The sequence below is a fragment of the Exiguobacterium sp. s26 genome (assembly GCF_018618235.1).
GTDB lineage: Bacteria > Bacillota > Bacilli > Exiguobacteriales > Exiguobacteriaceae > Exiguobacterium > Exiguobacterium chiriqhucha.
Map to the genome: position 1 here is coordinate 57,672 of NZ_JACSLS010000005.1, position 55,367 is coordinate 113,038.

Below are 55,367 nucleotides of genomic sequence, written 5' to 3' on the forward strand. Positions count from 1 at the left end.
GTATAAGAAAGACCATTTCGTCTTGAACGAACTCGTCCGTGACGTCGTCGAACGCTTCCGCGAGACGAGCAACCACTCCATCCATTTCGATGATGCCGATGAAGTGCTCCACCTCATCGCCGATCAGGACCGCATCGAGCAGGTCATCATCAACTTGTTATCGAACGCCATCAAGTATTCGCCGAACCATCACGAAATCGAGGTACGGGTGCGCAAAGAACGAAATCAAGCCCACGTCTCGATTCAAGACTTTGGTATCGGGATTCCGGAGCATGCGTTCGAAGAACTGTTCAAGAAGTTTTATCGAGTCGACAACTCGGATACACGCCAAATCGGCGGGACGGGTCTCGGGCTATCCATCTGTAAGGAAATCATCGAATCGCACGGCGGAAGTATCGAGGTCGAATCGAGCGTTGGCGTTGGCTCGACATTCACGTTCACGTTGGACTTAGCGGAGGAGACACTATGAACCATTACGCTTTCACCGGTTTCCCCGGGTTTTTAGCCGGAAAGATGATCACGCACCTCGCGTCATTGCCGAATCAGATTGGGACGATTTACGCACTCCACCTCCCGACCGAACGTTCCGGCGCACATGCTTTAAAACAGGAGCTGTTGGAAGCGACGTCGTTACGAGATGATCAGCTCGTGCTCGTCGAGGCCGATATCACGCTACCTGAAGTCGTGCTTGATCCAATCATGCGCTCCGTCATCGAGCGTGAAGTGAATTACGTGTTCCATTTGGCAGCCGCTTACGATTTGAACATCCCTTATGATGTCGGATATCGCATCAACTTGCTCGGGACGAAACACATCACCTCATTGGCGAAACGGGCACCCTATTTAAAGCGGTACGTCTACTTCAGCACCGCCTATGTGTCTGGACGCCGTCAAGGGACCGTTTATGAGAACGAGTTATGGCACCGCGTTCGTTTTAAAAACCATTACGAGGCGACGAAGTATGAGGCCGAGGCCATCGTCTCGCGCGAGCTCGGCTCGATGCCGGTGACCATCATCCGTCCGGGCATCGTCATTGGCCATAGCGAGACCGGCGAGACGAAGAAGTTTGACGGGGTCTATTTCGTCTTAAAGTTAATGGACCAACTTCGTCAAGCTGCCCCGCTGCCTTACATTGGACGACAGAATATCGAAGTAAACCTCGTTCCTTATGATTACGTCGTCGAGGCAACCGCTTATCTCGCTCACGCTCCGGTCGGTTTGAAGCGGACGTTTCATTTGACCGACCCGTTTCCACACGGGGCCCGCGAAGTGTACCGTATGATTCACGAAGAGATGTTCGGTCGCCCTCCACGCGGGACCATCCCGCATGCGGTCGCGGAGACCGGATTCTCGGCGCTACATCTGTCGGAACGTTACGGCGTTCCGCGTGAGCTACTCGCCTACTTTAAGCATCAAGTCCATTTCGATTCGACACAGACGCTCCGCGCACTCAGCGGCACTGATATCGTCTGTCCGGATTTAAAGGACTATCTGCCAAAAGTCGTTGCCTATTACGAGACACACAAAAAGCCCTAATTAGGGCTTTTTGTGTGTCATCCGATTAGCAACTTCTCTTTTGGATAGCGAATCTTCCGGTCCATCTGGCGTGCGACCGTGAAGAGGATCGTCAACGAACCGACACGACCGAGTAACATCATGAACATGATAAAACTCTTACCTGCATCGTTCAGTTCCGCCGTGATCCCGAGTGATAACCCGACCGTCCCGAAGGCCGAGACTGTCTCGAACAAGAGTGCTGTCGCCGGAATATGACCGTTCGTCAAGATAGTCAGTGCGGTAATCAATAAGATGAAGAAGAAACTCGTAATAGCCACGATGTACGCTTTTTTAATTTGGAACGCGTCAATCGTCCGCTCGAGGATGACCGTCTCTTTTTTCCCGACGATGAACGCCCACATATCGGCCAAGATGACGGCTACGGTCGTCACTTTAATCCCCGACCCTGTCGAGGCGGCGCCGGCCCCGATATACATAAGAATGATCATGACGCCAATCGAAATCGGCGCCATCGTCGTCAGGTCGATCGTGTTAAAGCCTGCCGTTCGCGTCGTCACCGCTTGGAAGAAAGTGACGTGCATCGCTTCACCGAACGGGCGGCCATACAGCCCGCCTTCATTCGACACCCATTCGAACAACATGAGCGAGAACCAGGCGATTCCGTTGACGATGACGAGTGAGGCAATCATGATTTTCGAATGGAGGGCGAGACGTTTCCAACGTTTCACCTCGGTCGCGTCGGCGATGGTCGTAAAACCGAGCCCCCCAATCATTAAGAGCGCGGCAATCGTGATGACGATAGCTGTGTTCTGCTCGAACTGCATCAAATTGTCCGGCCATAGGGCGAATCCGGCATTGTTGAACGCTGACACCGCATGGAAGAACCCATAATAGAGCGCCTCACCGAAACGATAGTCACCGGTGCTGTACAGTTCGACCGTCAAAAACAACATGCCGATGAACTGGACGATGAGTGTCGTAAAGACGATGTTGCGGACGAGACGCACCGTGCCGCCCGGTCCCGACAAGTTGAGTGACTCTTGGAGCAAGATGCGCTGCTTTAAACCGATTTTCTTCCCGAGCACACTGAGCAACATAAGCGCGACCGTCATAAAGCCGAGACCACCGATTTGAATCAGCGCAACGATGACGAGCTCGCCGAACGTATTGAACGATGTTCCAATGTCGATTGTCGATAATCCAGTCACCGTTCCGGCCGATGTCGCGATAAACAGACAGTCGATCCAAGACACGGGTTGTGTCTGCGCGAACGGCATATAGAGTAATGTCGCCCCAATAAAGATGGCGAGCAAAAAGCCCGTCGCGATAAAACGGGCCGGCTTTTCGAACACGAGCCGATAGAGTGCCTCGATTCGTTTTATGCGCAACTCCCGTACGGTCAATCGATGTCGCATCTCGCTATCTCCTTCAACTCAAGTTTTCTAAGGCTCATATTACTCCTCACTTATAAAATTGCCAACTAGAAAATGTATCGCTAACTGTTTGTCGGATTTTTTGGTAATATGAGAGATAGACTTTATGAATGTTGAGGAGGTTGAATGAAACCGTGGACCCTAGTACGGTGGATCATTCGCTAACGGATGTCTCGCGAAGGTTGGAGCGTCAGTCACAATGCATGCCCGCCCATCTTTATTTCCAGCTCGAAGAACTGCTACATTGGTCACTTGATCAAGAAGTTGTGAATCAATTGTACGCATTATTAAAAAAATACGACGTGTTAACCGATATAGAGCGTGAAGAACGAAATATCAGCATCCAAATGCTGATTGACGAAAACGGCGCTTAACCATCGGGAACGCATTTGCGGGAGACGAGTTAAGTCTCTCGCTTTTTTTGTCTCCTGATTTTTTTTAGAAAGGTGGAAAACATAGACATGGATGTCGTCACGTTAGTAGGACTCATACTTGGGTTCCTCACCCTCGTCGGAGGGATGGTATTGAAAGGAGCCGGGATTGCCCCGCTCATCAACCCGGCAGCACTCGTCATTATTTTTGTCGGGACAGCGGCCGCGGTCAGTATCGCCGTTTCCAAAGAACAGCTGCAAAACGTACCGAAGTTGTTCGGAATTCTCTTCAAAAAGCAGGAGTTACCAAGTAAATCCGGGCTGTTGACACAGTTCGTCGACTTGTCGACGCAAGCGCGTAAAGAAGGACTCCTGTCGCTTGAGACAGCGCTCGAACAAGTTGAAGAGCCGTTCTTGAAACAAGGGATGATGATGGTCATCGACGGCCAACCATCCGAATATATCGCCGAGGTCATGTCGCGCGATATCGAGAACATGGAGCAACGCCATAAAGCGAACTCGGACATCTTTACACAAGCCGGCACGTACGCGCCGACACTCGGGGTTCTCGGAGCCGTTATCGGTTTGATTGCGGCCCTAAAAGATTTGTCTGATATCGAAAAGCTCGGTCACGCGATTTCAGCCGCGTTCGTCGCGACGTTGTTCGGGATTTTCACAGGATACGTCCTCTGGTTCCCGTTCGCCAATAAATTAAAGCAGTATTCGAAGAGCGAGGTCATCATCAAAGAAATGATGATTGAAGGGATTCTCTCGATTCAAAGTGGGGAGTCTCCGAAGACGTTAGAAGATAAATTGTCTGTGTATTTGTCTCCAAAGGAGCGAGCCGACTATGAAGCGCAAAAAGAAGCATGATCATGAGGAACATATCCCGGAAGGTTGGTTAATCCCTTACGCCGATTTATTGACGCTCTTACTCGCCCTCTTCATCGTCTTGTTCGCCTCGAGTAACATCGACCAGACGAAGCTCGAGAAAATGTCTCAATCCTTTAACCAAGTGTTCTCTGGCGGGACGAGCGTGTTCCAAGCTTCGACCGCCTCGAACAGTGACATCAGCCGTACGAACAAGACAGATACGACGGCGAATCCTCGGACATATGAGCTCGCCAAACTGGATGAGTTAAAAGAAGAGGTCAATCAATACATCAAAAAGAACGGGCTCGAACAAGAGATTGAAGCGACCATCAACTCGAGCGGTCTCGTTTTGACGATTCAAGACCGAGCCTTGTTCAGTATGGGGGAAGCGACGCTTGACGCCGAGGCTAGAACGGTGGCCGGCTCGATTAGCGGTATCCTGGAAAAAGCCGGTAACCGTGAGATTGTCGTATCGGGTCACACCGATAACATCCCGATCAACACGGCCCGGTTCCCGTCGAACTGGGAACTCAGTTCGGCCCGGGCCACGGCTTTCATGCGCGGTCTGTTGACGAACGATGCTTTGAATCCCGGACAATTCACGCTTGCCAGTTACGGAGAATACAAACCGATTGCGACGAACGACACCGAAGCAGGGCGCTCGAAAAACCGCCGCGTCGAAGTGTTGATTAAACCACTCGTCGATTTATCAGAAGGCTCACCGAAGATGCTCGAAACAATCGTCTTGCCATAAAAAATCCCACTCTGTTGAGAGTGGGATTTTTCGTTATCGGGTCCATTCGAAGTACTTGCGTGACAAATCCGTGAGCGGGCTGTTGAACAAGCGTTTCCGCCAGTAAAGGTCGGCCACTTTTTTCACGGCCTCGCTTCGCGACGGGTACGGATAAATCATGCGGGACAGCTTGCCGATTTTATCGCCTCGTTGCATCGCATAGACGACGATTTGCATCCAATCCCCGGCCGTCATACCGATGGCGTGACCGCCGATGATTTTGCCGTTCTTGCGCGTGATAATTTTGACGAAACCTGTCTCTTGTCGGTCGGCGACGAAGCGGTCGACCTCGGACAGTTTCGCTTCAAACACCTCGACATCGTCACCATGACGCTCCCGTGCCTCAGCTTCGGTCATGCCGACGTGGAACACTTCCGGTTCCGTGAACGTGATCCACGGCATCTTCGTGTAGTCGACCTTGTTCCAAAGTCCGAACAAGGCGTTGGCCACGACCGCTTTTCCTTCCTCGCCAGCTGCGTGCGTGAACGGTAACGTCTTAATCGTATCGCCAATCGCAAAGATATGAGGTTGTGACGTGCGGTACGTCGACGTGACGTCGACGAATCCGTCTTTGACGTGGACGTGAGCCCGGTCGAGTCGAAGCTCATCGATTCTCGGTTTCCGTCCTGTCGCCACGAGCAGCTTGTCCGCCTCGTACGTGACCGTTTCGCCATCGATTTCGCCGGTGACGTGAACGCGTCCCTCGACTTCCGAGACTTGATTGATGTTGATGCCGATTTTAAGGCGCATCGCCATCTCGAGCTGCGAACGGAGCAACTTGCTCACCGACTCGTCTTCTCGCGGTAAAAACGTATCCTGTGCCTCGAGCACGGTCACTTGGCTACCGAGACGAGCGAACGACTGGGCGAGTTCGAGACCGATCGTCCCGGCCCCGATGACGATGATGCTCTCCGGCAACGTCTCTTCTTCAAACACTTGCTCATTCGTTAAGTATGGCACGTCGTCCAAGCCGTCAATCGGCGGTATGGTCGGTTGCGAGCCAGTCGCGATGACGAATTTCTTCCCAATCAGTAAATCGTCACCGACTTTGAGTTCGTATGGGCTTTGGAACGAGGCCTCGCCGATATACACGTCGACCCCAAGTTTTTCGAAACGTTCCGTCCCATCATGATCTTGAATGATGGCACTGGCACGGTCGACGCGTGCTTTCGTCGTCTGGTAATGGTCGCGGCCGTCAAACTCGGCTCCGAGTACTCGGGCAGCTTGCATCATGCTGCTCGCTTCTTTCGAGGCGGCGATCAGCGCTTTCGACGGGACACACCCAACGTGAAGACAGTCTCCACCCAGGTGTTTTTTCTTCTCGACCAAAGCGACTTTCGCCCCTAAATTTGCGGCACCGGCCGCGACCGTCATCCCGGCCGCACCCCCACCAATCACAATCAATTGATAATCCTTCATCTCATCAACCTCCGATAGCGTTCACTCACGTCTTGCATCCGTTTCCGGTTCACTCCAAAGTCAGAGTGACCGAGTCGTGATGCCGAGCGGAATTCAATTTGTCTTGTCTCATCGTCGAATCGAAATTCGACGTCATCTTTAAAGCGCATCAGTTTCGTCGTGACGACATAATGGAGCGTGTCCTCCGTCTCCTTGACGAGCTCGGTCCGAGGCAGTTGCCCCATCACCATCTTGATTGTCTCGATGCTCTCGGCGCGGTCTCGCCCGTACGGGAGCGGCTCCATGCGTAGCGCTTCGATTGTCGTTTCGGTCGAGACGGCGTTCGGACTACCTGACAATGGCTTCAATGATTTCGTTGCCATGAAAAAAACCTCCCTCATTCTACATACAATTACATGTATCCTGAATTCGGAAGGTTTAACCCTTTTAATGCAGTTCGCTCGGGTCGAGCGGCAAGAGAACGGTCACCGTCGTCCCATGACCGATCTCACTTTCGATGACGAGCTTTCCTTCGTGGGCCTCGATTAACTCCTTAGCAATCGCCAGGCCGAGCCCGCTGCTCCCTTTCGTCACTTGCGCCTGATAGAACATTTCAGTGATGCGCTGCAAGTGTTCCCGTGAAATACCAGGTCCCTCGTCAATAATTGAGATGAACGCGACTCGCTCCGATTGCACGAACCTTACCGTCAACGTCCCACCTTCTGGCGAGAAGCGGATGGCGTTCTCGAGCAAGTTTAAAAATACTTGCTTCAGCCGGTTCTCATCGAACAGTCCGATCGACTTTTGCGGATATCGCTCAATGAGCGTAATCTGTTTGTCTTCGAGTGACTGTTTCAATTGAATCGTCACTTTCCGTAACAACGACACGAGATCAAGTTCTTGCCGATACAAGACGAGCCGGCTCTCTTCAATCTTCGTGTAATCGAGCAGCTGCTCGACGAGCCCGATCATCCGCTCCGTCTCCGAATGGATGATGCTCAAACCGAGCTCGGTCTCGTCCGACACTTTCTCGTCCCCGCCTCGAATCGTCTCCGTCCACCCTTTAATCGAAGTGAGCGGCGTCCGCAACTCGTGCGACACGTTGGATAGAAATTCATTTCGCGTCGATTGGTGCTGCTGGACTTTCGCACCTAAATATGTGAGCGTCCGGGCCAGTGCCCCGAGCTCATGTTTTTCATTGGAATAGACTTCAACATCGAAATCACCTTGCGCCATTTCATCGGCCGTCTCAATGATGTCTCGAATCGGTCGCACGAATCGGTCTGCAATCCGAATGACAGCATAGAGCGCGACCAACCAAATCAAGACGCCAATCATGACGACAGCCATCCAAATCTCGCGAATCAACGTGTCAAGGTCGGCGAGCGGCCGCGTGAAGCTGATGGCGAATTCACTCGTCTCTTCCGTGATGATTGGACTCGTCACCGACAAATAGTGATTCCCATCGGCATCGTAGTCTTGGACGACGGACTCGCCTCGAGCGAGATCTTGCAACTGTTCGGTCGAAAAGGCCGCCTGTTGCGCCCGCTGTCCCGTCGTTTTGATGATTTGACCGGTCCGGTCGACAATCGTCAAATCGGTACCGGGATAGCCGAACGTCCGAACGAGCACCGAGAACGCGCTCGGTGTCTCGAATCCGACTTGCGCCTGTGGATACAGATAGGCGCTCGTCGTCGCATGGCTGAGTAGTGCCTCTGATTCATATTCATAGTAATAGCGGTACGTTCCGTACGACAGGACGCTCACGAGAAAGACGAGCACGAGCGTCATGACGAGCATAATCCGAATGACGAGCTGTTGCTTCATCCGTCATGTCTCCGCCACTTGTACCCATGCCCCCATAGCGTCTCGATATAAGCCGGGTGACTCGGGTCGTCTTCAATCTTTTGACGTAGACGACGGATGTTGACGTCGACCGTCTTTCTGTCCCCGAAGTAATTGATGCCCCAGACGGCATCTAACAGCGCGTCACGCGATAAGACGACTTCCTCGTTTTGGACGAGGTGACAAATCAAATCGTATTCGGTCGGGGTCAAATCAATCGCCTGCCCATACTTCGTCACTTGCTTCGCCGCCAAATCGATGGCGAACGGTCCGGACTTCAACCGTTTCTTTTCTTTACGCTTCACTTTCTCGACACGGCGCAGGAGTGCTTGAATCCGTGCCACAAGCTCACCTGGGCTAAACGGCTTGGCGATATAATCGTCCGCCCCTCTGCCGAGCCCTTCAATCTTATCTTCTTCAAGCGTGCGTGCCGTCAGCATGATGATGCCGACGTTCTCATCTAAGTCGCGGATGGCGGCGCATGCCTCGAATCCATCCATCTCAGGCATCATCACGTCGAGCAAGACGACATCGAACGGCTCACGGTCGAACGCTGTGACCGCTTCGCGACCGTTCGTCGCCTCAAAGACGTCAAATCCGGCTCGTTTTAAATTAACGATGATAAAGCTGCGAATCGCATGCTCATCTTCGGCTACTAATATTCGATTCATATATCCACCTCTTCTGAAGTTCACTACTCTACATTATAGTTACGTTTTTGCGACAAGGTTGTCAATTGACCTCAAATCGTATTAGGATGGAGTCATTAGATTCTGAAGGAGGACTCCTTACCATTATGAGTTACAAGATGATTGTTTTAGATATGGACGATACGCTCCTCACGAGCGACCATACAATTTCCGCCAAGACGAAAGCAGCCTTGCTAGATGTACAAGAACGCGGACATAAAGTCGTGCTCGCGAGCGGTCGCCCGACATACGCGATGTGGGATGCCGCCCGTGAACTCGAACTTGCCAAATATGGTAGCTATATTCTCTCATTCAACGGTGCCTCAATCATCAATTGTGAGACGAATGAAGAAATCTTCTCGAGTACGTTGCTTCCGGAGACGGTCGCCCATCTCCATGATATCAGTGTCCGGGAAGAAATCGCGATTCATACGTACATCGGTAACGAAATCGTAACCGATCAACCGAACCCGTATACTGATATCGAAGGTGAATTGACGGGGATGCCGGTTATCCATGTCGCCGACTTCAAAGAAGCGGTCACGACGCCTGTCGTCAAATGTCTCATGCTCGGTGACGGCGACACGCTCGCTCCAATCGAAACGAAACTGCAAGTCGAACTTGAAGGAAAACTTGCTGTCGCGCGTTCAAAACCGTTTTTCCTTGAGTTCACAGAAGCGGGTGTGACGAAAGGGACGAGCCTCGCCTTCCTCGCCGAACACGTCGGAATTGAGCAAGCCCACGTCATCGCTTGTGGCGACGGGAACAATGACCTCACGATGATTGAATGGGCCGGCCTCGGAGTCGCCATGGGCAACGCCAACACGACGGTCAAAGGCAAAGCCGACTTCATCACGAAATCAAACAACGAAGACGGGATTGCCCACGTCATTGAGACGTTCATGGGAACGGTCCTCGTCGATCGGTAAGTGAACAAACTGGATTGAACCAAGGAGGAATTACGATGAATAAAGGATTGAAACGAGCAGGACTTGGACTGGTCGGTACGGCTGTCGCCGGTGCCGCCTACGTATTTTTGTCCCCGAAACCGACCTCACGTCTCGTTAAGACCTCATTTGCCGGCGGGAACGAAGTGGCCATCAAAGGGTTTGATGAAGTCGTTCAAAAAACATCGGTCCGGAAAGATATCGACTATCATTCAGCCTATGAGAACGGGACGTTCGACTTGATTCGCTATGAAGGCGAGAAACAAATTGTTCCGACCATCTTTTGGGTGCACGGCGGTTCGTTCGTCGGTGGCGACAAGGCCGACGTCTTCAAATATGCGACGTCAATCGCGAGCAACGGCTATAACGTCGTTAGCGTCAACTACGCCCTTGCCCCTGACGTCACGTATCCCGTCCCGCTCCAGCAGCTTGAAGAAGCATACACGTATATCGCGGAAAACAATGACCGCTTCCGTCTCGACCTCGACCGCGTCTTTTTTGCGGGCGATTCGAACGGGGCCCAACTCGTCGCTCAGTTCGTCGGTATTCAATTGAACGACGACTACGCACCATCGGCCGAAGTGAATCAAGTCGTTCCGAAAACGTCGATCCTCGGCACGATTCTCATGTCAGGTCCTTATGACTTGAAACGAAGCATCATCGAGTCATCGAAGGCGGTCAACCGCTTCTTGTTCAAACGGATCGGTTGGGCTTACTTCGGAACGTACAATTGGGAAGACTTGCCGGTCGTCGCGGAAGCGTCGCCGCTCGTGAATATCCCGGCCACGTTCGTTCCGACGTTTATCACCGATGGCAACACCGGTTCGTTCGAAACGCAAGCGAAAGAATTTGCGACGATCCTCTCAGGTCGTGCGGACGTCACGAGCGTCTTTTATGACCGAAACGAGCACACACTCGGCCACGACTACCATTTTGAGATGGATAAGCCGGCAGCCAGTGCAACGTATCGCCGTTTAATCACGTTCTTGCGTGAAACGACGCGTTAACAAATAATCCCCGCCCATCATTGGGCGGGGATTCAGCTTGTTGACTAACATGATTGATATCGCTCGTCCTTCCCGCGCCCACGCTTTCCGCAGGCAATCCCGGAGCCGCATCGCGACTAGCGTCGCTGCTGGGTCTCCGTTGGATTGCTCTCCTGCGGGAGTCGGGGCGCCATCGGACGAGCAACGCAAACGGTCGCCATCTGGCGGCCGTTTGTCTTTTTCTGAGGCCTCGATGGCCGAAGAAAAAGCCCTGATATGTTCTTCGAACCGATGAAAACGGGAAACGGTATGTATGGACGGTCACCGCCTCCGAACAGGAAGGGGAATCAATCATGTACCGAGCCCACATCGCCAAACGCCATGAACCGATCCACACCGCGGCCTCGTTGGACCAGTTGGTCCCGAAAGACCATCTCGTCCGCAAGATCGACCGCCATGTCGACTTCTCCATCGTCCATCGTCTGTGCGCACCACTCTATTCGAACACCGGGCAGCCCGGCATCGATCCGGAGATCCTCATCAAAATCATCCTCCTCGGCCCTTTGTTCAACATCCGATCCGTCCGCCAAACCATCAAAGAAATCGAGACAAACCTGGCGTACCGATGGTTCCTCGGGCTCGGAATGGACGAGAAAGTCCCTGACCATTCGACGATCAGCCAAGCCTACCGGCGACGGTTCGCCGGGACGGACGTCTTTCAACAAATTTTTGACGACATCATCCATCAGGCGGAGGCGCATAACCTCGTCTCGGGACGGATCCTCCTCACGGATTCGACACATATCCGGGCGAACGCCAGCAAGAAGAAGTTCGACAAGACCGAGGTCGACGCGGTCGTCACTGCGGTCGAGGATGAACTGTTGGCGCGCGTGAACGAGGATCGGTCCGCGCACGGAAAAAAGCGCTAGAGCCCGCCGAGCCCGGCGAACCTAAAAAGAAGGTGAGCAAGGTGAGCCGTACCGATCCCGAGGCGGGCTACATGTATCGGACCCGGAAGCCGGAAGGCTTCTTTTGGCTCGTCCACCGAACGGTCGACGCAAAGTATAACTTCATCGTCGATGCCTACGTCACGCCGGGGAACGTGCAGGACAGCAGCGTCTATCTGGAGCGTCTGGACTACATTCTTCAGCATTTCGCCTTCCCGCTCGAGGCGGTGGCGCTCGACGCGGGCTATTTCTCAACGGAGATCGCCAAGTCGCTCGTCACTCGCGGCATCTATAGCGTCATCTCGAGACGCCGCTTCGGCGGCAAGAAAGGGAAGTTCCGAAAGTCCAAATTCACCTACCTCCCAGATGAGGACGCCTATCGCTGCCCGGCCCGCCAAATCCTCCGTTACAGCACGACGACCCGCCAAGGATACCGCCAATACGTGTCCGACCCGAAAGTCTGTCAAGACTGCCCGCTCCTCGAAAAATGCATGGAGAACGAGACGAACCGTCGGATCATAACGCGCCATTTGGACGAGCCATTCCTCGAAGCGGTGAACAGGAATCGATTGACCGCATCCGGTCAATACCTATACCGTCTCCGGCCACAGACGGTGGAGCGCTCGTTCGCCGACGCGAAGGAGCTTCATGGGCTCCGCTTCACGTTCTACCGGGGCCGTGAGGCGGTCCAGCGCGCCAACCTGGTGGCAGCCACCGCACAAAACATGAAGAAGCTGGCCAACCTGTTGGCCTGGAGAGACCGTATACATACCATTTTTTCAATCTTGTGCCGGGCAGAGCGCCTCAAGCTCATCGAACCTAAAAAAAGACGAACCAATTCGCGAAAAGCGAATTGGTTCGTCAACAGCCTGAATCCCCGCCCATCATTGGGCGGGGATTATTTTTGTCAGTTGAGCAATGCGAGCGCGCGGCCAATCAACTCATGCCGCGACGGTGACGTCTCACGTAACGCGTGCAACCGTTCCGTCAACGCCTGTCGAAGCGCATCAGACTCGACGAGCTCCAAACATTCGATGTGGAGCAACCAAGCATCGGGATGATCGGTAAGAATCGTCGGCACGAGCTCATCAATCGACTCGCCTTGCTCCCGCATATTGCGGACCTGATTGAACATCGGGTCATCGTTCGTCCATACTCGGGCGTCACGTTCAATCTGGACCGGCTTCTCCAAGATGACGAGTTCTTCAATCTCGGTACCCGGGAAAATCGACGGCAGCGTATCTTGTCTCACTTCGAGTGTCTCCAGTTTAATCTGTCGTCCTTCGATGGTGACGACGACGTCTTCGAGATGCAACGCCTCTGTCGTCTCGCTGACGACTTGACCGTCTAACCGAATGTCCGCTGTCGCCAACACGTCTTGAAGCGGTCCATCGAGCACGAGCAGGCCATGATTATGCAAGTTCGTCAATTGACCGTGATTGACGTTCACACAGTCGTCCCATTGGATGAGGGCACGTGCCCCAGAGCGTGTCACGTGACGAATCACACCGACGCGATCCGTCCCGTCTTCTAGTCGGATGGTCGATTGACTGCCCGACGCGAGCGCCTTCTCGAGCGAAGCGATCCCACCTTGGTTGACCGCCATCCGTGACTCGAGTTCGTCTAGCGCGTCCTTCAACGCTTCAAAGTCTGGAATGACGAATAACTCGCGTTGCATATTCGTCACGTCTTGTTTCGTCTCAAGGGCGTGCTCCAAATTGAATGGATGCTTCGTGACGGCGTCTGTCAAACAGTGACGGCTCTCTCCGACCGAAGATAACAGGCCTGCCCCGTAGATGAGCGGATTGTCTACATCACCGATGAGGCCAAACTCGACCGTCCACCAAAAGATGCGGGCGACTTGTTGTGCTTCAGAGAAGCCGGTCACTTGGGCTTTGGCCGCATGAACTGCCGCTTCCGCGGCTGCAATCTCCTCGTCCGTCGAGTTCGCATTCTCCTTCACGACGGTCAATCGTTTAAGTGCTGCGAACGAGGCATGTTCTTCTCGATTCATGAATGCCCTCGCCCCGAGCTGACCGAACCGCTTCACAATCTGTGAAAATTCAGGATCCATCAACATTGGTGCATGGCCGGCCGCCTCGTGGATGATATCCGGTGCCGGACTGTACAAAATATTCTCGACTTTTCGGATATCGGTCGCGACCGGCAACATCCCGTTGCCTTGGAAATCAAAGAAAGCGACGCCTGGAATGAGACCATCGACTGCGACCGTCGACCAACCGGCCGACCGCATCTCTTCGGTCATCTGTTCGACGTTCGGGAGACGCTCCGGTCCCATCCCCGTCTTTTTCAACCCTTCGATGTAGAACGGGTGGGCCTTCCCTTCAAGCGTGTGCAAGTTCAGTCGTAAGACGAAGCGCCAGACAGCATGATCGGTCGGCGTGTACTCGTCGTAGAACTGTGGCGAAATATGAGGGGCCAAATGGCGTGGAATGATTTGTGTGAGCATGATGTTTCCTCCTTTAGTTGACTGAACGTAAAAAAATCCCTATCGATTCACTCGATAGGGACGACGATGCCGCGGTACCACCCTGATTACTAGACGGACGTCTAGTCACTCTACTCCGATAACGGGGGACCGCTCAACACGTGAGAGCTCGCGAACTGTAATTCGATTCATCCTATGGGCGTGTTCACAGCACCACACGCTCTCTGGGCCAGGGAAGATGTCTCTACTTCGGTTCGGTCATCGCTTTTATACTGTTATACAGTTATGCTTCTATGCATATTCGCTTTTAAGCACTAAAGTATCTTGTTGCTAGTAACGATAACAGACGATTTGGACGCCGTCAACAAAAAACAGTCCGCATCTGCAGACTGTCACAAACACCAATCGATTTCAGGTTGACCCCACTCACTCAACTTCGCATTCACTTGCGAGAACGGCTTCGATCCGAAAAAGCCGCGATGCGACGAGAGCGGACTCGGGTGGACCGAGGTCAAGACGGCGTGTTGCGGGCCAATAAATTTCTGTTTCTTCTTCGCGTCGTTCCCCCATAAGATGAACACGAGCGGATCTTCCCGCTGCCCAAGTCGCTCGATGATGGAGTCGGTGAACTGCTCCCATCCCTGTCCCCGATGCGAACCGGCTTTGCCTGCTTCGACCGTGAGCGCGGTGTTGAGCAGCAACACGCCTTGACGGGCCCATGCTTCTAAATTCCCGCTGGTCGGCACGGGACAGCCGATATCGTCATGCAATTCTTGAAAGATATTTCGAAGCGACGGTGGGAAACGTACACCGTCTTGGACTGAGAAACTCAGTCCATGCGCTTGGTTTGGCCCATGGTATGGATCTTGTCCGAGAATGACGCATTTGACGTCCTTGAACTTCGTATAGACGAACGCATTCCAAATGTCTTCTCGGGCCGGATATACGGTCGATGACGCATACGCCTCATCAACGAACGCTTTCAAGTTAGTAAAATAAGGCTCGGCCATCTCGGATGCGATGATGTCGCTCCAATCCCCGAGCAGGCGATCTGATAACTGTTCTCCCATGTGTTTCTCCCCTTTCCGTCTTATCATACCCGAATCGATGGCACACAAAAAGGCGAGCCCGATTGGACTCGCCCTTGATCATTATACTGTGACCGCGCCTGCGACTTCTTTCGCAAGTGCTTCGGCTTTCGCTTTTGCGTCAGCAACGATTTCTTCGATTTTGTCTGGGTATTGGTTCATGCCTTCAACTGGAAGTGTCGTCACTTCTGTCACGCCTACGAATGCGAGTGCTTGACGAAGGTATGCGTCTGCGAAGTTGAGGTCTGTACCTGTGTAGATTCCACCCGTACCTTGGATGTGGATCGCTTGTTTGTTCTCGAGAAGGCCGACTGGGCCTTGTTCTGTATAACGGAACGTTTTACCAGCAGTCAATACGCTGTCGAGGAACATTTTCATGCGAGCTGGGAAGAAGAAGTTCCACATCGGTGTTGCGAACACGTACATGTCAGCTTCCATGAATTTCTCAAGCATGCCGTTCATCGTCGCGACTTTAGCCGCTTCGACGTCAGTGAGGGCTTCGCCTGAAGCGAATTTGCCCCATGCGCTGAGGACGTCGCCGTCGATTTCTTGAACATCGACATCGTATAATTCGATTGCTTCGACTTCGAGTGACGCATTCTCATTCGTGAGTGTCGTCATGAACGTTTCTGCGACTTGTTTGCTGTATGACAATTCTGTTGGTTTCGGGTTAGCCGATACGTATAATACCTTTTTCATAAATGGGTTCCTCCATAAGTGTGATCTCTATTTTGTAACAACAGTTAGAACTATATCATCTGTATATCTCGCAGTCAATTAGTTTAACTTCAAGATAAATAGTCAAAAAAAACAGGCAGGCGTCATTTGCCTGCCGCGTTATAACCGACTCGTTTCAATAAATCGATTAACTGTTCAGTCTCTTGGTCGCTAAGGGGACCATAGATGTCTTTAAAAATCTCGATGTGCTCTGGATAGACGACGTCCATCAAGCGCTTGCCTTCCTCTGTCAACGAGGCGTATGTAACGCGTCGGTCAGACGGACAAGCCACACGCTCGATTAAGCCACGTTTTTCAAGCTTATCAATCACGTACGTGACGCTTCCGCTCGTAATCAAAATTTGGTCTCCGATTTGCTGGAGCGGGGTATCCCCTCGTTTATACAAGACGGATAAAACACCGAACTCTGTTGAATTCAATTGGTGGCGTCGTAAATCGTCCTTCACACGGTCACTGATTGCGTCCATCGCTCGTGCCAAGACGATCCATGCCTTCAATTCGAGTGATTCAATCATGTCGGTTTCACCTCAATTCGTTCATCATTTACCTTTAGTATAGCAGGACATGAGCAGTATACGGTGGGAAAAACGCTTCGTCAAGAAACTTCTTCGTTGTCGCCCCTGTCTGAAACGTATAGAATGGAATTATTGCGATTTTTAGAAAGGGTGGACGGTATGCGTGAGTATTACGAGATATCATTGACGATTAAACAAGCCTATTTGAGTACGGTCATCGAGTTGTTGAACCGGGAAGGGATCGCCCCAGACTATGCGCTCGAAAAAGAAGGCGCGGTCTTTTTACTATTCAACCACTTGCCATGGCCGAACGTCACGCGCGAACCCCATGCGGTCGAACGCTTCTTATTGACGTTGTCGCGTGAGGACTATTTGTTCGTCAAAACGAAACGTAAGTCCCCCGTCCCGGACCATGAGCCGGTCGCCTGCATGGGTGCATTCGACTCGCCGTTCCATGAACATTTGAAAATTGAACTCGCCGTCGACGAATCAGATGCAAGCCACCTCGATATGTCGGCATTCCGCCATTATTAAACAACACGTCTGTGTTGTTTTTTTATGACTAGTCTCGCCACAGGACGGGAATAGATGACAATATCTGAATGTGAAAAGGGGAATGTGCTTTGATGGATACAGTCATGTTAATCGTCAACCCGTCGTCCGGGAAAGAGTTAGGGAAAGAACACGCCGCGGCCGCGGAGGAAGTCTTGCGAGAGCGTTACGGCAACGTCGATGTCCGGTTCACGGAGAAAGCAGACGATGCCACACATTTTGCGAAAGAAGCGGCATCGAAACAATATAAAGCTGTCATCGCGATGGGTGGCGACGGGACGCTGAACGAGGCCGTAACGGGGCTCGCCGAAGCGGATCATCGTCCTGATTTCGGCATCATCCCGCTCGGTACCGTCAACGATCTCGCACGCGCGCTCGGCGTCCCGAGCGACCCCGCAAATGCCATCGAGGCACTCAAGACGGCGCAACCGACACCGATGGATATCGGCAAATACGAGAATGGCTACTTCATGAACGTCATCGCGATCGGCCTCATCGCCGAGGCTGTCGACGAGGTCAGTGTCGAGGAGAAAACAAAATGGGGCCCGTTCGCCTACTTGATTGAAGGAATCAAAGCGTTCCGTGAGCATAGTCCATACGCCTTGTCGGTCCAAGCCGAAGAGCACACGTTCGATGGAGACGCCTATTTGGTCGTCATCGCCCTCACGAACTCGGTCGGCGGGTTTGAAAACTTTGAACCGGACGCCGAACTGAACGACGGGTTACTTCACGTCTATCTGTTTGAGAACCTCGGCTTTAAAGACGCCATCCAACTCGCACCGGCCCTCTTCACCGGCAAGTTGAAAGAGACGGACAGCGTCACGTCGTTCACGACGAAACGGGTCCATGTCGACTCGCCAGAATCACTTCCGGTCAATGCCGACGGAGATACGGGCGGTAAACTCCCGCTCACGTTCGAAGTGCTTCCGAGCCACCTCAACGTCTTGAAGCCGATTCAGTAAAAAGGGGACTTTTCAGTTCGAGGGCAAAGAAGAATGCCTGAAAGGAGGGGAACTCGATGCCCATCTCGCTCGTCCCATTGCGAGAAGCGTCCGACGCCATCGTCGCGACGTTCAATCGTTGGAATAACGATCCCGCCATCGTCCATTTGATTCGTCCGGCCCGATCCGAAGCCGAACTCGTCGCGGAACACCAAATGACGGTCGCAGACTTGACGGAACGTCTGGACACGCACGATATTTTCTTGATTTACGACGATGATCGGCTCATCGGCGAGGTGAACTTCATCTATGACGCCCCGCACTTGTATGACAAAGAACGCGGCAGCGCTTGGCTTGGTCTGGTCATCGGTGAACAGACAGGTCGCGGGAAAGGCGTCGGCACCGCAGCCCTCACGTTACTGGCAGATCGACTTCGTGCCCAAGGTGTGCCACGCATCGAGCTCGGTGTGTTCGGATTCAATGAAGCGGCGCATCGCCTCTATCAAAAGCTCGGTTATCACGAAATTGCCCGTATCGAAGCGTTCACGTACTGGGACGGTCAATTTTGGCCGGATATCCGGATGGAAAAACGATTGGATTGAATAAGGCCTTCCTCGCATCGAGGAAGGCCTTTCGTCAGTTATTTAAATTCTCGACTTCGACGACGCGGAACCCTTTTTGTTCGAGTTTGGCGACAATCTTGTCTTTTGTCTTCTCGTCACAGTCCGGCGGCAACGTGATTAACACGCGACGCAACACCTTGCTCTTGGCGTCAAGCGTCATGAGGCTGGCGATTGATGAATATTTGCTGATGACTTTCGTGATTTTCTCGAGCGCCCCTGCCTGCTCACTGAGTGCAATCGTGACGACATAGCTCCCCGTGTCACGGCTCCATGCCTCTTCGAGCATGCCGAGCATCTTCCCGTGTGGCAAAATCCCGTAAAATTCGTTGCTCTCGTCTTTCAAGACCGCGATATACGGAAGTTCTTTGATTGAGAAGAAGACTTTGAAAAAGCCGTCTGACTCGTGAACGTACTTTTGCGTGTTCTTGATGAGTTCCATAACGTTATCGTCTAGGCTCGCCCCACTCATCCCGTGGCGATAAATATGCATTTTATAAATATTACCGCGGAAAAACGTTCCCGTCTCATCGAGCACAGGGACACAACGGTAGCCTGTCTTTTCGAGCGTGTCGAGCGCTTCGCGCAATGTCGCCTTTTCACTGATTGTGACGACATCTTTCTTCGGAATGCATAAGCTATGCACTAACATGCGGTTTTCCTCCTAGCCAAATTGAAAGTGGTCTACACCCTATTCATTACTATTCCCCAAATACGATTGAAATCCTGCCATCAATTTTCAAAACTTATTCCGGTCTGGATGCGACCTCGGGATTTGTCGTAACGCCAAAAAGTCGTTATAGTGAAACTATCCAAACAGACAAAGGGGATTGAACGACTATGACGATGAAAAAAGCTTTAACAATCGCTGGCTCGGACACGAGTGGCGGTGCAGGCATCCAAGCTGACTTGAAAACGATGGAAGAGCTAGGTGTTTACGGCATGACCGCCCTCACGGTCATCGTGGCTCAAGATCCGCATAATGCGTGGCATCACGAAGTGTTCCCAATCGACACGACGTTGATTGAGAAACAGATTGATACGGTCCTCGCTGGGATTGGTGTCGATGCCGTCAAGACAGGGATGCTCCCGACTCCAGAGATTATCGAACTCGCTGCCCGTAAAATTAAAGAGTACGGCATCCAAAACGCGGTCGTCGACCCAGTCATGGCATGTAAAGGTGCCGACGAGATTCTCAACCCGGACGTCGCGGTCGCGATGCGCAAGCACCTCGTACCGGTCGCTAAAATCATCACACCAAACTTGTTCGAGGCGCGTATGCTCGCTGGCCTCGATCAAACACCTTCAACGATGGAAGAAATCAAAGAGGCTGCTCGCTTGATCCATGAACTCGGCGCTGAAATCGTCATCGTCAAAGTCGGTGGCAAGCTCGGCTTCGACACAGCATTTGACGTGCTTTACGACGGCAACGAGTATCGCCTCCTCGAGAGCGAAAAAATCGACCCTGCCTTCACACACGGCGGCGGCTGCACGTTCTCGTCAGCGATCGCGGCTTCACTCGCGAACGGTCACTCGGTCGATGAAGCCATCGAAATCGGAAAAGAGTTCATCACGGAAGCGGTCCGTCACTCGTTCCGCCTCAACCAATATGTTGGGCCAACGAACCATACCGGTTACCGCAAAAAACTAGCAACACAATCATAACGGGTGGCCCGGGACGCATGTCTCGGGTCATCGTTTCCATTGGAGGGAACCGCGTGAAATCAATTCAACCTACAACCATCCAGACTTATTTGGACGCGCATGTATCCATGCCGCTCTATGTCCATGTCGAGACGACGAACGGGGCGTATGCGACGCATAACGACCCTGATTTTCATAACGCCGGTATGTTTATCCGCAACGTCGTCATCGAATATAGCATCGGCCAAATCAAGGGCGATGGACCATACCGGGTCGGCTTGAAGCTCGATCATGGTTGGCTTTACGTCGAAGGTTTGACCGACTACGAACAGCACGGAGACCAGCTCCTGCTCGCCGGCCATGACCGCCTCGGACGCCTCGCCTGCGCCTTACACTTAGACATCAAACCGCTCCCACAAGGAGCCTCGGAGGTGGAAAGCCAATGAATGGACCATTACTCGTTATTTTTCCGCATCCCGATGATGAAGCGTTCAGCTCGGCCGGGACGATTATCCAACACCATAAACACGGATTCCCGGTCACGTACGTCTGTCTGACGCTCGGTGAGATGGGCCGCAATATGGGCTCGCCGATTTTCACGACGCGTGAAGAGTTGCCGAAAATTCGTAAACATGAGCTCGAGGAAGCGTGTGCCGTCATGGGCATCGACGACCTCCGCATGTGGGGACTTCGCGACAAGACCGTCGAATTCGAAGACGAAGCGGAACTCGCGGCACGTTTCAGCGCCTTAATCGAGGAAGTACAGCCGACACGCGTCATCTCCTTCTATCCGGGTTACGCCGTCCACCCCGATCACGAGGCGACGGCACGTGCGGTCGTCCGAGCGTTGCAAGACATCGATGCCTCGAAGCGTCCTGAATTTTTAGGAGTCGCGTTCGACCATCGCACCGACGCCGAACTCGGAAACCCGCACGTCGTCATCGAAGTCGGTCAAGAGAGCGCGGCGAAGCGTGAAGCGTTGCTCGCCCACCGTTCACAGACGGAAGGCCTGTTACGCGCCATCGACAACGCAGAAAACGCCCACGTCATGGAGTTACTCCAACGTGAGCGCTTCTATCACTATCCGTTCTCATGATTCATAGGCAAGGCGTGTCACGTACAATAATGTACCGACAGCTCCTAAGCCGATTAACGTTCCCAATACGACAACGATATGTTCCATGTTCTCACCTCTACTTGGTTATACGAACTTGATGGATCATTGGTTTCAAAGCGCATGTGCTGACATGCGCTTTTTTCTTAGAAGTACAAGAAGTAAATCACAGCCGCCAACACGATGCGATAAATCGCGAACGGCGTCAACTTCACTTTGTTGATCAACTTCAAGAAGAACTTAATCGACAAGAGCGCAAACAAGAACGCGCTAATGAATCCGACAACGAAGACCGGGAGGGTCGCCATCGTAAAGTACTCCCATTTGCTGTAGAGCGACAGTGCACTAGCACCGAACATGATCGGTACGGCCATAATGAACGTGAAGTCCGCTGCGGCCCGGTGACTCATCCCTAAGAGGACGCCCCCTGAGATGGTCGACCCTGATCGTGAAAAACCTGGCCAGAGCGAGAAACATTGAATCAAGCCGACACCGAGCGCTTGTTTATACGAAATCTCATCGAGCGTGGCCGTCGTTTGACGCTTCACGCCTGACAAGTCCGCTACAATCATGAAGAATGCCCCGATGACGAGCCCAATCAAGACGGTCTTGATGGAGAACAAGTTCTCATCGATGTAGTCTTCAAACAACAGTCCAAGCACGCCTGCCGGGAGCAGCCCGATGAAGATATGTAGCAAGTTCAGTTTCTTTGTCGGCCCGCTGCTACGAATCGCGAGCAACTCCTTCGGATTCAATAACTCTTTAAACCGATTTCGAAATACGACGATGACCGCTAAAATCGAACCGAGCTGAATTACGATCTTAAATGTGTTCGCCACCTCTTGACCGAGGAAGCTACTCGAGTTGAGCCACAGGTCGTCCACGAGGATCATATGTCCCGTTGACGATACCGGAGCAAACTCGGTCAGTCCTTCGACGACGCCTAACAAAAAGCCAATAAATAATTCATACCATTCCATTGTTTATCTCCTACTCCAGTATTGTTTCTTATCATACACAACTTTAACCTCACCCGCCCTAGGTCTTAAGGCGTAAAAAAGAGGAAGCTCATGAAGCATCCTCTCTCCGCGCTATGACCGTGACAATCGCTTGATGCAGACAAACGATGATCCCGATGAACAAAAAGGCGGCAAAAAGCGTCATACCTGCCCCGGCGGCGAACAACAGACCGAACAGGATGATCCCGCCATGCAACAACATCGAGACGGACGATTCCGTCGTCGCCCTGATTCCGGATGGGACCCGATGATGCAACACACCGAGATAGAGCGGTTCAACAATACCGATGAGACAGGCCATTCCGACCATAATCACGAGACCAATCGGCCCCGGATAGAGCCCGAGAACGACAAAACCAACGCCGATTCCCCAACCGATCCAGCGTAGCCAACACTCGGCCGTGGCGAAGCGTAGCAGCATCGGTGCGACCAACTGTCCCGGTATTTGGATGAGCAGCAGGATCGTTGACATCGTCCCGAACCAATAAATCGGAAGCTCGACGTCGCGCGCATACAGTTGCCAGAACTCATCGATAAAATTGAACGCACTAATGGTCACGACAAACAACGACGTCACGATGAACACGCGACGATGTTGCCGGATAAAGCGGAAACCAGACCCGATATCTGCCCACGTCAAGCGCTCGTCCGACACGACTCGTCTCGGTTCGACAAGGCCAAAACTACATGCTGTCGCGATGAACAAACTGACAATCGACAGCACGTAGTTCAGCTCGAACGGGAAGCGTGTCGCCAGCAGACTACCACTGATGGCAGCGAGAACGGCTGCGACGATTCCAATGACATTCAATCGACCGATCGTGCGTTCAAACGTTCCCGCCTTCCCGTCCTGTTCGAGCGTCTCATACAACAACGCGTTCTCGGCCCCGCTCCGAAACGCCGCCCCAATGCCCGACAAGGCGATGGCGACAGCAAACCCGACAAACGAGAACGACAACAGTAGAACGATAAACGATAGACATTCCAACCCGACCCCGATCTGCATCAGACGCCGCCGCTCGAATCGGTCGGCAAGGACACCCGTCGGCACTTCAAGCAACACGACGAGGACGGCATAAAGCATCTCGAGATAGACGACCTCTTGAATCGTGATCGTCCGCGACTCCCAAAACAGACGTTCAATCGTATAGGCTGGGATGAGCGCATCGAACCAACGCATCCAGCCGAGCAACACAACGTTTCGACCGACTTAACTAGGTGAACGTGCTCGTTTCATCATACATCTCCTCCTTATTTGTCTATTCCCGCTAACACAAAAAAAGCCACGGAAAAATTCCGTGGCCTGCACATTATTTAAGCAGATTGAGCATCTCGCGATTGAACGCCGGGATGTCATCCGGTTGTCGGCTCGTGACGAGCTGTTCTTGGCAGACGACGACTTCTTTGTCCGCATACTTCGCTCCAGCGTATTCCATGTCGACTTTAATCGACTTGTAGCCGGTCGCATCGCGGCCTTCGAGCGTCTTCGCCGTAATCAACAGCTGTGGTCCATGGCAGATGGCGAATACCGGCTTTTTCGCGTCCATGAACGCCTTGGCGAACTGGACGAAACGGTCATCTTCGCGTAACAAGTCAGGTGAGAATCCGCCCGGTAAGAGCAGTGCGTCAAAGTCTTCTGGTGAGACGTCGTCGATGGCTTTGTCGATTGTGACCTTCGACTCCCCTTGTTTGCCTTCGACTGTATTCCCAGCTTTCTTTTCAATCGTGACAACTTCGTGCCCCGCTTCCACCAATGCGTCGCGTGGACCCGTGAACTCTACGTCTTCAAACATGTCTGTGATTAGCGTTGCTACTTTTGCCATATTGAAACACTCCCTCATTATTTTTATGCACATAGGGAGTGTTCCACACCTAACCGGAGCATAAACATTCAGCGAAACTTGGAGACGTACGGATTCGAGCGTTCAAAGAAACGATACGGATAGTCACGCGCTTCGCCCGTGTTAGGAATGCCGATGCGCGGACCGGCCTCGATGTCTGGAATGACGTCCCCTTCGACGATATAGAGCGGTTCATGTTGGAGCGAATGCCCATACAGGTCCATCGTGATCCCGAGCGCTTTCGTCAGCTTGCCGGGACCGTTCGTCTGATCGAACCGTTTGATGCCAGGACGATTCATGTCGATGATGGCCTGTCCTTCAATCGGCTCGATGGCTCGGATGAGGACGGCTTCCGGCGTGCCGACCGGACCGCTCACGACGTTCAAGAGCGTATGCGTGTGCATCTGATACGTATAGACGTGTCCCGGCAATCCGAACATGACCTCGGTCCGATTCGTCCGTCTGCCCCCGAAGCTATGGGCCGCCCGATCGATGGCACCTAGATAGGCCTCCGTCTCAACGATTTTGCCGACAATCTGACCGTCGAGATGATTGTGGACGAGATAATGACCGAGTAGTGACCGGGCGAGTTCGAGCGTCGGTTGCTCGTAAAATGATGGATCGAGTCGTTTCATCGTCATCCCTCCTTAGGTTTATTTTCTCAAATGAAGACGGGGTGACACAAAGAAGATGCCTTTTCTGATCAAAGGGGTTTCATGATTGGAATCGAATGATATGACATACGAGAAAGTGAGGCGAAACAAGGTGGGGTATCTATTAGAGTTAAGACAGACAGTCGGGAACAGACCATTAATCTCTGTCGGGGCGACCATCCTCGTGTTGAATGAATACGGGGAGCTGTTGTTCCAACACCGGTCCGATACGAATGATTGGGGATTGCCCGGGGGATCGATGGAGTTGAATGAGACGTTAGAAGAAGTGGCCGCTCGTGAATTGAATGAAGAGACTGGTCTTGAAACCAATCAATTTGAACTCGTCGGTGTTTGTTCGGGACCGAAGTTTTACTTCAAGTATCCGAACGGGGACGAGACGCATAGTGTCATCAATCTTTTCCATGCGAAGCGCGTGCAAGGGACACTGGCCATGAACGACGGAGAAAGTCTGGACTTGCAGTATTTCTCAAGAGCTGACTTGCCATCGGACATCGAATCGAGGGCGCAAGCGCTCATCGACCAGTTCGGGGACACGCTATGGGAACTCGAGAGTTCTTTTGCCTAAGACATTCAAAAACCATCCAGGACAGCTAATTGTCCTGGATGGTTTTTAAGTGATTCGATTAAGAAGCGATTCGCATCGTCTCACGTTGCTTTCCCAACTTCACGTATCCGAGAATAATCGAGAAAATCGGGCTGAGCCAGAGGAAGAAGGCGAATGGTGCGTATTCAAGTACCGGTACCCCGAGCGTGGCAGCGAAGAATGCACCCGACACGCCCCATGGGATGAGCGGGTTGATGACCGTCCCGCCGTCTTCGAGGGCACGTGACAAGTAGCGTGGATCGATGCCGCGATCGATGAACCCTTGCTTGAACGCCTGACCTGGGAGCAAGATTGACAAGTACTGTTCGCCAGCGAGCAAGTTGACCCCAATCGAGCTGAGGACGACCGACAACACCGAGCTGCCTGGCGACTTCAACCGTTCGAGCAACGCATCGACGATCGCTTGGAACACGCCGAGTTCACGGAGCAAGCCACCGAACGCGAGCGCAATCAAGACGAGACTGACCGACCAGAGCATCGACTCGAGTCCGCCACGATCGAGCACAGCTGCAATCGTCTCGTTCTCGACGCTTGACTTGAACCCGGCCTGCATGACACCGAACCAGTTTGTGACGTTCCAGTTGCCTTGGACGAATCCTGCCGTCAACACCCCGGCGAACATCCCGACGAGCATCGTCGGCAAGACCGGCATGCGACGGAACGCGAGCACCGCGACGAGAACCGGCGCGAGCAGCGTCAACCAAGACAAGTTGAACCGTCCGGCAAGTGCCGCCTGCGCTTCCGCGATTTGCGCCGTATCGGCCGCTTGACCGTTCCGACCAAGAATTGCGAATAACACAAATGTAATCAAGATGGCCGGTACGGTCGTCCCCATCATAAAGCGGATATGGTCGAACAGTTTGACACCAGCCACGGCTGGTGCGAAGTTCGTCGTATCCGACAGCGGGCTCATCTTGTCACCGAAGAGTGCACCCGAGACGATGGCCCCGGCTGCGAGCGCCGGAGAGATCCCGAGCGCCATCCCGATTCCGAACAAGGCGACCCCGACCGTACCGACTGTCGTGAAGGCACTGCCCGTGAACGACGAGACGATCATCGTGATGAGCAGGACGCTCGGCAAGAACCATTGTGCTGAAATTGTATCTAAACCGATGGAGAGGATCGTCGCCACGGTGCCAGACATTTGCCATACGCCAATCAACATCCCGATGAGCAGTAAAATCAAGACCGGCATGATGGCTTCACGGATCCCGCTAATCATCGCCGCTTCGATTCGTTTGAAATCACGCGTCCGATAATACGCGTAACCCCCTATTAATACCATTGTGCCAAAGATCGCCATATGTGGCGTCGCTTTGGCCAAAAACATCAGTGCGAGCAGGGAAATCCCGCTCATCAGCACGACGAATACAGCCTCTTTTCCTTTCATCTGCATCGACGTCCCCTCCTTTCAGTTCCATTATTTTCTACCTAACCGCTTAAACGCTTTTATGCGCGAAAGTGTTTCAGTGATGTTCTTTACTATACCTGCTTCTCTTTTCCCTGTCAAACGTCTTTTTATGGTAAAGTAAACGCTCGAGGGTGACCTCCGGAGTTCGTAACCTCCTCCGACATCAAAACTAGCGAAAAAGGAAGTGTGCACGTTGCAACACGAAAAAGCATTGGTCGTCTTTAGCGGCGGTCAAGATTCAACCACCTGTCTATTTTGGGCAAAACAACAATTCTCTCATGTGGAAGCGGTGACGTTCGCCTACGGGCAACGCCATGACGCGGAAATCGAGGTCGCAAAAGAAATTGCGGCCGAACTCGATGTCCCGCACCACATCCTCGATTTGTCCTTACTCGGACAACTCACCTCTAACGCGTTGACGAGACATGATCTCGACATCGACAATGCGGACGTCCCAAACACGTTCGTCGATGGACGCAATCACTTATTCTTATCCTTTGCGGCCGTCATGGCCAAACAGCTCGGTATGCATCACATCGTCACCGGCGTGTGTGAGACCGACTTCTCAGGTTATCCGGATTGCCGGGACCAATTCGTCAAGTCCTTGAACGTGACGCTCAACTTGGCGATGGACTATCCGTTCGTCATCGACACGCCGCTCATGTGGCTCGATAAAAAGCAGACGTGGGAACTCGCGGATCAGCTCGGTGCGTTCGATTTCGTCAAAGAACGGACGCTCACGTGCTATAACGGCATCCTCGGATCAGGTTGTGGCGAATGCCCGGCTTGCGTGCTCCGTCAAAACGGCCTTGTCGCTTATGAGGAGGTACGCGTATGAAGAACGCTCCATTCCTCGCCCCGACGAGTGTCAAAGCCAAACAGGACGGCTCGCTCATCTATTGTCCGCACCGCGTCCAAATCGTCAAAGAAGTGACGTTCGACGCCGCCCATCACTTGTTCGATTACGACGGCAAGTGCCGCGCGCTACACGGACATACGTATAAATTGCAAATGGGCATCAGCGGTTTTCTCGATAACCGTGGCATGACGCTCGACTTTGGTGATTTAAAAGCCATTTTTAAAGAAGAACTCGAACCATACCTCGACCATCGTTATTTGAATGAGTCGTTACCTTATATGAATACGACTGCCGAAAACATGTGCTACTGGATTTTCGAACAGCTCGCCAAGCACTTGCCTGACGAGCGCGACGTCCGCGTCGAATTCGTCAAACTGTACGAGACGCCGACCTCGTACGCCGAGTTCCGCCGCGAATGGTTGGTGGACTGATGAAAATCCCTGTCCTCGAAGTGTTCGGCCCGACGTTTCAAGGGGAAGGCCGCGCCATCGGGCAAAAGACGATGTTCGTCCGGACCGCCGGTTGCGATTATCGCTGTTCATGGTGCGACTCTGCCTTCACATGGGACGGCTCGGAGAAACCCGACATGCTCACAGCCGACGAAATCATCGAACGTCTCGACGCGCTCGGTGTGTACGACTACGTCACCATTTCGGGCGGTAACCCGCTCCTCATCGCCGCGATGAAAGAGCTCGTAGCGAAATTGAAGGCGCGTGACGTCAAGCTTGCCGTCGAGACGCAAGGCAGCCGCTATCAGGACTGGCTGTCTGACATCGACGACGTGACGCTCAGCCCGAAACCACCTTCTTCCGGCATGACGACCGACTGGGAGAAACTCGACGCCATCGTCGAACGACTGCGCCCCGAACAGATGACGTTCAAAGTCGCCGTCTTCGATGAGCTCGACCTCGCCTATGCGAAATCGGTCCAGACGCGCTATACGCCGGACGTCATGTACTTATCGGCCGGCAATCCTGAGCCTGGTGCGGACGGTGACATCACCGACGCCCAGCTTCGTCGCTTGAAACAACTATGGGAGGACGTCGCCCGTGATCCGTCATGGCAAAGCGTCCGTGTCCTGCCGCAACTGCACACATTACTGTACGCCAACGAACGTGGCGTCTAAGGAGAATACTCATGAGACCAGAAGACTTACAAGACTTGTCGCTCCTCGGACAGAAGAGCGTCCCCTACATTTTTGAATACGCACCGGACGTCCTCGAGGCGTTCCCGAACCGTCACCCGGAGAACGACTACTTCGTGAAGTTCAACGCACCGGAGTTCACGTCGCTCTGCCCGATCACGAACCAACCGGACTTCGCGACGATTTACATCTCATACATCCCGGACGAGAAGCTCGTCGAGTCGAAATCGCTCAAGCTGTACTTGTTCAGCTTCCGCAACCACGGAGACTTCCATGAGAACTGCATCAACGTTATCGGAAAAGACCTCGTCAAGTTGATGGAGCCGCGCTATCTCGAAGTGTGGGGTAAGTTCACGCCACGCGGCGGCATCTCGATCGACCCGTACTACAACTACGGCAAGCCGGGCACGAAATATGAAAGAATGGCGGAACATCGTTTGTTCAACCACGATTTGTATCCTGAGACGGTCGACAACCGTTAAATCAAAAAGTAGGCGCCGATGAGCGCCTACTTCTTTTTATAACGATTGATTTGTCGTTTAATCGGTTCGCGGAACACGGTCGCAACGAGTGTCAAGACGACTAGCACGCCGAGCGCGAACAATACCATTTTTACATCGCCGCTTACGAGGCTGCTGCCGAGAAAGTTGTTCGCGAACGCCCCGGGAATCATCCCGACCATGGTCGCGAGCACGTACCCCGGGAGGCGCACTTTCGCGAGCCCGGAGGCATAGCTGACCAAGTCAAAGTTGACGAGCGGGATCAGGCGTAAAATCAAGACGTAGAAGAAGCCGTCCTCTTCGATTTTATGTTGCAGCTTCTCATAGCTGCTCGTCTCGAAATGATGCAAAAAGCGGTCACCAAAGCGAATCGCCACGTAGTACGCGACGAGGGCGCTGAGCGTGGCCCCAATGACCGTATAGACGACGCCGGCGAACGTCCCGAACGCCAAGCCGCCGGCGACGGACAAGACGGACGTCGGGAAGAGGATGAGCGGACGGAACGTGAACAAGATGATATAGACGAGCGGGGCGAGCCATCCGAATTGAACGATATAATCCCGAATCTCCGCCGGTCGCAAATCAATCCATTGATAGAGGAACATCGCCGTCCCGAACACGACCAAGACGATCGCAATGATCCACTGCGTTTTCCACTTGTTCATCGGTCGCCCTCCTCTCTTTCTTTCATCATATCGCCTCGTCTCGAAAAAGTAACGCCTTCCTTTTTTTAGGAGTCACATTATGGTACGGTTAGAAAAAGCAGAAGGAGGAATCCCTATGTACTTGGCAGATGCCATCAAACTGAAGAGCCTGCTCCATAAGCAGATTGATAAATTGTTAGAAGAAGTCGAGCGCGTCGCGTTCATCGAACTCGAGAAAGACGAGCCGCTCCCGACGATTCAATCGCGCTCACTCGAGGATATCGAAGTCGAACTCGAGTCGATTCGTCGAGATATGCGTTGTCTCGATCGTCTCGTTTATGAGGCGAACTTGAAGACGGTAATTGAGACGCACGACGGGCCACTCCCACTCGTCGAGGCCATTGAGTTCGCGATTCAACTACGTGCTCAGGCCCGCATGTATCAAGAACTATCCGAGCGTCCGAAGCGCGAGTTTCAATACGGTTTTGGTGAAGGGACTGCCGTCATCAAGCATGCACTCTACGATCCAGAGCTATATCGCTTGAAAGCGATTGACGTCGAGAAGCGGGCGAACCGCATCTCAAACGCCATCAACGCGGCCAACTATCGAACGGAGATTGACTTTGACCCGAGTCGTTACATGTGACCTTGGCCCGGTGAGACTCCGGGTCAAGGATTGGCGCCACCACTTGTTCCTACGTCTAGGATGAGCATACGGCCATGGACCAACCAATTACCGATGACCGATGACACCTTTACTTGTCACTCGTTCCTAACCAGACACGATTCAAGTGCGCCGAAAACGCGCCGGGGAACATTTCCCTGGCGCGTTTTTCACATGTGGTGATTATGATGGTCGTTGTGGTGATGATGATGATGCGAGCTCGAACTACGTCGCGGAGCCGGCTCGTCGGCGAACTTCTCCCCGTCTAAAATACCGAGCCGTTTATATTGGCGGTCAATCCGCTCTTTCGTCTCATCGTGCACGTGCGGTGACTCCATCACCAACTGGTAGCTGCCGAGCGCGACCCGGAACGGCTCCATCTGTGTCCGTTCGACCGGGAACGACGTCACGTCCCGCAAATAGTCGGCGAGACGGTTCGCCGACTCGTCACTCGGATGGTCGGCCAGATCTGACGCGAACTGCTGCATATCTTTCAATAGGCTGTTCGTCTTCACTTGATTGCGGATGCCTGCCATCACGGCGAACACAATCAGTGCGATAATACTAATAATCACAATCGGAAAGATGCTGAACATCCCCTCGAACAATGAATCCCCCATCCCGGTCGAATCGATATATACTTCCTCTCCAAATGCAAACGTATGGACCATGCTGTTGCCCCCCTTTTTCTATAAATACGGATGCAGTCCCATTTGGTTTCAAGACAATAAAAAAACCGTGGCATGCGCCACGGCTTCAACGGTCAGTTCAATTGTTTCTCCATCATGATGCGAGGCTCGTTGTCCTCTGTATAGGCCCCCATGATGTCGTAGCCACACAACAGGTTCAAGATGATGACCCCTTTGTTCGTGTTACGCGCTTTCGTTCGAATCGAATGGAACCCTTGCGCCTTCACCCATTCGAGTTGCGTGTCCATCAGCTTGCGGCCGATGCCATGCTTTTGAAACTCAGGGTGAACGCCGCCGGCCCAGCTATAGAAGCGATACGGCTCGGCCTCATAACCGATTTTGAAGCCGACGAGACGCTCGTCTGAAAAAGCGAGCAACACGAGCGGATTCGCATGGCGATATAGCCGTTCTTTAAAACGCAGTTGATCGATGTCCCCGTATAACGTCCGATACAGGTTAAAGAATTCCTCTTCATAGTCTTTGAAATTCGTCGTCACATCTTTCACGATAAATGAACTGGTCGTACTCATCTTTCCATCCCCTTTCGAAATATGGACAAGTTGTTCGTACGCCTGTACCTTTCGCCGTTTACTCCGTTTTTCCTGTCTCGCGCGCAAAAGCGGTCAAACCTTTTTGCTTATACACGCCGAGCGACCGCTTCGGAAGGCTCTTCACCATCCAATTTTTTAAGATGCGTTGCTTGTCTTTCGCCTTCAGTCCATAGCCTTCCGTCACGACATGACGCGCCCGCGTCGTCACATCGTACAACGAGATGGCGGCAGCGACCGAGATGTTTAAGCTTTGGACGTAGCCTTGCATCGGAATCAAATAATTGCCGTCTGCTTTGGCGAGCGCCCGTTCCGATACGCCGTGATGTTCATTCCCGAATAAGAGCACGGTCGGTTTCGAGACGTCGATGTCCTCGAGCGGGACCGCCTCTTCACTGAGTGCCGTCGCGAGCACTTGATAACCGTCGGCCTTCAACCGATCGATCGCGTCCTCGATGGAAGGGTGTTCGACCACGTCGACCCAACGATCAGCGCTCTTGGCAATAATCGAGTTCGGTTTGAACTTGGCTCGTCCTTCGACGACGTGCAATGTCTGGACACCGAACGCGTCCGCCGAACGGAGCACGGCCGACTGATTGTGTGGGTCATCGACCCCTTCCGTCAAAATCGTGATGTGGTTCGTCCGTAACGCCAACACTTCCTGCATCCGTTTGACACGGTCTGGCATCAACATGCTATACAGTAATCGATCTTCTTCTAATAACAGGCCCGACTGCAACAACTCCTTAAGCAAGGCCGCCTGCTCTTCTTTTGATAATGCCGATGTCGTCTGTCTCCATCCCATCGTTCTCGCCCCTTTCAACCTCTAGTATTGTAGCGAGATTCGTTCCGACTGACAAGCTGTGGGCGAAACGAGTCGAATCAGATTCGATTATGAAAATCCATGAAAATTAGGAAAACGGTTGCACAAATTTATGCAATCGATTACAATCATTTATGCAAGCGATTGCATTAGTGGTCGCCATAGACAGATAAAAAGTTCCGTATAGGAAGGAAGCGTATAGCATGAAACAACTCATCTCGTTCGACTTTTGGCAGAAACTCGGTAAGGCCTTAATGGTCGTCATTGCCGTCATGCCAGCCGCAGGTCTCATGATCTCGATCGGTAAATTAATTGGCATGTCAGCCGGAGACGTCAGCATCTTGCTCACGACGGCTCGCATCATTGAAGATCTCGGTTGGGGAATCATCGTCAACTTACATATCTTGTTCGCGGTCGCCATCGGTGGCTCGTGGGCGAAAGATAAAGCCGGCGGTGCTTTCGCTGCACTCATCGCCTTCATCTTGATTAACCGTGTCACAGGTGCCATCTTTGCCGTCAACGGAACGATGCTCCAAGACCCGGAAGCGACAGTCCAGTCACTCTTCGGAGCTGACCTTGTCGTCGCTGACTACTTCACATCAGTACTCGGTTCACCAGCTCTTAACATGGGCGTGTTCGTCGGGATTATCGCTGGTTTCCTCGGTGGTGCCCTTTATAACAAGTTTTATAACTTCAACAAATTGCCGAACGCCCTCTCGTTCTTCAACGGGAAGCGCTTCGTCCCATTCGTCGTCATCCTCGGTTCGGTCGTTGCCGCGATTGCCTTGTCAATCATTTGGCCGACGATTCAAGGTGCGCTCAACAGCTTCGGTGAATGGATTGCGACGTCACGCAACACGGCACCAGTCCTCGCGCCGTTCATCTATGGTGCGCTCGAACGCCTCCTCTTGCCGTTCGGACTTCACCATATGCTCACTGTGCCAATGAACTACACGGAACTTGGTGGCACGTATACGATTTTGACAGGTGCGACAGCCGGTTCGGTCGTTGCAGGTCAAGATCCGCTCTGGTTGGCTTGGGTAACGGACCTCGTTAACCTGCGTGCCGCTGGTGATACAGCCGCTTACAATGCATTGCTCGCAGACGTCGTACCGGCCCGCTTCAAAGTCGGTCAAGTCATCTTGTCGTTCGCTGCCTTGATCGGTGCTGCTTACGCGATGTACCGCAACGTTGACGAAGACAAGAAAGCACAATACAAGCCGATGTTCTTGTCGGCTGGTCTCGCCGTCTTCTTGACAGGTGTCACAGAACCAATCGAATTCATGTTCATGTTCGTCGCTCCAGTCCTTTACGTCGTCTATGCACTCATGGCCGGTGCCGCCTTCGCTTTGGCGGATGTCATCGACCTTCGTGTCCACGCATTCGGTGCGATTGAATTGCTCACACGGATCCCGATGATTGTGAAAGCAGGATTGCTCCAAGACTTGATTAACTTCTTCCTCGTGTCAGCGGCCTTCTTCTTCTTGAACTTCGGTGTGTTCAACTTCTTCATCAAGAAGATGAACCTTCCGACGCCTGGTCGCAACGGGAACTACATGGAAGAAACAACTGAGAAATCGAACGTGACCGGCAACGAGCAGGTCATGGGGATTATCGCTCTACTCGGTGGGGAAAATAACATTGAAGACGTCGATGCCTGCATGACGCGTCTCCGTGTCACAGTCAAAGACATGTCGCTCGTCTCAGAAGAGAGCGAATGGAAAAAGAACGGCGCCATGGGTCTCATCTTGAAAGACCGCGGTGTCCAAGCAATCTACGGCCCAAAAGCCGACGTATTGAAGTCTGATATTCAAGACGTCATCGGTGCATAATCAACAGGCCAGCTCGTACGAGTTGGCCTGTTTTTTTCTAAAGGAGGACTATCGTGAATATATTAACGCTGAACTGTCACGCCTGGTTAGAGGACCGTCAACAAGAGAAAATCGACTCGATTGTCGAACGGATCGCGAGCGAGGAATATGACATCATCGCACTCCAAGAAGTGAATCAACATAAAGAAGCCCCGCTCATCGATGGCTTGATTCGAGAGAACAACTTCGCCTATGTGCTCGTCGAGCGTTTGAAAGAACAAGGCGTCGATTACTACATGACGTGGGACTTCGCCCATTACGGCTATGACGTCTACGAGGAAGGGGTCGCAATCTTGTCGCGCACTCCGTTCGTGTCGACCGAATCGTTCTTCGTCTCGCAGACGACCGATCCGAACGATTACAAATCTCGGAAAATCGTCAAGGCGGTCTTGGACGGCTTGGATGCGCCGACGGCAATTTACTCATGTCACCTCGGTTGGTGGCATGACGCCGATGAACCGGTGCGCCATCAGCTCGATGAACTGTTGCGTCGCGTCGAGGACGACGATCGTGCCTTGTTGCTCGGTGACTTCAATAACGACGCGTTCATCCGTGGCGAAGGGTACGACTACTTGATTGAGCACGGTCTCCAAGACCTGTTCCATTTGGCGACCGAGCGTGAAGGTGATGCGACCGTCCAAGGTAAGATTGCCGGCTGGGACGAGAACAAGCAGGCGCTTCGCATCGACTTGATGCTGACGAACGCCCCGATTCATGTCTCGCGTCACGCCGTCGTCTTTGACGGCGAGAACGGTCCTGTCGTTTCCGACCACGCCGGTGTCGAAGCGACCGCGTTCTGGCGCTAATCAGACCCTTTTCTTTTACAATGTGAGAGAAAAGGGTTTTGCTTTTGGCGAAAATTCGGTATGGTTGGAAACGACTGATGTCTAACAACAATCTTTTTGAAAGTAGTGATTCTTTTTGACGACTTCTTCAACGCTCAGTCGGACCGACTGGACGCTCATTTTATCGCTCGCCTTGCTCACGTTCGTGCTCGGGACGAGTGAATTTGTCATCGTCGGGATTTTGCCTGATATCGCCGACGGTCTGTCGATTTCGATTGCCACGGCCGGAACGCTCGTCTCGGCATTTGCCATCACGTTCGCCATCGGGACCCCGCTGACGATGTCATTGACGAGTCATTTGCCGAAACGAAAACTGATGCTCACGCTCACCGCGCTATTCATCGTCTTCAACTTGTTCAGCAGTCTCGCCCCGACGTATGGGACGTTACTCGCGCTCCGGATGATGACCGCCGTCGTGACGGGCGTGCTCATCTCGCTCGCCATGCTCGTCGCCAGTGAATCGGTGCCGACCGGGAAGCGTGGGATTGCCGTCTCGTTCATCTTCGGTGGCTTCACGATGGCAAACGTATTCGGTGTCCCGCTCGGTACGTTCATCGGGCAACGGGCCGGATGGGAAACGACGTTCTTGTTGACGACCGCTTTAGGCGTCGTCGCATTTCTCGCCGTCTACCGCGTCGTCCCGAGTCAGTTGACGAGCGTCAAGACGTCGATTGCCGATCAGTTACGCCTCTTGACGAACCCGCGGATTTTAACCGCGTTCTTCATCCCCGCGTTCGGCTTCGGCGCGACGTACGTCGTCTATACGTATCTCGTGCCGATTTTGAAAGGCGTGCTCGGCGTCCCTGTCGCTTGGGTCAGCCCGATTCTGTTCGCTTACGGATTCATCTCCATCTTCAGCAATATGGCGGCCGGGAAAATCGCCAGCCATAATCCGATTGGACGGCTCCGGTTCGTCTTTCTCATCCAAGCGCTCGTCTTGGCTGCCTTGTACGTGACGACATCGAACGTGACACTCGGTCTGATCAATATCGCGCTCATGTCGTTCATGGCAATTCTGCTGACGACCTCGACGCAAATCTATTTGATCGACTTGGCCGAAAAGTTCAATCCGGACGCCAAAGGCCTGGCTTCGTCACTCATGCCGGTCGCCAGCAACGTCGGGATCGGGATGGGCTCGGCCCTAGGTGGTCTTGTCTATGCGAACGCACCTGTCATGACGCTCGCCCTCGTCGGTGGCGCCGTCGCGCTCATGACCGCCTTGCTGACCGCGGTCAGTCATCAGCTCGACCAACGTTAAAACAGCGTGCCCCATGATGTGGGCACGCTGTTTTTTAGAGCCAATCCAAGATTTGATTAATCGTCTCGTCGAGTTGTTGTTTGGCGCTGAGTGGGCTATCGTTATCCCCGTCCTGCGGGCCGTACATTCCGAAGTTGGCGTGATTGCCGTCTTTGATTTGATGGAAGACGGCGTCATCCGGGACGTTGTCACGGCTCGCCTCGATATCAGCCGGTGTGGCCAGATCGTCACGTTCACCGGAAACCGACAAGACACGCAGATTGCTATCCGCCATTGTACTAATCGGATACGAGGCGAGGAAGATGACCCCCTCGACTTGCTCCTCGTGTTCGAGCGCGTAACCGGACGCCGCCGAACCGCCGAGTGAATGACCGCCGACGACCCAACGTTCGATGTCTGGATGGGCGGCGATAATCGTCTCCGCAGCATCAATATCTGCTATCCCGAGATTCAAGCGCAACGATGGGATGGCGACGAAGCCACCTTCCTCTGCCAGTCTGGTGCCATAGTAAGCGTACGCCTCTTTCTCGACTTTCGCTCCAGGATACAGGATGAAACCAACCTCGCTGTCTGTCTGCCCGAACTCGAGACGATTGTTCACTTCCGTCGCCTCAGCCGCGTAACCGAGCGCCTCTTCCGTCGGTCCGTACGTCAGTTGCGTCCACACGAGGAAGCCGATGATGGCGACCAAGATGACTCCTAATAGGCCGAGGCCAATCCACTTCAGTTTTTTCTTCATTATATACCTCCATTTGCATCAACTTCCCCGTCACGGTACACTAGTATTAAAAAAGGGAAATGGCAGGGGGACATCATGACCAAAAGTTCTGTAACCACGACGATTCAGTGGTTTATTTTTATTTTAGCTACAAACATTGTACCACCGCTCTCGATCGCTGCCTTATTTGAACTGTCGCCAGGCGAGACGATGACGTTCATCTCACGTTCACTGTTCGTCTTCGCACTCTTCAGCATCATCCAGACGCTTCTCGGCCACCGCCTGCCCATCTTAGAAGGACCAGCCGGGATTTGGTGGGGTGTGTTCACACTCTATGCCTCCATCGGTCCAGCACTTTATGGGAGCGGACAAGAGACGCTCCAAGCGCTCGGTTTCATGTTGTTCTTAAGTGGTGTGCTCGGTGTCGTCATGACTGTCACCGGACTGTTGCGACGGATGCTGTCGTTGTTCACCCCACAAGTGCTCGGGGTCTATATGATTCTGCTCGTCCTGCAACTGTCGGGTGCCGTCATCAAAGGCGGCTTTGGCGTGACCGAGGACGGCATTAACATCGTTCAAGCCGTCGCGACGGCCGGTCTCGTGTTGTTCGCGCTCACACTCGAGCGTAGCCGGTTCAAACAGTATGGACTCGTCATGACGCTCATCGCCGGATTTTGGTTGTTCAACTTGCTCGGACTCGGCAACCCGATTGTCCGTTCCGAGTCATTCTTCCTTGTTCCTGAACTGTTCCCGTTCGGAACGTGGGTGTGGGATTGGAACTTGCTTCCGACTGCGTTCGTCATCACGCTCCTTCTCATGACGAACGTCCTTGCCAATATCAAATTGATTGAACGCATCGTCAGCTCGCGTGAGAAGCGTCAAATCGAAGGCAACGTCCCGGCGTCTGGTGTCGTCAGTGGGATCAGTCAAATGGTGGCGGGCATGTTTGGGACACCCGGACCGGTCGCCATCTCTGGAACGGCTGGTTTCTTATCCTCGACGGAGAGCGTCCATCGCTCACCCCATCTCGTGGCCCACGCTGTGATGATGGTGCTCGCCCTCATCGGTCCGTTCGTTTCGCTCATCGCGAGCATCCCGGCCGCCGTTGGATACGCCATCGTCACCCCGCTGATCGCGACGATGATTATCATCGGGATTAACGAGGCAGCGTTCGAATTGAACCAAAAGACGGCGTCACTCACTGTCGGTCTTCCACTTGTGATTGGGGCCGGCGCGATGTTGCTCCCACCTGGGGCGATGAACGATTTGCCGCCGCTCTTGGCGACCGTGTTCTCGAACGGACTCGTCCTCGGAACAATCGTCGCCTTGACGACAGCCATCCTCAGCCGTATCAAAGACTAAAAAAACTGACCTCGCGTGAGGTCAGTTTTTTTCGGTTACGTGCATATGGAACGCAGCGTCGTGCGGCAAGACGGCACCGTCTTCGGCCTCGAAGTGTGCGCGGTCCTTGACGTAGGCGGCAATCGAGATCGTGTCGCGGTGAAGCGCCCGTTTGAACGCTTGCTCGGCCGTCACCGGTGTCCCATCGTCATTTTTCAACTCGAGACCCATCAGCTTATACCCGAGTGTCTGTCCGCCACGGCGCATCTGACATGCCTCGAGCGCGTAGGCGATGAGTGTCGGCGTGATGACGACGTGGACGAACTCGCTCTTCACTTTCTTGCGGACGAGCTGCTCGACACCAAAACTTAGCAATCCGGCAATGACACCGTCAATCAAGACGGCTTTGGTCCGTTTCTTCGTTAATGGGTTCATTGGCTCATCCTCTGCATCATGCCAGACGTCAATACTTCGATGCCTTGTCCTTCTTCCGCGGCCATAATCAACGCGCGCGCCACATGGAGCGCTTGAATCGGTGCAGCATCTGGTAATTTATCGAGCAATAACGGTTGGAGCGGACGGCTGACGACCTCGGCTGCTTTCTCGCCGAGACGGAACTCCTCGCGATCTCCGAGCAAGAGCGACGGACGGGCGATAATCAAGTGTTCGAAGCCAAACACTTTGAGCCCGTTCTCGAGCTCCCCTTTCACCCGGTTGTAGAAGAAAGGTGACCGAAGTGACGCGCCTTGCGCCGAGACGACGGCGTAACGTGTCGCCCCGTGTCGTTTCGCGACACGGGCCACTTCAAGCGGCAAGTCGAGATCGACATGTTTGAACGCCTGACGTGAACCGGCGACGGCAATCGTCGTCCCAAGTGCGCAGTAGACATCATCAATGTGCGGCAACGCCTCGTCCATTCCTTCGAACCCGACGACTTCATGCAGTTTCGGATGACTCCATCGTTTCGAGCGGCGGACGATTATCCAGACTTGATCATACCGTTCTTGTTCGAGCAACTGTTCGACGAGTTCGCGTCCAATCAATCCGGTGGCGCCAACGACAAGTGCAGTTTTCCCCATGCTTGTTCCCCCTAGTTACGTAGTTCCTTTCAGTCTAGCTGACTTGCCGGTTATCGGCAACGACCTCGGCCGGACGGAACCGATCGACGAGTCGGAAGAACCCGTTCAATAACAAGGCAGTGAACGATCCGGCGACGATGGCACTGTCCGTGAACAACTGCACCGCTTCCGGCATATTTGCGACGATGGCCGGGTTGGCCGTGATGCCAAGTCCGACACCGATCGACAAGGCGATTGTAATCAAGTTCTCATTTTTCGCAAAATCGACTTGGCTCAAAATCCGAATCCCTGACGCGGCGACCGTGCCGAACATGACGAGCATCGCCCCGCCGAGAACCGGTTTCGGGATCAATGTCGTGAACGTCGCGACTTTCGGCAAGAAGCCCAGCAAAATCAACAGACCGCTCGTCCAGAAGATGACGCGACGTGATTTGACGCCTGACAATTGGACGAGACCGACGTTTTGACTGAACGTCGTGTACGGGAAGCTGTTGAAAATCCCTCCGAGAATCGTTGCCACACCCTCGGCCCGATACCCTTTCGTCAACTCGTTCGAGCCAATCGGTTTTTTCGTGATATCGCTCAATGCTAAGAAGACACCGGTCGATTCAATCATCGAAATGATGGCCACGAGCGTCATGACGAGGATGGCCGAGACGTCAAACGTCGGCATCCCGAAGTAGAACGGTTGTACCATTTGGAACCAACCGGCCTCACGGACCGGACTGAAATCGACGAGACCGAGGAACGCGGCGACCCCTGTGCCGATCAAGACCGCGAACAAGACTGCGGCCGCGCGCGTGAACACGGTACCGATTCGGTTCAAGACAAGAATCAAACCGATGGTCAAGCCACCGAGCGCCAAGTTTTGCATCGAAGCGAAGCCAGGCTCACCCGGCATCCCGCCGCCGATGTCATTGACAGCGACTGGGATGAGCGAGAGACCGATAATCGTCACGACCGAGCCGAGCACGACCGGCGGGAAGAAGCGAGCCAGTTTCCCGACAAAGCCTGATATTAGAATAACGATAATCCCGCTCGCGATGAGTGCCCCATAGATGGCGGTGATTCCGCTCGAACTACCAATGGCAATCATCGGACCGACCGCGGTGAACGTACAACCGAGTACGACTGGCAGACCGACACCGGTGAAACGAGTCGTCCAGACTTGTAACAGCGTCGCGACGCCACACATGAACAAATCGATTGCGACGAGATACGCGAGTTCCGTCGGACCGAGTCCGATGGCACCACCGACGATGAGCGGGACGATGGCCGCGCCCGTGTACATGGCGAGTAAGTGTTGGAAACCAAGGCTGGCTGTCTTAAACGTATTCATCGGACCACCTCCACGAAGGAAATCTCACCCGCTTCAAGCTTCGCAATTCGGGCTAGTGACTCGACTTGATAGCCTCGCTCGAGCAACTTGTCCCGTCCCGGTTGGAACGACTTCTCGATGACGATGCCGACACCGGCGACGACCGCACCGGCGGATTCGACGAGTTGCGTCAAACCGAGAGCGGCTTCCCCGTTGGCGAGGAAGTCATCGATGACGAGCACTCGTTCTTCGGGTTGGACGAAGCGACGGCTCAAACTGATGCGGTTCGTCTCTTGTTTCGTGAACGAGTAAACGTCCGCTTCGACGAGATCGTCTTGGAGCGTAAGTGATTTACGTTTACGGGCAAAGACGAACGGGATGTTCATCTCAAGCGCCGTCATCATGGCTGGGGCGATTCCGCTCGATTCCAATGTGACGATACGATCGATTCCCGCGTCACGGAACCGGTCCGCGAACTCACGACCGATCGCCTGCATCAAGACAGGATCGACTTGATGGTTTAAGAAGGCATCGACTTTCAATACGTGTTCGGACAACGCTTGCCCTTCGTTTCTGATTTTGTCTTCTAACTGCTTCATTGTTTTCCCTCCAATAAAAAAATGCGATTCGTCACCCCAACCCGGGGACGACGAACCGCATGGAAACAAAACGAATGCACACGACAAGCGTCACCCGTAGTCGAACCATTTACGGTGGTTCGGTAGAGACTTGCGGGCCATATTCCCGCTGATATACGAGTGCGAATCTTTTATTTATATAAGATAGGACTTATTCTAGACGATATTTAATAAATTGCAACCTGTTTCTGAAAAGACGGCTAAAAGTTCGATTTTTCTGAAACTGCTGTATACTGAAGATACTGGAAAAACGAGAGGAGCCACATCCATATGAAGCTATTCGTATTAGGGGCCACCGGCCGGACCGGTCATCAGTTTGTCGACCAGGCCATCGAGCATGGCCACCATGTGACCGCCTTCGTGCGGGAACAGAAAAAATTGATTCCGACCCCGCAACTTGAAATCATTGAAGGCGACGTCACAGACAGCGCCGCTTTGACAGACGCCCTCGCTGGTCATGACGCCGTCATCAGCTGTCTCGGGACCGACTTGAGCGATTCGGACTTCTTGGCCCGCGTCACCGACGCACTCGTCCCGGCGCTGAAAGCAAATGACGTCACTCGGGTCGTCTACCTCGCCTCGGCTGGAATTGATAAAGAAATTCCGGGCCTTGCTGGTACGGTCGTGACGTTCATGCTTCGGAAGCCGCTCCGTGATCACCGGGCCGCGGTCGATTTGTGGCGCAACTCGTCGTTCGATTACACGATCGTGCGGCCGATGCAACTGACGGACGGCCCCCCGACCTCGGTGTATCGAACGTCTATCGACAGCATTCCAGACAACGGAAAACAGATTTCACGGGCCGATGTCGCCCAGTTCATGCTGAACGCCGTTGAAGAACAACACTTCGTCCGCCAATCAGTCGGGCTGGCGTACTAATTTTTTTGAATCCATGCTACAATATCGGATAGTCAACTTTGAAGGGAACGAATAAGAAATATGAGTATATTAACAGTACAAAACTTGAGCCACGGTTTCGGTGACCGCGCCATTTTGAATGACGTGTCTTTCCGTCTATTGAAAGGCGAACACATCGGCCTCATCGGAGCGAACGGTGAAGGAAAATCAACGTTCATGAACATCATCACGCGCAAACTCCAACCGGACGAAGGGAAAATTGAATGGGCGAAAAATGTCCGCGTCGGTTACCTCGACCAGCACGCTGTCCTCGAGCGTGGGATGACGATTCGGGACGTGTTGAAGAGCGCGTTCCAATACTTGATTGACACCGAAACACGAATCGGTGAGCTCTATATGGAAATGGGCGATGCGACGCCAGAACAGATGGACGACATGCTCGCTGAAGTCGGCGAACTGCAGGAAATGCTCGATTCGAACGACTTTTATATCATCGACGCGAAAGTCGAAGAAGTCGCTCGCGGTCTCGGTATTTTAGATGTCGGACTCGACCGTGACGTCACGGACCTCTCAGGTGGTCAGCGGACAAAAGTATTGCTCGCGAAATTGCTTCTCGAGAAGCCGGACATCCTCCTCCTCGATGAGCCGACCAACTATTTGGACGAGGCCCACATCGAGTGGTTGAAGCGTTATCTCCAGAACTACGACAACGCCTTCATCTTGATTTCGCACGATATCCCGTTCTTAAACAGCGTCATCAACTTGGTCTACCATATGGAGAACCAAGACTTGTCACGCTATGTCGGGGACTACGACAAGTTCATGGAAGTGTACGAGATGAAACGCTCGCAGCTTGAATCGGCTTATAAACGCCAGCAGGCTGAAATCGCCGACTTGAAAGACTTCGTCGCCCGCAACAAGGCACGCGTCTCGACGCGGAACATGGCGATGTCACGCCAGAAGAAACTCGATAAGATGGACGTCATCGAATTGAGTGCGGAACGTCCGAAACCAGAATTCCGGTTCTTGCAGGCACGCACGTCAGGTCGTCTCATCTTTGACGCCAAAAATCTCGTCATCGGTTATGACGAGCCGCTCTCACGCCCGCTCGACCTCCAAATGGAGCGCGGTCAGAAGATCGCCCTCGTCGGTGCGAACGGGATCGGGAAAACGACGTTGTTGAAGAGTCTTCTTGGCATGATCAACCCGCTTGAAGGAACCGTCGAACGCGGTGAGTTCTTGGAGATCGGGTACTTCGAACAAGAAGCGGCCGTCAGCAACAACACGTGTATCGAAGAGATTTGGAGCGAGTTCCCGTCCCTCAACCAGCAACAAGTCCGCGCCATGCTCGCGAAATGCGGTCTCATGACGAAGCATATCGAGAGTAAAATCGCGGTCCTCAGTGGTGGAGAGAAAGCGAAGGTCCGTCTCTGTAAGCTCCAAAACAACGAATCGAACTTGCTCCTCCTCGATGAGCCGACGAACCACTTGGATGTCGACGCGAAGGAAGAGTTGAAACGTGCGTTGAAAGAATATAAAGGCAGTATCCTACTCATCAGTCACGAACCAGAGTTCTATCAAGACATCGTCACCGACGTCTGGAACTGCGAATCGTGGACGACAAAAGTATTCTAATCCGTGTAGAGGAAGTGGCGTATGGCTGGCCCGATTCAAGTTAATGAACGCATCGTTCTGTATGACATCATTCGAGGTTTTGCCCTGTGCGGCATCTTCCTCGTCAATATCCCCACAATGCTCGGAAGCGACTGGATTTCCGGTCGCGCCGACTATGCGGGGAGCGATTTACTCGTTCGGACGCTGTTCGATTTGTTCGTCCAGACGAAGTTTTACACGATTTTCTCGCTCCTGTTCGGAATCGGCTTCTCGATTTTTCTCGAGCGCTCGTATGCGCGCGGGGACTCGGTCGCCCGTTATATCCGCCGTATCGCGATTTTGTTTCTATTCGGACTCGTTCACCTGGCCATTTGGTCGGGTGACATCTTACATACGTACGCGATGTGGGGCTTGTTGCTCCCACTGTTTTATGGATTAAGCAACCGGGCGATTTTGACATGGGCATGGAGTTTGTTGATTGGGAGCTTTTTACTCTTCTATGTCTCATCCATGTACTTAGAATTGTCGCTCGGATTTAGGTTTAGTGGTGATCCTTTCCCGGCAATCTTTAATTCTGGATTCGGCCCATGGTTCGACTATCGCTTAGACGAAGAGATTTTTGACATGTTCCAAAACTCATTTTTTGTTGGGGTTGAAATTCTAAGCCTGTTCTTGTTCGGCCTGTATATTGGACGCGAACGGAAACTCCTCACGTGGAGCATCCGAGGATTGACCCGGACGGCCATCATCTGCACGATAGCGGCCCTACCGTTCTTCGCAGTTATTATTTGGCATCACTACGGTAGCGGTGCCGAGTATTCGGCGACGAACTCTGCGGCTATCCTCGTCTCTGGGAAACTGCTCGCGACGACGTACGTCTGTCTCTTTACGATCGCCGTCCGTAACGGGCGCGCATTCCGTCCGCTGCAGGCGCTCGGCCGTATGGCGCTGACGAACTATTTGACGCACACGCTCGTCGTCGTCCTGCCCGTTATCGCCCTCGGCTACTACGGTCGCCTGTCGTTGACGGAAGGATTGTTCTTAAGTATCGCAATTTTGATTGCCCAAGCGTTCTTCTCGATGTGGTGGCTCAAATCACATCGATACGGTCCGTTCGAGAAATTATGGCGAATCGGAACGTATGGACGACAAAAACAAGCATCTTAACCGCAAAAAGGCTCGAAGCAGATTGACCTGCTTCGAGCCTTTCTCGTTTCTTATTCGAGCCTTTCTCGTTTCTTAGTTCGTCGCCGCTGCTGTGAGCACCGGTACGATTTGCTTTTTACGTGAGACAACACCAGGGAGTGTCGCAAGACCATCGACCAATTTGACGTTGAACGCCTGCTCGAATAGATCCGTCTTCTTACCGACAACGAGTGCTTCTGAATCGTTCGTCAAAATGTTCGTGATGGCGAAGACAAACAAATCGAGTTCTTTGTCTAACATCTTCACGGCCATTGCCGCTTCGACTTCAGCTTTACGGCTCAATACATCGTTCGCGTCGACCGTGTTCACTTGAGCAATCTCAATGCGGTAGTCACCCATCGCAAACTCTTTCGCGTCGAGCGAGATGAGTTCTGGGATTGTCTTTTGGCTAAGGTCGGCTCCAGCTTTCAACATCTCAAGACCGTATGTCTCGATGTCTGTACCTGAGATAGCTGCGAGTTCTTTTGCCGCTTTGATATCCTCGTCCGTGCATGTCGGTGACTTGAACAAGAGCGAGTCCGAGATGATCGCCGATAGCATCAATCCTGCCATGTCAGGCGCGATTTCGACACCGTGCTCTTTATAGAGTTTGAGCAAAATCGTCGCCGTGCATCCGACCGGCTCCGCCCGATAGTAGAGGGCATCTGCTGTTTGGAAGTTGGCGATACGGTGGTGATCGACGACTTCAAGGATGCGCACGTCTGCGATGTCTTCCGCACTTTGTTGGAACTCGTTATGGTCGACCAAGATGACCGAGTTCACTTCGTCTGAGACGCGTTCCACGAGGCGTGGTGCCTTGACGCGGAAGTGGTCGAGCGCATATTGCGTCTCCCCGTTCACTTCACCGAGGCGGATCGCCTCGGCGTCCATCCCTAACTTTTTCTTGAGCTCCGCGTAAGCGAGCGCCGAGCAAATCGTATCCGCATCTGGATTTTTATGTCCAAAGACTAGTACTGTACTCATCATACATTCTCCTCACTATGATAGTTTTCCCTTATCCATTATAACGTCTATACTCATTCTTTCAATTCCCAAACAAAAAGAGCCACTAGGGGCTCTTTACGCTTGTTCGTCTTCGTCCGTCTCTTCGAGGTCCGAATGATCCCCTTTTGAATCTTCTTCGTGCGAAATATCCGGTTGGTCTCGTTTCAACTTCTCTTGTTCTTCTTGTTCACGCTTTTTATCTTGTTCTGACATCTGTCTCATCCTTTCGGTTTTGTCATGTCGTAGACTGTTCCCCGAGCTGGATGGCTTCAAACGGATGTATTCTTTCTGTTAACAAACTGTGATGTCACGCTTGAACGAATACGACCTCGTCGCCACGAATCTCGACGTTGACGTCTTGTCCTTGGAACAACCATTCATCCTGTTCAGCCACGACGAAGCGAATCCCGTCCTCTTCCGTTTCGACTACAGCGTTGTCGATGTCTTCTGTGATGACGCCCACTGAGAAGCCGTGCGTCAAATCGGTCGAACCCCCATATTTGGCGAAGAGGCGCACCGTCTGGCCTGCCTCGACTTCCATTTCATCTTTAAAAAATTGGAGTGCTTCTTCTGTCACGTTAATCTTCATCTGTCATCCTCCTCTCGACTTCTGTCTCCATTCTAATCGTTTCAGAAAAGACGAGCGAGGAAGTTGCCTAGAGTGTCGTCCCCGGCAAATACGTGACCGTTAAACTGTTTGTGACCGAAGCTGCACCGTTCATTTCATCAAACGTCACGTCGAACAGCGTCCGGCCGATGTCTTCATTTGGCGAGTGCATCGTCGACAGACCGAATGCCTGACCGATCGGATGACCATCGAAGCCCAGGATGGCGACTTCATCGGGGATGCTGACACCGCGACGGCGTAATTCCCCTAAAAAACCGAGCGCCACATAATCCGACGAGAAAAAGAGCGCTCGAGGACGCTCTTGTTGACGCAGAAACGCATCGGCCAGTCCGATTCCGTCCTCGCTCGTCAAGTAACCGGTCCAGACCCACCGCTCACGCGCAAGTTCGACTTCATCGAAGTACGCTTGCTGACGCGCGATCGAGCTTGGACTGTCTTGTCTTGACAACACGATGCCGATTTCGGCATATCCCGCTTGCGCCAACACGCGCAAACCGGCGACGAACGCGGTGTAATGATCGACGTGGACCGAAGAAATCGTCTGCGGCGCTCCGACGGTCGCGACCGCAATCGGACCAAACTGTCTATACGTTTCCATCTCATCGAATGACATCGTATGGGATAACAGAATCGCCCCATCGACTTCACGGTGCTTCAATAAATCAAGCGCTTGCCGCTCTTGGTCGAGTTGATATTCTGTCTGCCACATGACGAGTCGATAATCTCTTTGGAGGGCAGCTTTCGCGAGCCCGTTGACGAACAGTCCATAATACGGATGATCCAAATACGGCAACACGACGACGAAACGCTGCGTGCGACCGGTCGATAACGTCAGCGCCTGCTGATTCCGTAAATAGCCAAGTTCGGCCATCGCCCGTCGCACCCGTTCCCGCTTCTCTTTCGACACGTACGGATGCTCATTGAGCACGCGCGATACCGTCGTCACGGATACGTCCGCATATTTCGCGATATCTCGGATGTTCGCCATTCCGCTTCACCTCAATCTGTCAGTCTTTGCATATAGTGTACCCACTCTGACTCCTGACTGTCACCTTTCGCAATCACTTGTTTCCGGATGGCTTGGACGAGACGAAACCGTTCTTCGACGGAGAGATGAAGAAACTCGTCTTGGAAACGGGCGCACAACATTCTTCCGAGCGGCGTATACAACTGATTGATGACGAGTTCGTAGACGATCCCACTACACCATGTCTTCCACGTTGTCGGATTCATGAGCTTTCCCTCCTTTGACTTAACCGTACAGTCTGAAACGCGTTTCAGAGCAAGTACTATTTTTATTTTGTCTATTTCCGAACATTCAGCGCTTACATGAGAATATTTTAGGTATTTTCACTCAAAATCATTGACGACAGCCAGCTCATTTTGTATAGTCATCAAGTTGATAACGTTAATTCGAAGATTGACGAACATTATTGTTCGGAAATTACTAATGATAGGGAGTTTTATTCATGAACTTTTTTCAATTGAAACAATATGGGACGAACGTTAAAAAAGAAGTGATGGCCGGCATCACAACGTTCGTGACGATGGCATACATCTCCGTCGTCAACCCTGCGATTCTGTCAGATGCCGGCATCCCGTTCGCACAAGCGTTCACGGCGACCATCATCGCCATCTTGATTGGTACCGGCCTCATGGCGTTCTACGCCAACCTCCCAATCGCCGTTGCACCAGGGATGGGACTGAACGCATTCTTCGCGTATACACTCGTCGCCCAGCAACAGATTGCTCCGTCAGCCGCGCTCGGCGTCGTGTTCGTCTCGTCGGTCTTCTTCTTGATTTTGTCGCTGTCACCGATTCGGACGAAACTGATTCAAGCGATTCCAGCGTCGCTCAAGCATGCCATCACGACCGGTATCGGTTTGTTCATTGCCTCGCTCGGATTGAAGTTGTCAGGTCTCATCGTTGCGGATGAGGCGAACCTTGTCCGGCTCGGGGACTTGTCATCGCCGAGTGTCTTGCTCGTCCTCGGTGGCTTGATTGTCTCGGCGCTCTTGTTCTCTCGGAACGTCCCAGGCTCGCTCCTCATCGGGATGGTACTTACCGGAATCGCCGCCTATTTCATGGGTCTCTTGAAGATTGAAGGCGTGACGGCGATGCCGACATTGCCGGAAGGACTGATGGTCAATCCGCTCACGGCGTTCTCAGACGTCATCCAATACGGCTTGTTCGGTGCCGTCTTGTCATTCTTCCTCGTCACGTTATTCGATACGACGGGAACACTCGTCGGTGTCGGAAAACAGGCCAACCTGTTGAAAGAGGATGGGACGATTGAGAACGGTCACCGCGCTTTGTTCGCCGACTCGCTCGCGACAATGGGTGGCTCGCTCGTCGGGACGAGCCCGTCGACGGCTTACATTGAATCAGCTGCCGGTGTCGCCCAAGGCGGACGGACCGGTCTCACGACAGCGGTCGTAGCCGGTTTGTTCGGACTCACCCTTTTCTTCAGCCCGCTCATCGGTGCCATCTCTGGTGTCGCCGCCATCACGGCGCCGGCGCTCATCATCGTCGGTGCGCTCATGTTGACGAACGTCCGCTATATCGACTGGACCGATTTCAGCGAATACTTCCCGGCGTTCATGACGATTCTCATCATGCCGCTCTCGGGCAGTATCGAACGCGGGATCGCCTTCGGGTTCATCCTGTATCCAATCTTTAAAGCGATGAACAAAGAGACGGTCCACCCGCTCATCTACTTGTTCGGCGCACTGTTCATTTTGGAAATGTTCTTCTTATAAGTTAGATTCGTGCCCTCGTCGACCGACGAGGGTTTTTCTGTTATTCAGCACGGGAACACTGTCGTATATCAGTTCCATCCTGAATCTTGATTCATTATCATTTAGTTCTCAATTAGGTAGGATTTTACATTTATTTGAGAGATTCGTCCCATTTTTCTGTTTTGTGGCTGTTTGTTATGGAATAATAACTGTGAAACCGTTTACGAATAAAACTATGAACAGGAAAGAAGGAATGGACATGCCTAAAGTGGCACTGTTCGTCACTTGTCTCTCTGATACGTTGTTCCCATCGGTAGGACAAGCGACGGTCGAACTATTAGAACATCTAGGTTGTGACGTCAGTTTCCCGTTTGAGCAAACGTGTTGCGGACAGCCCGCCTATAACAGCGGCTACCATGAAGAAACAAAGAAGATTGCGAAGCATATGATTGAGACGTTCGAGAAGGCCGATGCCGATTATATCGTCGGCCCGTCCGGTTCATGTGTCATGATGATGCGCGACTATCCACACTTGTTCAAAGATGACCTTGCCTGGAAGATGCGGGCCGAGGCCCATGCGGCGAAGACGTTCGAGTTGACGCAGTTCATCGTCGACGTGCTCGAAGTGACGGACGTCGGGGCCAAGTTCTCCGCCAAGGCGACGTACCACGCCTCATGCCACATGACGCGCCTGCTCGGCATCGAGGCGGCACCGGGGCAGTTGCTCAAAAATGTCGACGGCTTGACGATGCTCCCGCTCGACAATGTCCACAACTGTTGCGGCTTCGGGGGGACATTCTCCGTCAAGATGCCAGACGTCTCGGTGCAGATGGTCGATGAGAAAGTTGAATCGATCTTGAACTCGGGGGCCGAGGTGCTCATCGGGGCGGACGCCTCGTGTTTGATGAATATCGGGGGACGCCTGCATAAACAAGGTCATCCAATCAAAGTGATGCATATCGCGGAAGTGTTGAACGAAGGGGTGAAACAAGCATGAGCATGGGGATTCGGTTAGATGAGAAGTTTCAAGATCGACGCAAAGACGGGATTGATAATCCATTCATGCGCCAAGCTGTCAGTTCGGCCCAGAACCGATTACGTGACGGAAGGCTGAACGCGGCAGGTGAGCTTGGGGATTGGGAAGCGTTTCGGGACCATTCGGAAGAGATTCGCCAACATGTGCTCGAACATCTTGACTATTACTTGTATCAATTGAGCGAGAATATCTCCAAACGGGGCGGCAACGTCTTTTTCGCCGAGACGCCGGAAGAAGCCAACCGTTACATCCGGGAAGTCGTTCGCGCCAAGAATGCCAAGCACGTCGTCAAATCGAAATCGATGGTGACAGAAGAAATCGGGTTGAATGAGGCGCTCCATGAGGAAGGATGCACGGTCGTCGAGTCCGATCTCGGGGAATGGATCCTGCAGCTCGACAACGATCCACCGTCGCACATCGTCGCCCCGGCCTTGCACAAAGACCGAAACGCCGTCCACGAGACGTTCACGGCCCACGGCTATGAAGGATCGAACGACCCGACCGAGCTCGGGCGTTATGCTCGCCGTGAGTTGCGGAAAGACTTTTTGAAAGCAGAAGTCGGCATCACGGGCTGTAACTTCGCCATCGCCGAGAGCGGTGCCGTCGGGCTCGTGACGAACGAAGGGAACGGTCGAATGGTGACGTCGCTTCCGGACACGGTCATCTCGGTCATGGGCATGGAACGGATCGTGCCATCGTATGAAGAGTTCGAGGTGCTCGTCAATATGCTATGTCGGAGCGCCGTCGGTCAACGACTCACCTCGTACATCACGACGTTCGCTGGCACGCGCGGTCACGGCGAAGTCGATGGACCAGAGGAGTTCCATCTCGTCATCGTCGACAACAAACGCTCTGGCATCCTCGGCACACAGTTCCAGTCTGTGCTCCAATGCATCCGCTGTGCGGCCTGTATCAATGTCTGCCCAGTCTACCGCCATATTGGTGGTCACGCCTACGGCTCGATTTATCCGGGCCCGATCGGTGCCGTGCTCGCCCCGCTCCTCGACGGATACGAGAATTATAAAGAGTTGCCATACGCCTCGAGCCTATGCGGTGCCTGTACGGAAGCCTGTCCGGTCAAAATCCCGCTTCACGAGCTGTTGATTGAGCATCGCCGGGTCATCGTCGAAGAGAAGAAACAATCACCGTTCGTCGAGCGCATCGCCATGAAAGGCTTCGCCGTCACGTCCTCGAGTCCGTTCTTATTTGAAGCGGCCGAACACATCGCGCCGTTCGCATCGTCCCCGTTCACGAAAGCGGGACAAATCGACAAAGGCTTGCCGGCGTGGACGGATTCGAAAGACTTACCGCAACCGGCCAAGCAGACGGTGCGGGATTGGTTCAAGAAACGGGGGAATGCAGAATGAATCCAGGCACGATCACCAATCGCGAGGATTTTCTAAAACGAATCGCAGGGCAACTCGGACGTGACGTCGATTTGACGCCGCCGAAACGAGTGTATAAGCATCGACCGCAAGACGAGGTGTTGAAAGATGCGTCCGACGAGGAACTGCTCGAGACATTCCGGATGGTCGCGACACGCATCCACACCGACGTCGTCGAATGCGAGTCGGCCAACCTCGATGATACGCTCCGTCTGTTAATTGATCGGTATGAAGGGAAAGCCATCATCGCTGAACATGACGACCGGATTCAGGCGTGGGCCCCAAACACGAGCGAATCGTTTGACTGGTGGGATGTGGAGCGACCGGAAGACAGCCGTTCCCTCGCCATAAAAGCCGATATCGGCATCACGATTGCCGACCAGGCCCTCGCCGAGAGTGCAACCATCGTTCAATACGCAGCACCCGGCAAGTCACGTACAATCAGCCTATTGCCGCGCGACCATATCGCCATCATCCCGAAATCGGTGCTCGTCCCGCGGATGACGCAGGCGGCCAAACAACTAGCCGACCTCGACCGCTCCGGTGAGCTCAACTCGCCGAACGGGGTCAACTTCATCTCAGGTCCATCGAACTCGGCCGATATCGAGATGAATTTGATTGTTGGGGTGCACGGACCGGTCCGTGTCGCCTACTTGCTTGTCCACGATCTGTAAACAAAAAGACTCGCGCGTGAATAGCTCACGCGCGAGTCTTTTTCATGCTTATTCGACGGTGATGCTCCCGTTCGAGCTCGTCAGTTTGAGTTCGACCGTCCCGTCCCCGAACGTCCGCTCGTTCGCCCGGTCGCCGAACAGTTCGACTTTGCCGTTTCTCGTCTTGGCCCGGATGACGGCGTCACGCGGATCTCGCTTCAGACGCACATCGATGCGTCCGTTGTTCGTTTTCAGACGGACCGGATGCTCGAGCACATCTATGACACAGTCGATGCGTCCGTTCGATGTCTTCGCCTCGACTGCCCCTGTCACGTCATGGATATCGAGACGGCCGTTCGACGACTGAACCTCGAGACGATCCACAGTCGAGCCAAGCACTTCCACGCGTCCGTTCGACGATTGCGCGTCAAGGTCCTGCCCTATCATCGACGTGAGACTGACTTTCCCGTTCGAAGAGCGGAACGAGCCTCGCTTGGCGCTAACAGTATGGGCCGTGATGCTCCCGTTCTCACTCTCAACTTCGACCGATGCGGCCTCGAGATTGCGCACGTCACAGGAGCCGAGACGATTTTTCAAGACGACTTGCTCATATGCATGGCGTGGTAACTCGACGTGTAACACCGGTGCCTTGGTCACCGCCCAGGCGAACAAGTTCGACAGACCAAACCGGCGCTCTGATTCGATTCGAATCTCCAGGGTGTCCCCGACAATCTCCATCGTCACCCCGTGGTCTCGTTCCGTCTCGAGCGTGGCGTAGGCAAAGCCGTCATGAGACGGCACGACTTGGACGTGCGCTTGCAGGACGTTAATCGAGACGTTGCGAAACGCCACGTTCTGGCTTTTGACAACGGCCGGTTCTTTGCGCACCTCAGACGAGAGCTCGTTTGATTCGAGCAACTCGCTCGCGAGCGCGCTTGGCGCCCCGAGTTCTTCAATCATCGCCGCATCTGTCTTCCCGTCAACCCGTCCGCTCGCAAAGTATTCCGACACATCCCGTAAAATATCGACCCGCTCGATGACGCTCATGCCCATCAGTAACCGTTCGAGTTCCAATAAATACTGTTCTTCTGTCATTTGTCCGTTCCCCCTTCAATCAATTCGTTGACACCGGTCGTGAACGCTTCCCATTCCGCACGTAGTTCTGCCAAGTGAGCTTTCCCCTGCTCTGTGATCGTGTAGTACTTTCGCGGTGGTCCTTCTGCCGACTCCTTTAAGTACGTTGTGAAATACCCGTCCGAGGTGAGTCGCCGCAGGAGCGGATAGACGGCCCCTTCCGAGATGGCGACTTTTGCCGAGATGGCTTGCACGAGCTCGTATCCGTAGCGGTCATGCGTCTCGACGAGCGCGAGCACACACAAATTGAGTACGCCTTTCTTGAACTGAGGATTCATTTCCTCGCCTCCTCTACTATATATTAAACAATAGCTCATCATTCACTATTATTCAATAGATAATAGTTAAATTTCCGCTTATTTCTTGATTGGTGGAAACAACTGGTTTAAATCTGTACAATGAAGGAACGACACTCGTAGGATATTTGTCACAGCAGGAATGTACGCAGTTCCAGGAAGGAACGGTCTTTATGAAAGCATGGATTGACCAGCGGATCGGAAGACAGTTTTTATTCGTCTTCTATTTATTCATCGGACTGATCCTCCTGACCTCACTCGCCGTGTACATGTATACGGAAAACCGAATCGAACAGACGACGTCATCGCTCGAGAACATTAGTGAACGTCGCACGAACGCGACCGAACTATTCGAGACGTGGCAGTCGATGCAATATGAAATGCGTGGCTATGTCATCCTCGGCGACGAGGCGATGCTCGCCCGCGTGAAAGAAAAACAAGACTTAATTGAGATTCAGACCGCATGGTTCGAGACGAACGCGGTCACTGAAAAAGAGAAGACGTATGCCAGCGACGCACGGACGCTATTCTCGGCTTATCAACAACGCGTCATGCCGAGCCTAGAGCGATATGTCATCGCCAAACGCGAAGGGACGGTCACCGAACCGTTTTTGAAAATGCCGACGCTCGGTAAAGTGACACCGCAAGCGGAACCGCCTGCCGACCGCAAATTTAAAATCAACTCAAAAAGTGCAGCTGACATGAGTGCGAGCATCGTCGATATGGAGACGGTGTTCACCGAATACCGCAACTCGTTGAATGAAGAAGAGAATCAGTTGCGAGAACAACTCGCCACTCATACAAAGTGGGCGCAAGTGCTCTGGCTCCTCTCCCTCCTCGCCGTGTTGCTCGTCCTCTTTATCGCTGCTCGTCCTTACGTGAAACG

Annotated in this window: 62 protein-coding genes, 1 pseudogene, 1 riboswitch and 1 other annotated feature (2 of these 65 cut by a window edge); of the genes and pseudogenes, 32 read left to right on the top strand and 31 right to left on the bottom strand. The window is 53.1% G+C overall.

Features of this window, described 5'->3' with window-relative positions; translation table 11 throughout:
* A protein-coding gene (locus KNP82_RS09405) for a PAS domain-containing sensor histidine kinase (RefSeq protein ID WP_021068131.1) crosses the window boundary here: on the top strand, positions 1-469 show its final stretch. 1,706 nt of this gene lie to the left of the window's left edge; the window shows 469 of its 2,175 coding nt (coding positions 1,707-2,175); its start codon lies off the left edge, out of view; it ends in the stop codon at positions 467-469.
* Positions 466-1,536, top strand: coding sequence for an SDR family oxidoreductase (locus KNP82_RS09410; protein WP_131471608.1), 1,071 nt, complete (start codon positions 466-468; stop codon positions 1,534-1,536). Before KNP82_RS09405 ends, KNP82_RS09410 begins: the two co-directional genes overlap by 4 nt.
* Positions 1,537-1,553: 17 nt before the next feature.
* Here the strand turns inward: KNP82_RS09410 and KNP82_RS09415 are convergent, their stop codons facing one another.
* The gene (locus KNP82_RS09415) at positions 1,554-2,933 is read right to left on the bottom strand and encodes a TrkH family potassium uptake protein (protein ID WP_214827695.1); all 1,380 of its coding nucleotides are present in this window, start codon (positions 2,931-2,933) and stop codon (positions 1,554-1,556) included.
* 140 nt (positions 2,934-3,073) lie between these two features.
* Between KNP82_RS09415 and KNP82_RS09420 the strand changes: the two genes are divergently transcribed.
* The 3 genes from KNP82_RS09420 to KNP82_RS09430 all read left to right on the top strand — a co-directional run bounded on the left by KNP82_RS09420 (position 3,074) and on the right by KNP82_RS09430 (position 4,949).
* Positions 3,074-3,325, top strand: coding sequence for a hypothetical protein (locus tag KNP82_RS09420; RefSeq protein ID WP_233005246.1), 252 nt, complete (start codon positions 3,074-3,076; stop codon positions 3,323-3,325).
* 87 nt (positions 3,326-3,412) lie between these two features.
* Positions 3,413-4,195 (top strand): flagellar motor stator protein MotA, encoded by a 783-nt coding sequence (gene motA / locus KNP82_RS09425; RefSeq protein ID WP_021068127.1) that lies wholly within the window; start codon positions 3,413-3,415, stop codon positions 4,193-4,195.
* The gene (locus KNP82_RS09430; protein ID WP_021068126.1) at positions 4,173-4,949 is read left to right on the top strand and encodes a flagellar motor protein MotB; all 777 of its coding nucleotides are present in this window, start codon (positions 4,173-4,175) and stop codon (positions 4,947-4,949) included. Before motA ends, KNP82_RS09430 begins: the two co-directional genes overlap by 23 nt.
* A gap of 33 nt (positions 4,950-4,982) precedes the next feature.
* On the opposite strand, the gene KNP82_RS09435 is transcribed toward KNP82_RS09430, so the two are convergent.
* From KNP82_RS09435 to KNP82_RS09450, 4 genes are all read right to left on the bottom strand, one after another.
* Entirely contained in the window at positions 4,983-6,407 is a 1,425-nt protein-coding gene (locus KNP82_RS09435) for a dihydrolipoyl dehydrogenase family protein (protein ID WP_214827697.1), read from the bottom strand.
* Positions 6,404-6,769 carry a DUF1499 domain-containing protein gene (locus tag KNP82_RS09440; RefSeq protein WP_058765475.1) on the bottom strand — a complete coding sequence of 122 codons (366 nt, stop codon included), beginning with the start codon at positions 6,767-6,769 and terminating at the stop codon, positions 6,404-6,406. Before KNP82_RS09440 ends, KNP82_RS09435 begins: the two co-directional genes overlap by 4 nt.
* Positions 6,770-6,833: 64 nt before the next feature.
* Positions 6,834-8,213 (bottom strand): sensor histidine kinase, encoded by a 1,380-nt coding sequence (locus tag KNP82_RS09445; RefSeq protein ID WP_131471610.1) that lies wholly within the window; start codon positions 8,211-8,213, stop codon positions 6,834-6,836.
* Positions 8,210-8,902 carry a response regulator transcription factor gene (locus tag KNP82_RS09450; RefSeq protein WP_021068122.1) on the bottom strand — a complete coding sequence of 231 codons (693 nt, stop codon included), beginning with the start codon at positions 8,900-8,902 and terminating at the stop codon, positions 8,210-8,212. The genes KNP82_RS09445 and KNP82_RS09450 overlap by 4 nt, the downstream gene beginning before the upstream one ends.
* 125 nt (positions 8,903-9,027) lie before the next feature.
* On the opposite strand from KNP82_RS09450, the gene KNP82_RS09455 reads away from it, so the two are divergent.
* The 3 genes and pseudogenes from KNP82_RS09455 to KNP82_RS09465 form a co-directional block, all read left to right on the top strand.
* The gene (locus KNP82_RS09455; RefSeq protein ID WP_021068121.1) at positions 9,028-9,849 is read left to right on the top strand and encodes a Cof-type HAD-IIB family hydrolase; all 822 of its coding nucleotides are present in this window, start codon (positions 9,028-9,030) and stop codon (positions 9,847-9,849) included.
* A gap of 35 nt (positions 9,850-9,884) precedes the next feature.
* Entirely contained in the window at positions 9,885-10,874 is a 990-nt protein-coding gene (locus KNP82_RS09460) for an alpha/beta hydrolase (RefSeq protein ID WP_021068120.1), read from the top strand.
* A gap of 332 nt (positions 10,875-11,206) precedes the next feature.
* Positions 11,207-12,552, top strand: a pseudogene (locus KNP82_RS09465) (IS1182 family transposase); the annotation flags it as partial.
* Positions 12,553-12,707: 155 nt separating this feature from the next.
* Here KNP82_RS09465 and KNP82_RS09470 read toward each other — a convergent pair.
* From KNP82_RS09470 to KNP82_RS09485, 4 genes are all read right to left on the bottom strand, one after another.
* Positions 12,708-14,270, bottom strand: a complete 1,563-nt coding sequence (locus KNP82_RS09470) for an aromatic amino acid hydroxylase (RefSeq protein WP_214756383.1) — start codon at positions 14,268-14,270, stop codon at positions 12,708-12,710.
* Positions 14,271-14,323: 53 nt separating this feature from the next.
* Positions 14,324-14,520, bottom strand: a binding site (T-box leader).
* A gap of 121 nt (positions 14,521-14,641) precedes the next feature.
* Positions 14,642-15,319 (bottom strand): uracil-DNA glycosylase, encoded by a 678-nt coding sequence (locus KNP82_RS09475; protein ID WP_214827699.1) that lies wholly within the window; start codon positions 15,317-15,319, stop codon positions 14,642-14,644.
* An 81-nt stretch (positions 15,320-15,400) separates the two neighbouring features.
* Positions 15,401-16,036: an FMN-dependent NADH-azoreductase gene (locus tag KNP82_RS09480; protein ID WP_029596264.1), complete on the bottom strand. Its 636-nt coding sequence runs from the start codon at positions 16,034-16,036 to the stop codon at positions 15,401-15,403.
* Positions 16,037-16,158: 122 nt separating this feature from the next.
* Positions 16,159-16,590: a MarR family winged helix-turn-helix transcriptional regulator gene (locus KNP82_RS09485; RefSeq protein WP_021068116.1), complete on the bottom strand. Its 432-nt coding sequence runs from the start codon at positions 16,588-16,590 to the stop codon at positions 16,159-16,161.
* Positions 16,591-16,749: 159 nt separating this feature from the next.
* Between KNP82_RS09485 and KNP82_RS09490 the strand changes: the two genes are divergently transcribed.
* The 3 genes from KNP82_RS09490 (at position 16,750) to KNP82_RS09500 (ending at position 18,685) form a co-directional block, all read left to right on the top strand.
* Positions 16,750-17,124, top strand: a complete 375-nt coding sequence (locus KNP82_RS09490) for a hypothetical protein (protein ID WP_021068115.1) — start codon at positions 16,750-16,752, stop codon at positions 17,122-17,124.
* A gap of 92 nt (positions 17,125-17,216) precedes the next feature.
* Positions 17,217-18,104, top strand: coding sequence for a diacylglycerol/lipid kinase family protein (locus KNP82_RS09495; protein WP_214827701.1), 888 nt, complete (start codon positions 17,217-17,219; stop codon positions 18,102-18,104).
* Positions 18,105-18,160: 56 nt separating this feature from the next.
* The gene (locus KNP82_RS09500; protein WP_214756388.1) at positions 18,161-18,685 is read left to right on the top strand and encodes a GNAT family N-acetyltransferase; all 525 of its coding nucleotides are present in this window, start codon (positions 18,161-18,163) and stop codon (positions 18,683-18,685) included.
* Positions 18,686-18,719: 34 nt separating this feature from the next.
* On the opposite strand, the gene cbpA is transcribed toward KNP82_RS09500, so the two are convergent.
* Positions 18,720-19,355 (bottom strand): cyclic di-AMP binding protein CbpA, encoded by a 636-nt coding sequence (gene cbpA, locus KNP82_RS09505; protein WP_021068112.1) that lies wholly within the window; start codon positions 19,353-19,355, stop codon positions 18,720-18,722.
* A 188-nt stretch (positions 19,356-19,543) separates the two neighbouring features.
* On the opposite strand from cbpA, the gene pdxK reads away from it, so the two are divergent.
* From pdxK to bshB2, 3 genes are read left to right on the top strand one after another with little or no spacing between them, the layout of a single operon-like run.
* Positions 19,544-20,368, top strand: coding sequence for a pyridoxine/pyridoxal/pyridoxamine kinase (gene pdxK, locus KNP82_RS09510; RefSeq protein ID WP_214827703.1), 825 nt, complete (start codon positions 19,544-19,546; stop codon positions 20,366-20,368).
* A 53-nt stretch (positions 20,369-20,421) separates the two neighbouring features.
* Entirely contained in the window at positions 20,422-20,793 is a 372-nt protein-coding gene (locus KNP82_RS09515) for a YojF family protein (RefSeq protein ID WP_029596267.1), read from the top strand.
* Positions 20,790-21,443, top strand: a complete 654-nt coding sequence (bshB2, locus tag KNP82_RS09520; protein ID WP_029596268.1) for a bacillithiol biosynthesis deacetylase BshB2 — start codon at positions 20,790-20,792, stop codon at positions 21,441-21,443. Before KNP82_RS09515 ends, bshB2 begins: the two co-directional genes overlap by 4 nt.
* Before the next feature lie 164 nt (positions 21,444-21,607).
* Here bshB2 and KNP82_RS09525 read toward each other — a convergent pair whose 3' ends face one another.
* From KNP82_RS09525 to KNP82_RS09540, 4 genes are all read right to left on the bottom strand, one after another.
* On the bottom strand, positions 21,608-22,441 hold the full coding sequence (locus KNP82_RS09525; protein WP_131471616.1) for an undecaprenyl-diphosphate phosphatase: 834 nt from the start codon (positions 22,439-22,441) through the stop codon (positions 21,608-21,610).
* An 88-nt stretch (positions 22,442-22,529) separates the two neighbouring features.
* Positions 22,530-23,660 carry an MFS transporter gene (locus tag KNP82_RS09530; RefSeq protein ID WP_131471618.1) on the bottom strand — a complete coding sequence of 377 codons (1,131 nt, stop codon included), beginning with the start codon at positions 23,658-23,660 and terminating at the stop codon, positions 22,530-22,532.
* A 130-nt stretch (positions 23,661-23,790) separates the two neighbouring features.
* Positions 23,791-24,303, bottom strand: a complete 513-nt coding sequence (locus KNP82_RS09535) for a type 1 glutamine amidotransferase domain-containing protein (protein ID WP_029596270.1) — start codon at positions 24,301-24,303, stop codon at positions 23,791-23,793.
* Between the two features lie 68 nt (positions 24,304-24,371).
* Positions 24,372-24,962: a DNA-3-methyladenine glycosylase gene (locus KNP82_RS09540; RefSeq protein WP_058765462.1), complete on the bottom strand. Its 591-nt coding sequence runs from the start codon at positions 24,960-24,962 to the stop codon at positions 24,372-24,374.
* 79 nt (positions 24,963-25,041) lie between these two features.
* Here KNP82_RS09540 and KNP82_RS09545 point away from each other — a divergent pair, with 79 nt between their 5' ends.
* On the top strand, positions 25,042-25,560 hold the full coding sequence (locus KNP82_RS09545; RefSeq protein WP_470295372.1) for an NUDIX hydrolase: 519 nt from the start codon (positions 25,042-25,044) through the stop codon (positions 25,558-25,560).
* Positions 25,561-25,618: 58 nt separating this feature from the next.
* Here KNP82_RS09545 and nhaC read toward each other — a convergent pair whose 3' ends face one another.
* Positions 25,619-26,995 carry a Na+/H+ antiporter NhaC gene (gene nhaC, locus KNP82_RS09550; RefSeq protein WP_214827706.1) on the bottom strand — a complete coding sequence of 459 codons (1,377 nt, stop codon included), beginning with the start codon at positions 26,993-26,995 and terminating at the stop codon, positions 25,619-25,621.
* A gap of 208 nt (positions 26,996-27,203) precedes the next feature.
* Between nhaC and queC the strand changes: the two genes are divergently transcribed.
* From queC to queF, 4 genes are read left to right on the top strand one after another with little or no spacing between them, the layout of a single operon-like run.
* Positions 27,204-27,848 carry a 7-cyano-7-deazaguanine synthase QueC gene (gene queC / locus KNP82_RS09555; RefSeq protein WP_214827709.1) on the top strand — a complete coding sequence of 215 codons (645 nt, stop codon included), beginning with the start codon at positions 27,204-27,206 and terminating at the stop codon, positions 27,846-27,848.
* Complete coding sequence (gene queD, locus KNP82_RS09560; RefSeq protein WP_214827712.1) at positions 27,845-28,300, top strand: 6-carboxytetrahydropterin synthase QueD; 456 nt, start codon at positions 27,845-27,847, stop codon at positions 28,298-28,300. The genes queC and queD overlap by 4 nt, the downstream gene beginning before the upstream one ends.
* Positions 28,300-28,995: a 7-carboxy-7-deazaguanine synthase QueE gene (gene queE, locus KNP82_RS09565; RefSeq protein ID WP_251128705.1), complete on the top strand. Its 696-nt coding sequence runs from the start codon at positions 28,300-28,302 to the stop codon at positions 28,993-28,995. The genes queD and queE overlap by 1 nt, the downstream gene beginning before the upstream one ends.
* A gap of 11 nt (positions 28,996-29,006) precedes the next feature.
* Positions 29,007-29,495 (top strand): preQ(1) synthase, encoded by a 489-nt coding sequence (gene queF / locus KNP82_RS09570; RefSeq protein WP_021068099.1) that lies wholly within the window; start codon positions 29,007-29,009, stop codon positions 29,493-29,495.
* A gap of 26 nt (positions 29,496-29,521) precedes the next feature.
* Here queF and KNP82_RS09575 read toward each other — a convergent pair whose 3' ends face one another.
* A complete protein-coding gene (locus tag KNP82_RS09575) occupies positions 29,522-30,178 on the bottom strand; it encodes a TVP38/TMEM64 family protein (protein WP_131471624.1) in 657 nt (218 codons plus the stop codon).
* Positions 30,179-30,293: 115 nt separating this feature from the next.
* On the opposite strand from KNP82_RS09575, the gene KNP82_RS09580 reads away from it, so the two are divergent.
* Complete coding sequence (locus tag KNP82_RS09580) at positions 30,294-30,803, top strand: hypothetical protein (RefSeq protein ID WP_058765452.1); 510 nt, start codon at positions 30,294-30,296, stop codon at positions 30,801-30,803.
* Between the two features lie 188 nt (positions 30,804-30,991).
* Here the strand turns inward: KNP82_RS09580 and KNP82_RS09585 are convergent, their stop codons facing one another.
* From KNP82_RS09585 to KNP82_RS09595, 3 genes are all read right to left on the bottom strand, one after another.
* Positions 30,992-31,492, bottom strand: a complete 501-nt coding sequence (locus tag KNP82_RS09585) for a hypothetical protein (protein WP_131471626.1) — start codon at positions 31,490-31,492, stop codon at positions 30,992-30,994.
* A 92-nt stretch (positions 31,493-31,584) separates the two neighbouring features.
* A complete protein-coding gene (locus KNP82_RS09590) occupies positions 31,585-32,040 on the bottom strand; it encodes a GNAT family N-acetyltransferase (protein WP_021068095.1) in 456 nt (151 codons plus the stop codon).
* 58 nt (positions 32,041-32,098) lie between these two features.
* The gene (locus KNP82_RS09595; protein WP_214827718.1) at positions 32,099-32,863 is read right to left on the bottom strand and encodes a TrmH family RNA methyltransferase; all 765 of its coding nucleotides are present in this window, start codon (positions 32,861-32,863) and stop codon (positions 32,099-32,101) included.
* Positions 32,864-33,084: 221 nt separating this feature from the next.
* On the opposite strand from KNP82_RS09595, the gene KNP82_RS09600 reads away from it, so the two are divergent.
* The 3 genes from KNP82_RS09600 to KNP82_RS09610 all read left to right on the top strand — a co-directional run bounded on the left by KNP82_RS09600 (position 33,085) and on the right by KNP82_RS09610 (position 36,855).
* Complete coding sequence (locus KNP82_RS09600) at positions 33,085-34,713, top strand: PTS transporter subunit IIBC (protein ID WP_214762495.1); 1,629 nt, start codon at positions 33,085-33,087, stop codon at positions 34,711-34,713.
* 53 nt (positions 34,714-34,766) lie between these two features.
* The gene (locus tag KNP82_RS09605) at positions 34,767-35,558 is read left to right on the top strand and encodes an endonuclease/exonuclease/phosphatase family protein (protein WP_214756394.1); all 792 of its coding nucleotides are present in this window, start codon (positions 34,767-34,769) and stop codon (positions 35,556-35,558) included.
* Between the two features lie 115 nt (positions 35,559-35,673).
* The gene (locus KNP82_RS09610) at positions 35,674-36,855 is read left to right on the top strand and encodes an MFS transporter (RefSeq protein ID WP_214799387.1); all 1,182 of its coding nucleotides are present in this window, start codon (positions 35,674-35,676) and stop codon (positions 36,853-36,855) included.
* 34 nt (positions 36,856-36,889) lie between these two features.
* On the opposite strand, the gene KNP82_RS09615 is transcribed toward KNP82_RS09610, so the two are convergent.
* Positions 36,890-37,594, bottom strand: coding sequence for an alpha/beta family hydrolase (locus tag KNP82_RS09615; protein ID WP_214827721.1), 705 nt, complete (start codon positions 37,592-37,594; stop codon positions 36,890-36,892).
* A gap of 75 nt (positions 37,595-37,669) precedes the next feature.
* On the opposite strand from KNP82_RS09615, the gene KNP82_RS09620 reads away from it, so the two are divergent.
* Positions 37,670-38,935: a purine/pyrimidine permease gene (locus KNP82_RS09620; protein ID WP_029596280.1), complete on the top strand. Its 1,266-nt coding sequence runs from the start codon at positions 37,670-37,672 to the stop codon at positions 38,933-38,935.
* 21 nt (positions 38,936-38,956) lie between these two features.
* Here the strand turns inward: KNP82_RS09620 and KNP82_RS09625 are convergent, their stop codons facing one another.
* Genes KNP82_RS09625 through KNP82_RS09640 form a run of 4 tightly spaced genes read right to left on the bottom strand, consistent with a single transcriptional unit; the run spans position 38,957 to position 41,910 of the window.
* Positions 38,957-39,349, bottom strand: coding sequence for an RDD family protein (locus KNP82_RS09625; protein WP_029596281.1), 393 nt, complete (start codon positions 39,347-39,349; stop codon positions 38,957-38,959).
* Entirely contained in the window at positions 39,346-39,993 is a 648-nt protein-coding gene (locus KNP82_RS09630; protein WP_021068087.1) for an NAD(P)H-binding protein, read from the bottom strand. Before KNP82_RS09630 ends, KNP82_RS09625 begins: the two co-directional genes overlap by 4 nt.
* 34 nt (positions 39,994-40,027) lie before the next feature.
* Entirely contained in the window at positions 40,028-41,332 is a 1,305-nt protein-coding gene (locus tag KNP82_RS09635) for a nucleobase:cation symporter-2 family protein (protein WP_029596283.1), read from the bottom strand.
* Positions 41,329-41,910 (bottom strand): xanthine phosphoribosyltransferase, encoded by a 582-nt coding sequence (locus KNP82_RS09640; protein WP_131471634.1) that lies wholly within the window; start codon positions 41,908-41,910, stop codon positions 41,329-41,331. The genes KNP82_RS09635 and KNP82_RS09640 overlap by 4 nt, the downstream gene beginning before the upstream one ends.
* A 77-nt stretch (positions 41,911-41,987) precedes the next feature.
* Positions 41,988-42,089, bottom strand: a riboswitch (purine riboswitch).
* Positions 42,090-42,219: 130 nt separating this feature from the next.
* On the opposite strand from KNP82_RS09640, the gene KNP82_RS09645 reads away from it, so the two are divergent.
* The 3 genes from KNP82_RS09645 to KNP82_RS09655 are packed head-to-tail and all read left to right on the top strand — an operon-like array spanning position 42,220 to position 45,588.
* Positions 42,220-42,828 (top strand): NAD(P)-dependent oxidoreductase, encoded by a 609-nt coding sequence (locus KNP82_RS09645; protein WP_131471636.1) that lies wholly within the window; start codon positions 42,220-42,222, stop codon positions 42,826-42,828.
* Between the two features lie 60 nt (positions 42,829-42,888).
* Entirely contained in the window at positions 42,889-44,442 is a 1,554-nt protein-coding gene (locus KNP82_RS09650; RefSeq protein WP_021068083.1) for an ABC-F family ATP-binding cassette domain-containing protein, read from the top strand.
* 21 nt (positions 44,443-44,463) lie between these two features.
* A complete protein-coding gene (locus KNP82_RS09655) occupies positions 44,464-45,588 on the top strand; it encodes a DUF418 domain-containing protein (protein WP_131471638.1) in 1,125 nt (374 codons plus the stop codon).
* Between the two features lie 72 nt (positions 45,589-45,660).
* On the opposite strand, the gene KNP82_RS09660 is transcribed toward KNP82_RS09655, so the two are convergent.
* The 5 genes from KNP82_RS09660 to KNP82_RS09680 all read right to left on the bottom strand — a co-directional run bounded on the left by KNP82_RS09660 (position 45,661) and on the right by KNP82_RS09680 (position 48,472).
* The gene (locus KNP82_RS09660) at positions 45,661-46,590 is read right to left on the bottom strand and encodes a manganese-dependent inorganic pyrophosphatase (RefSeq protein ID WP_029596287.1); all 930 of its coding nucleotides are present in this window, start codon (positions 46,588-46,590) and stop codon (positions 45,661-45,663) included.
* 96 nt (positions 46,591-46,686) lie between these two features.
* The gene (locus KNP82_RS09665; RefSeq protein ID WP_021068076.1) at positions 46,687-46,824 is read right to left on the bottom strand and encodes a hypothetical protein; all 138 of its coding nucleotides are present in this window, start codon (positions 46,822-46,824) and stop codon (positions 46,687-46,689) included.
* A gap of 94 nt (positions 46,825-46,918) precedes the next feature.
* Positions 46,919-47,200 carry a HesB/YadR/YfhF family protein gene (locus KNP82_RS09670; RefSeq protein ID WP_029596288.1) on the bottom strand — a complete coding sequence of 94 codons (282 nt, stop codon included), beginning with the start codon at positions 47,198-47,200 and terminating at the stop codon, positions 46,919-46,921.
* Positions 47,201-47,267: 67 nt separating this feature from the next.
* Positions 47,268-48,227, bottom strand: coding sequence for a LacI family DNA-binding transcriptional regulator (locus tag KNP82_RS09675; RefSeq protein ID WP_029596289.1), 960 nt, complete (start codon positions 48,225-48,227; stop codon positions 47,268-47,270).
* Between the two features lie 11 nt (positions 48,228-48,238).
* Positions 48,239-48,472 (bottom strand): hypothetical protein, encoded by a 234-nt coding sequence (locus KNP82_RS09680; protein ID WP_029596290.1) that lies wholly within the window; start codon positions 48,470-48,472, stop codon positions 48,239-48,241.
* Between the two features lie 236 nt (positions 48,473-48,708).
* On the opposite strand from KNP82_RS09680, the gene KNP82_RS09685 reads away from it, so the two are divergent.
* The 4 genes from KNP82_RS09685 (at position 48,709) to KNP82_RS09700 (ending at position 53,072) form a co-directional block, all read left to right on the top strand.
* Positions 48,709-49,998, top strand: coding sequence for an NCS2 family permease (locus KNP82_RS09685; RefSeq protein ID WP_214827724.1), 1,290 nt, complete (start codon positions 48,709-48,711; stop codon positions 49,996-49,998).
* 238 nt (positions 49,999-50,236) lie between these two features.
* Positions 50,237-50,974, top strand: coding sequence for a (Fe-S)-binding protein (locus tag KNP82_RS09690; protein WP_029596292.1), 738 nt, complete (start codon positions 50,237-50,239; stop codon positions 50,972-50,974).
* 2 nt (positions 50,975-50,976) lie between these two features.
* On the top strand, positions 50,977-52,380 hold the full coding sequence (locus tag KNP82_RS09695; protein ID WP_029596293.1) for a LutB/LldF family L-lactate oxidation iron-sulfur protein: 1,404 nt from the start codon (positions 50,977-50,979) through the stop codon (positions 52,378-52,380).
* Complete coding sequence (locus KNP82_RS09700; protein ID WP_021068069.1) at positions 52,377-53,072, top strand: LutC/YkgG family protein; 696 nt, start codon at positions 52,377-52,379, stop codon at positions 53,070-53,072. Before KNP82_RS09695 ends, KNP82_RS09700 begins: the two co-directional genes overlap by 4 nt.
* A gap of 48 nt (positions 53,073-53,120) precedes the next feature.
* Here the strand turns inward: KNP82_RS09700 and KNP82_RS09705 are convergent, their stop codons facing one another.
* A complete protein-coding gene (locus tag KNP82_RS09705) occupies positions 53,121-54,146 on the bottom strand; it encodes a DUF4097 family beta strand repeat-containing protein (protein WP_029596294.1) in 1,026 nt (341 codons plus the stop codon).
* Positions 54,143-54,463: a PadR family transcriptional regulator gene (locus KNP82_RS09710; RefSeq protein ID WP_021068067.1), complete on the bottom strand. Its 321-nt coding sequence runs from the start codon at positions 54,461-54,463 to the stop codon at positions 54,143-54,145. The genes KNP82_RS09705 and KNP82_RS09710 overlap by 4 nt, the downstream gene beginning before the upstream one ends.
* 191 nt (positions 54,464-54,654) lie before the next feature.
* Here KNP82_RS09710 and KNP82_RS09715 point away from each other — a divergent pair, with 191 nt between their 5' ends.
* Positions 54,655-55,367 carry the 5' end (the start) of a HAMP domain-containing sensor histidine kinase gene (locus tag KNP82_RS09715; RefSeq protein WP_029596295.1) on the top strand. It continues 1,243 nt past the right edge of the window, so only the first 713 of its 1,956 coding nucleotides appear in the window; it begins with the start codon at positions 54,655-54,657; its stop codon lies beyond the right edge, outside the window.

Excerpts from the sequence above, each read along its gene's own strand:
- KNP82_RS09690 (WP_029596292.1), top strand. The coding sequence starts at position 50,237 with ATGCCTAAAGTGGCACTGTTCGTCACTTGTCTCTCTGATACGTTGTTC.
- KNP82_RS09670 (WP_029596288.1), bottom strand. The coding sequence starts at position 47,200 with ATGAAGATTAACGTGACAGAAGAAGCACTCCAATTTTTTAAAGATGAA.
- KNP82_RS09445 (WP_131471610.1), bottom strand. The coding sequence starts at position 8,213 with ATGAAGCAACAGCTCGTCATTCGGATTATGCTCGTCATGACGCTCGTG.
- KNP82_RS09625 (WP_029596281.1), bottom strand. The coding sequence starts at position 39,349 with ATGAACCCATTAACGAAGAAACGGACCAAAGCCGTCTTGATTGACGGT.
- KNP82_RS09650 (WP_021068083.1), top strand. The coding sequence starts at position 42,889 with ATGAGTATATTAACAGTACAAAACTTGAGCCACGGTTTCGGTGACCGC.
- KNP82_RS09685 (WP_214827724.1), top strand. The coding sequence starts at position 48,709 with ATGAACTTTTTTCAATTGAAACAATATGGGACGAACGTTAAAAAAGAA.
- KNP82_RS09530 (WP_131471618.1), bottom strand. The coding sequence starts at position 23,660 with ATGCGTTGGTTCGATGCGCTCATCCCAGCCTATACGATTGAACGTCTG.
- KNP82_RS09620 (WP_029596280.1), top strand. The coding sequence starts at position 37,670 with ATGACCAAAAGTTCTGTAACCACGACGATTCAGTGGTTTATTTTTATT.
- KNP82_RS09660 (WP_029596287.1), bottom strand. The coding sequence starts at position 46,590 with ATGAGTACAGTACTAGTCTTTGGACATAAAAATCCAGATGCGGATACG.
- KNP82_RS09460 (WP_021068120.1), top strand. The coding sequence starts at position 9,885 with ATGAATAAAGGATTGAAACGAGCAGGACTTGGACTGGTCGGTACGGCT.
- KNP82_RS09415 (WP_214827695.1), bottom strand. The coding sequence starts at position 2,933 with ATGCGACATCGATTGACCGTACGGGAGTTGCGCATAAAACGAATCGAG.
- nhaC (WP_214827706.1), bottom strand. The coding sequence starts at position 26,995 with ATGCAGATGAAAGGAAAAGAGGCTGTATTCGTCGTGCTGATGAGCGGG.
- queD (WP_214827712.1), top strand. The coding sequence starts at position 27,845 with ATGAAGAACGCTCCATTCCTCGCCCCGACGAGTGTCAAAGCCAAACAG.
- KNP82_RS09540 (WP_058765462.1), bottom strand. The coding sequence starts at position 24,962 with ATGACGATGAAACGACTCGATCCATCATTTTACGAGCAACCGACGCTC.
- KNP82_RS09490 (WP_021068115.1), top strand. The coding sequence starts at position 16,750 with ATGCGTGAGTATTACGAGATATCATTGACGATTAAACAAGCCTATTTG.
- KNP82_RS09575 (WP_131471624.1), bottom strand. The coding sequence starts at position 30,178 with ATGAACAAGTGGAAAACGCAGTGGATCATTGCGATCGTCTTGGTCGTG.
- KNP82_RS09410 (WP_131471608.1), top strand. The coding sequence starts at position 466 with ATGAACCATTACGCTTTCACCGGTTTCCCCGGGTTTTTAGCCGGAAAG.
- KNP82_RS09680 (WP_029596290.1), bottom strand. The coding sequence starts at position 48,472 with ATGAATCCGACAACGTGGAAGACATGGTGTAGTGGGATCGTCTACGAA.
- pdxK (WP_214827703.1), top strand. The coding sequence starts at position 19,544 with ATGACGATGAAAAAAGCTTTAACAATCGCTGGCTCGGACACGAGTGGC.
- KNP82_RS09700 (WP_021068069.1), top strand. The coding sequence starts at position 52,377 with ATGAATCCAGGCACGATCACCAATCGCGAGGATTTTCTAAAACGAATC.
- KNP82_RS09435 (WP_214827697.1), bottom strand. The coding sequence starts at position 6,407 with ATGAAGGATTATCAATTGATTGTGATTGGTGGGGGTGCGGCCGGGATG.
- KNP82_RS09480 (WP_029596264.1), bottom strand. The coding sequence starts at position 16,036 with ATGAAAAAGGTATTATACGTATCGGCTAACCCGAAACCAACAGAATTG.
- KNP82_RS09500 (WP_214756388.1), top strand. The coding sequence starts at position 18,161 with ATGCCCATCTCGCTCGTCCCATTGCGAGAAGCGTCCGACGCCATCGTC.
- KNP82_RS09705 (WP_029596294.1), bottom strand. The coding sequence starts at position 54,146 with ATGACAGAAGAACAGTATTTATTGGAACTCGAACGGTTACTGATGGGC.
- KNP82_RS09645 (WP_131471636.1), top strand. The coding sequence starts at position 42,220 with ATGAAGCTATTCGTATTAGGGGCCACCGGCCGGACCGGTCATCAGTTT.
- KNP82_RS09695 (WP_029596293.1), top strand. The coding sequence starts at position 50,977 with ATGGGGATTCGGTTAGATGAGAAGTTTCAAGATCGACGCAAAGACGGG.
- KNP82_RS09600 (WP_214762495.1), top strand. The coding sequence starts at position 33,085 with ATGAAACAACTCATCTCGTTCGACTTTTGGCAGAAACTCGGTAAGGCC.
- KNP82_RS09655 (WP_131471638.1), top strand. The coding sequence starts at position 44,464 with ATGGCTGGCCCGATTCAAGTTAATGAACGCATCGTTCTGTATGACATC.
- KNP82_RS09675 (WP_029596289.1), bottom strand. The coding sequence starts at position 48,227 with ATGGCGAACATCCGAGATATCGCGAAATATGCGGACGTATCCGTGACG.
- KNP82_RS09640 (WP_131471634.1), bottom strand. The coding sequence starts at position 41,910 with ATGAAGCAGTTAGAAGACAAAATCAGAAACGAAGGGCAAGCGTTGTCC.
- KNP82_RS09615 (WP_214827721.1), bottom strand. The coding sequence starts at position 37,594 with ATGAAGAAAAAACTGAAGTGGATTGGCCTCGGCCTATTAGGAGTCATC.
- KNP82_RS09580 (WP_058765452.1), top strand. The coding sequence starts at position 30,294 with ATGTACTTGGCAGATGCCATCAAACTGAAGAGCCTGCTCCATAAGCAG.
- KNP82_RS09450 (WP_021068122.1), bottom strand. The coding sequence starts at position 8,902 with ATGAATCGAATATTAGTAGCCGAAGATGAGCATGCGATTCGCAGCTTT.
- KNP82_RS09440 (WP_058765475.1), bottom strand. The coding sequence starts at position 6,769 with ATGGCAACGAAATCATTGAAGCCATTGTCAGGTAGTCCGAACGCCGTC.
- KNP82_RS09475 (WP_214827699.1), bottom strand. The coding sequence starts at position 15,319 with ATGGGAGAACAGTTATCAGATCGCCTGCTCGGGGATTGGAGCGACATC.
- KNP82_RS09710 (WP_021068067.1), bottom strand. The coding sequence starts at position 54,463 with ATGAATCCTCAGTTCAAGAAAGGCGTACTCAATTTGTGTGTGCTCGCG.
- KNP82_RS09630 (WP_021068087.1), bottom strand. The coding sequence starts at position 39,993 with ATGGGGAAAACTGCACTTGTCGTTGGCGCCACCGGATTGATTGGACGC.
- KNP82_RS09485 (WP_021068116.1), bottom strand. The coding sequence starts at position 16,590 with ATGATTGAATCACTCGAATTGAAGGCATGGATCGTCTTGGCACGAGCG.
- KNP82_RS09665 (WP_021068076.1), bottom strand. The coding sequence starts at position 46,824 with ATGTCAGAACAAGATAAAAAGCGTGAACAAGAAGAACAAGAGAAGTTG.
- KNP82_RS09585 (WP_131471626.1), bottom strand. The coding sequence starts at position 31,492 with ATGGTCCATACGTTTGCATTTGGAGAGGAAGTATATATCGATTCGACC.
- KNP82_RS09495 (WP_214827701.1), top strand. The coding sequence starts at position 17,217 with ATGGATACAGTCATGTTAATCGTCAACCCGTCGTCCGGGAAAGAGTTA.
- bshB2 (WP_029596268.1), top strand. The coding sequence starts at position 20,790 with ATGAATGGACCATTACTCGTTATTTTTCCGCATCCCGATGATGAAGCG.
- queF (WP_021068099.1), top strand. The coding sequence starts at position 29,007 with ATGAGACCAGAAGACTTACAAGACTTGTCGCTCCTCGGACAGAAGAGC.
- KNP82_RS09535 (WP_029596270.1), bottom strand. The coding sequence starts at position 24,303 with ATGGCAAAAGTAGCAACGCTAATCACAGACATGTTTGAAGACGTAGAG.
- KNP82_RS09590 (WP_021068095.1), bottom strand. The coding sequence starts at position 32,040 with ATGAGTACGACCAGTTCATTTATCGTGAAAGATGTGACGACGAATTTC.
- KNP82_RS09430 (WP_021068126.1), top strand. The coding sequence starts at position 4,173 with ATGAAGCGCAAAAAGAAGCATGATCATGAGGAACATATCCCGGAAGGT.
- KNP82_RS09470 (WP_214756383.1), bottom strand. The coding sequence starts at position 14,270 with ATGCTCACACAAATCATTCCACGCCATTTGGCCCCTCATATTTCGCCA.
- cbpA (WP_021068112.1), bottom strand. The coding sequence starts at position 19,355 with ATGTTAGTGCATAGCTTATGCATTCCGAAGAAAGATGTCGTCACAATC.
- KNP82_RS09635 (WP_029596283.1), bottom strand. The coding sequence starts at position 41,332 with ATGAATACGTTTAAGACAGCCAGCCTTGGTTTCCAACACTTACTCGCC.
- KNP82_RS09455 (WP_021068121.1), top strand. The coding sequence starts at position 9,028 with ATGAGTTACAAGATGATTGTTTTAGATATGGACGATACGCTCCTCACG.
- queE (WP_251128705.1), top strand. The coding sequence starts at position 28,300 with ATGAAAATCCCTGTCCTCGAAGTGTTCGGCCCGACGTTTCAAGGGGAA.
- KNP82_RS09595 (WP_214827718.1), bottom strand. The coding sequence starts at position 32,863 with ATGGGATGGAGACAGACGACATCGGCATTATCAAAAGAAGAGCAGGCG.
- motA (WP_021068127.1), top strand. The coding sequence starts at position 3,413 with ATGGATGTCGTCACGTTAGTAGGACTCATACTTGGGTTCCTCACCCTC.
- KNP82_RS09525 (WP_131471616.1), bottom strand. The coding sequence starts at position 22,441 with ATGGAATGGTATGAATTATTTATTGGCTTTTTGTTAGGCGTCGTCGAA.